Here is a 41,466-nt window from a genome sequence, read left to right on the forward strand (position 1 = left end):
AATAAATGAATCGCTTCTTTAAGAAGTTCAGTGTTTGATAAATGAACTTTTACTCCGTTAGGGTATTCAACTGTTATTTTTTGCTCAACAGGGTTAGTTGGAGAGATAGGAATAAATTGAGCAGGTGAGTCAACGTTTTTTTTACCACAAGTCTTGGTTACCCAATAACTGAAAGTAGGTGCTTTTATTGAATGAAGTGCGCAATAACCTTTTTGAGTTAATCCACTTTCTTTCCATGCTTCTAGATGAGCGTACATTTCTTCTTTTCTTGACATAATTGTTGTGTTTGATTATGTCGTAAAATTAATGCGTGGGATTATAGGATGATAGATGGAGTTGCCCGACTGCTTACTTTGAATTTTACAGTTGTTAGTAATTAGATATTGTAAAGTGTTAATATTGAAGGGTTTAATAATTTTTTATTTTGTGGGAAAAGGAAAATTTATTTAATCTTCAATTCAGATTTAAAAACTCATCTGAATTATTTGTCTAAATTGTACTTAGAATAGCTTCATCAACACTCTAAACGTTTACTATTACTCATGAAAAAGCTTCTCGGAATTATCTTAGGTTCATTTACTATTGGGGCCATTTATTTGTCTTACAATTATATCACTTTTGATTCCAAGCAATTAGATTTTAGAAAAATTGAGAATAATTCATCTTACGATGAAGCAGTTGTTCATCTATCAGAAGCAATTCAAATACAAACTATTTCATATGATGACCATATAGATACCACCGAGTTTTATAAGTTTATTGATTTTGTCAAAGATGTTTACCCTCATACTTTTCAAAAAACAAGTCATCAACTTCTAGGTGGATTAAGTATGTTATTTACTTGGCAAGGGAGCGATCCTTCATTAAAACCGATCATCTTAATGTCGCATTATGATGTTGTACCTGTTCCTGAAGGAAATCTCCCAAAATGGAAACAACCACCTTTTGAAGGAAAAATTGTAGACGGTTTTATTTGGGGTAGAGGAGCAATTGATGATAAAGTAGGAGTTATTGGTATTCTAGAAGCTATAGAAGGAATGATAAAAAATGGCTATCAACCTAAAAGAACGATCTATTTATCTTTCGGGCATGATGAAGAAGTGATGGGGAATAATGGCGCTAAACAGATAGCTCATTTTCTAAAACAAAAAGGAGTAAAAGCAGAATTTGTTTTGGATGAAGGAGGATATTTAACAGATGGTTTAGTACCCGGAATGGAAAAGCAAGTTGCTTTAATCGGTACCACCGAGAAAGGTTTTGTTACTTTAGAACTATCTACAGAAATAGAAGGAGGACATGCTTCTATGCCAAAGAAAGAAACAGCAGTAGATGTGATTGCAAAAGCTTTAGTAGCAGTACATGATAACCCATTTCCATCACACATATCTAAACCTCTAAATGATTTTATAGAACATGTAGGGCCTGAAATGCCTTTTGCCTTAAAGACGGTTTTTGCAAATTCAAATTTGTTAGAGCCAGTTTTGATGGCAGTATATGAAAAAGGACCTTCATCAAACGCTTTAGTAAGAACCACTGTAGCTCCTACAATTGTGGAGGCGGGTGTAAAAAATAATGTTTTACCTACACAGGCTAGAGCTGTTTTAAATATTAGAATTCTTCCGGGAGAAACAGTAGAATCTGTAACAAGTGCCATCAAAAATACATTAAACGATGATCGTATCAAGATTCAGATCTTAGAAAGATCTAACCCTCCGGCAGTATCAAATCCCAAACACCCTGCCTATAAGATGTTAGATCAATCTATAAGAGAAGTTTTTGGAGAAGTTGTCGTATCGCCTTATATCATGATAGCAGCATCAGATTCTAGATATTTTACAGGTATTTCAGAGAATGTCTTGAGGTTTTGTCCGTTTACTTTAAACAAGGAAAACATCAAATCATTTCATGGTATCAATGAGAAAATTGGAGTAGAAGAGTTTAAGAACAGTATTCAATTTTATGAAAGGGTGATTAAGAATGCAGAGGAGCTATAATACATAAAATATTATGTATAAAAAACGGTTGATGAAAATATCCATCAACCGTTTTTTTTGTATGTGAAAAACTAAAATTATTCAGCTTTTTTGAATACGTAGTGAGATGTACCTGTACCGTAAGTATTATCAGTAGTTTCTACTACTAATTGACCTTCTTCGTTAAAGAATATTCTATCGTTGTTGTCTGTAATTACTTTTGTGTAGTTTAACAACATATTCTCATAAGATAAATCAGTAACATCATTTTGTTCTACAGTGATATTAATATCACCTGATTCAGAATCTTGGATATCATCAGCTGTTAAATTATCAGCACCGAATGGACCACCAACTATAGATCTGATTTCAGCCATATAAAACTCAGCTGATGGAATTAACCCCCAATCACCAGGCATACCTGTTGTAGCTTCTTGGTAATCACCTAATTTTTTGATTAATTCATCACCTTCTGGAGTAAATTGAACACCGATGTCATACGAATCTCCTTCTTTAGCGAAAGAAAGTGTCATGTCAAAATTAAGTGCTTGCTCCCCTTTTGTGATGGTAGTAACAGCATATAAATCTTGAGCCTCTGCAGCCTTCTTCATGTCTTCAGATGGAACAAACTCCACCAATTTCCAATCACCTTCAACAACTGCCTGGAAGATAGAATCAGATGTAGTTGCCAATTCTTGTCTTGTTAGTTCTTGTTGTTCTTCTTCTGATAGTGAAGGAGTTACATCATCAGAATCACTTGAACAAGAGAATACTGTTACTGCTAAAAAAGTGGCAGCAATTAGGGATAATAAATTTAAGTTTTTCATTTGTTTGATGAATTTAGATTGTTATTAATATTTGAATAGATATGTTTTAAGACGGGGACGTCTGTCTTCATTGTTCTTCTTTATGCCCATCATTCCAGGGATAACATTAGGTTGGTCACAACTTTCGATATGAATCACTAATTGAGTTCTTGAAACAAGGTCTGGATCGATGGCTTTGGCTACTATTTTATAATAACCGTAACTCGCACCAGCAGCTATTTTTACATCAGTTTGTATTGTATAGTCTGTGCCTAAATTTCCAAAACTTGTAGAGTCAACTTTTAATTGTACCGTTAATGGTTTGTCTATTGGAGTACTGATTGATATACTGTCTGTTAATTCCAATCGAATTTCTTGATCCGGTTCTGATGATAAAGTCAACATTTGTTGATCTCCGCTCAAGCTTACCAAGGGATCTCCAGTATAAAATTTATCTTTTGATACCATATCATTACAAGAATAGAAGAACATGGTCATCAGGGCGATTACTATATATTTGATCTTATTCATTGATGTATGGATTTGAATTGGTTTCGTCAATAGGAATATCAAAAGTGTATTTAGCATCTCCAGGAACTAGTTGAGTACCATTAGGTCTTGAGACAACAATACCTAGTTCTTTGGCAATCCTTTTTAAGTCATAAAAACGAAGACCTTCTTGGAACAACTCTTTTCGTCTCTCTGCAACAACATCGCTTAGTTGTAAAGACGTTAAAGCAGAAGCACCTCTTGCTTCACGAAGTTTATTCACCACGTCTTTAGCTTTTTCAGGATTACTTTTTAATGAAGCCTCGGCATAAATTAAATATTGTTCAGCAGTTCTGAAATACTTATAATTCAACATTCTGGTATCATTAGGATTATTATCATCTGCTAAATACAAGTACTTTTGAGGTCTTCTTGATGTAGGATCTATATATTGATTTTTTTTACGAACATCAGAGCTTTCAAAAGCATTATAAAAACTTCTATCTAATGACACATTGTTGGTTTCATATTGGTTGTGATAATCCAATAAAGCCCCTTGATCCGTATCCGATAGATTATGAGTCATAAAGATCACTTCTTGGTTTTTTGTACCATATTGATCACCCCAAAGCATCCAATAATCGGCAGAATCTAATAAGTCTGTATTGATAAAGTAACTAGAATAATCTCTAGCCTGATCGTAATCTCCTTTGTATAAAGCGATTCTTGCTTTCAATGCACGAACAGCATCTAAACCAAAGATATAAGGAGCATCAACAGACGACGAAGAGAAGTTTTTTAACTTCGTTTCGGCATCTGTAAGGTCATTGTCAATCTGATCAAAAACTTCTTTTAAAGTAGACTGAGGTAAATACTCTCTATCTAATTTAAGTTTTAAAGGAATGGCTAACTCACTACCGTTTGTTCCATCATAATGTGGAGCATAAATCTCAGTTAGATTAAAGAAGAACCAAGCTCTTAATGCTTCAGCTTGAGCGTAAATCTCATTCTTTTGTTGAAGTTCTTTATCATTATTGGCAGGGACAACATCGTAATTATCAATAATTACATTGGTGGCTGCAATCAATGTATATTGCTGATTCCATAAAGTAGGCTGAGGTCTTGCTTGGTAATCCCATAAATAAATGAAGTAATTCATTTGAGCGTAACCTTCAATGACATTAGAGAAATCATCTGTGGCATAATCTGTAGCCGATATATTATTGGTCGGTACAGTAAGATCATAATACACTTTGTTCAAAGCTTGTTGATAATAGATGACATCATCAAATGCTTTATCTGAAGAAACAACATTATCAGGATCGATATCAATTAATGAACAAGCCGACAATGTGAGTGTGAAGAAGATGAATAAAATTAAATTTTTCATAAGGTTAGTTGGCTTAGAAAGTGACATCAACACCTAAAGTATAAGACTGTAATAATGGTTGACCGATACCTGTTACTTCCGGATCAATACCCTGATACTTTGTAAAGGTGTACAAGTTGTTGGCTTGTGCCGTTATCATAAAGTTTTCTACATGCTTAAGGTGTAGATATTGTTGTAAGTTATATCGTACAGTAACGTTCTTGATTCTAACATAACTAGCATCTTCTAAGAATAGAGAGTTGGCAGTATTGTCAGAGAAGAATTTAGGATAAGGATAAGGTTTTACATCCCCAGGTTTTAACCAAATTTCTTCATAGAATCCTTCGAAAGGAACTTCACCATTTTTTACATTCTGAACCATGGTGCCTTTTAAGTTATTGTAGTTAACTCCACCAAAGGCGAAGGTAAATAACATCGATACCTCTAAGTTTTTATAATTAAAGATATTGGTTAAACCACCAGTATATGGGTGGTCATAAGTACCAAAACCAATCATTTGAGGAGCATTACCTCCTTGTACTATTTCTCCAGATGGAGTGTAATAAATTGGTTGTCCGTTGACAGGATTTACTCCAGCCCAATGTTTCACAAAGGCAGAATTGATAGGTTCGCCTACTTTAAAATATCCTTCAGAACCAACTCTAATTTCATCTTGACCATACAAATCAGTAATCTCATTAATGTTGTAGGCTAGGTTTAATCTAGAAGTCCAACGGAAGTGGTCTGTTCTAATAGGTACACCACTTAAAGTAAGTTCGATACCTTTGTTTTGTAAGGAACCAATATTCTGAAGTAAACTTGTATAACCATTACTTGCTGGAATACTGATATTAGACAATAGATCGTCTGTATTTTTTATGTAAGCCTCTACTGTACCGTATAATCTATGATCTAATACACCAAAATCGACAGCAGCGGACCATTGTTTAGTTTTCTCAAATTTCAGATCTGGATTATAGAATTCAACAAGGTTGATGATTCTTTCTCCTCTATAAGTATTACTGTTGGTGAAATCATAGAAAGGCATACCTAAAGTCTGACGGATACCACCTGAGTTGTAGTTCAAACCATAAGAAACTCTCCATTTTAACTGATCAAATGTAGTATTTGAAGCCATGAAATCTTCTGCTTTCATGTCCCATGCCACACCAGCACCATAAGCACCTACAAATTGTTTTCCTTTAGGAAGGATAGAAGATCCATCGTATCTAACCGATCCTGTAAAGTCATATTTTGATTTATAGCTGTAAGAGAAACGACCATAGAAACCTAACAAGGCATCGTTGTATTTCGAATTATTGATGGTGGCTTGTGGATTAGCACCAATCGTAGGATCAACTTTAGGTGATATTCCCACACTGTTGTAACCAAAGCCCCAGTTTTTGTTATTGATATACTCCATACCAGCAGCAACAGTGATAAAATGATCACCGAATGCTTTCATGTAGTCAGAGCTTAAATTCACTCTATTGGTCAATGTTTTCGATTCACCTTTAGAGATGGTACCTTTTATTTGTCTTTCTGTAACACCATTTGGATTTGCTAAAACTACCGAAGTATTTTCTCCCTCAGCGTACGCAATACCATACTCGGCTCTCACTTTAATATCGTCAGTTACTTTATAAGTTACTTTAGGATTGATATTCAATCTCCAAGTCGTGTTTTCGTTATTATTGTTATAAAGTTCATCAAAAGGATTTTCGAAGTTTACACCACCAACATTCGTTTTTCTAGATACATAGGCAGTATCGTTTAGAGTTTCATATGGCTGTAATGTATAAATCAAACGGGCAGGGCTAGTACCTGATCTTGAACGCTGACTACGTGCAATAGAAGCATCAAATCCAACAGACAAACGATTATTGATATTGTGATCTAAACTAAAACGAGTAGCGAAACGCTTCGCCCATGAGTTTTTATAACTACCATCTTCGTCGTAATAATTGGCAGAAATAAAATACCTCGTGTCATCTACACCACCTGAAATACTCATTTGTAAATCTTTTACCTGTCCAACTTGAGAAAGTTCTTTGTACCAATTAGTATCAATACCTTCTAACTCGGCATATTTTTGAGCTTTATAATCAAGCACTGGCTTTAAATCACCTGGTCTTGGCGAATAGATATATCCTGCTCCATTGGTAATTCCCAACTCTCTTTCTAAAGCTAATTTTTCTGGAGATTTCATTAAAGAAATACCACCTAAACCACCAATAGGGCGGACGGTGTGTTGATAACGTACATTGTAAGTGGTTTTACCTACTATACCTCTTTTTGTTTTGATTTCGATCACACCATTGGCACCACGAGTACCATATTCTACTGTAGATAAACCATCTTTTAAAACTTTGATTTCTACAATATCATCGGGGTTAATCGTTGCAAAAACAGAAGATGTAATTGGTATACCATTTAAGATATACAATGGCTCGTTGGCAGTGTTGAAAGTGGATAATTCTTCATCTTTAGAACGAATACCTAAAGAGTTGTTACCACGTATTCTAATTTGAGAAGCTTCTCCCGGCTCACCTGTAGCCTGAACCGCTAAACCTGCCACCTGACCTTGTAATAATTGATCAAATGAACCAGCTGGCGTACCTGTAGTAAATACTTTAGTATCTACCTTACTTACCGATCCTGTAATAGATCTTGCATCTTTTTGACTTTCTCCAAATACCGTTACTGTTTCTAGATTTTCTACCGCTGGAGTTAATTGAATATCAATTAATGATCTATCACCAACTGTAGCTACTTGTTCTTCATATCCAATGTAATGGAAGACTAAAGTAGTATTCTTAGTAAGACCACCTAATTTATATTGTCCGTTGTAATCGGTAACTACACCAGAAGTTGTTCCTTCTATAATTACATTCACACCAATAAGGGGTTCTCCAGATTCGGCGTCTGTAATCATACCTTTTACCTCTACTTGTTCCTGTGCGAACAATTGAGAGCTAAACAGAAATAGGCAGCTGATTAATAGTGAAGTAAGTATTTTTTTGTTTGTAAACATAGCGAAGTTTATTTCTTCTCTTCAGGGCTTAGAGTGAAGATGAATACTTTTTTGTTGTTTAGATATTTAGTAGCAACTTTCTGAAGTTCTTTTTGAGAAATTTCAGTAATGTTTTTAACATATTTTGCATATTCCGAAGCGTCTTCGTTGCGTTCGTTTGCATTTTGTAACAAAGCCACCCAGTAATTATTTCTCTCCAAAGCTTTTTCACGATGATTTACAGCTGTCTTTTTCACTTTTTCCAAGTCTTCTAACTTCACCTCTTTCTTTAGATCGTTGACAATCTGTAAGGCTACTTGTTGTAAAGTATCAGCTTGTTCTGGAGCACAAGTAAACATCACATTAAATTGGAATTGGTTAAATGGCTTTTCAATCACTCTACCGTAAGCAAAAGGAGAGTAAGTACCACCCATTTCTTCTCTTAATTTTTTTGTTAAGCGAATGGTCGTAACGTCACCTAGAAGTTCTAATTTGATTCTGTTTTCTTGTCCTTTAGGATACTTCCCTTGGAAACGAAGAATGACTTTAGTTTTTTCTGATTTGCTTTTGGCAACATCAATGACTGTTTTAGTTTTAGGAACTCTAAGACCGTTATCGCGGTAGTTATGAACCAATTCGCCTCCAGGTAAACCACCAATGTATTTGTCTAATAATGGTTGTACTGTAGTAAGATCAATATTACCGACAAAAACAAAGTGCATACCTCTTACAGAATTAAATCTAGAAGTGTAAAAGTCAAATGCATCATCCAAATTTAAAGCACCTATTTGTTCCTGTGTTAACAACGTAGCTACTCTAGGGTGATTATTGTACATAGTTTTGTTGACCACATCAGCAAAGTAAGAATCCGGATCATTCAAACGGTTCTTGTTATATTCTTTTTTGTTTGAAATGTATAAATCAAACTGTTCTTTATCTTTTCTAGGAGCAGTAAATTTGAGGTAAGTCAACTGCATCATTGTTTCAAAATCCTCTACAGTAGATTTCCCTCCAACAGTTTCATTATAGCGTCCTATGTTTACACTTACAGAAGCTTGTTTATCACCTACAAGTTTCTCAAGTTGCTGTTTGTTGTACTGACCTAGACCACCAAGTTGTACTAAAGATGCTGCTAATGATGCATTATTAAATTGCTCATCTGATGCCAAAGAATAACCACCATGTCGTTGACCACTAAATTGAATCTCATCGTTTTTAAACGTTGTGGATTTAATAACTACAACTGCACCATTTTCATAGGTAAGGGTAGTAGTTCCAAGCACGTCATCTTTTTCAGTAGAAATCACTTTACCTGCAATAGGTTCTTTTTCTATCAGAGGTCCTTCAACTTCTTCTGTTTGATAAGGAGTTAGAGAAGCATAATCAATACTATTAATAGCGTCAAGTAAAGCTTCATCAGAAGGCAATTCTTCACCTTTTGGAGCATTGATAAACACCAATCTATTGGCAGGGTTATTCTGAATGTATTTCTTTGCTAAGGCTTCAATATCTTCTTTTGTAATTTCTTGAATGACCTTTTCTAAATAATCATTTTTAAATTCAGCAGAAGTGTATTCAGAGCCGTAAAGTACATGTCCCATTAAATTATCGATGTATTGACCAGATTTAAGTGAACTCTGTTCCATCGCCTCCGTTTTAAGATCTTTGGCTAGAATACTTCTTTTTCTTTCAAATTCAGCTTGAGTAAAACCAAACTTTTTAGCACGATACAATTCGTTGAGAACACCTTTTAAACCTTCAATCACTTTTCCTGATTTAACAGAAACGTTCGACATATATCTATCTTTATCACCAGAACCTCCAGCCTTATAAGATGAAGCAAACATAAAAGGAGCATCTTTCGTTTTAGCTACTTCTTGTAGTCTTTGATTAATGATGTAGGTATATAAAATGTTAGCAACACTTACTTTTAAGTCTTCTAAAGTCTCTTCTTTATGTTTTGGTATTTTGTTAATGATCATCGCAGAAGTAGAAGTAATTTCTTCATCTACCATTTTACCAATCAAAGTATTCGGGTGGTCTACTACAGAATAGTACACTCTTTCTTTTTCATTTACTGGATTCGTTTTTTGACCAAATGTATCTTTAATTCTTTGCTCAATCTCAGCTTCATCTACATCACCTACTACCAATAATGTAGCTAAATTGGGACGATACCAATCTTTATAAAATCTTCTTAATGCATCCTCATTCCCAACATTAAGAACCACTTCATCCATCAAACCAATGGGTAAACGATCTTTATATCTAGATTCATGATATAAAAGAGGGTACATTTTATCACGAGTACGATCGCCTAACCCTGTTGTAGTTCTCCATTCTTCATGAATAATACCTCTTTCTTCATCTATATCTTTTTTATCTAGCGTTAAACCGCCAAGGATATCACCAAAGAAGTAAAAAGCTTTATCTAAAGTTTCTTTTTCAGAATTAGGAACAGGAAGCATATAGACTGTTTCATCATAGCCAGTATATGCATTAATATCACCTCCAAATTGAACACCAATAGATTGGAAATAATCAATTAAACTATTACCAGGAAAATGTTCAGAACCGTTAAAGGCCATATGTTCCAAGAAGTGTGCAAAACCTCTTTGGTCTTCGTCTTCTAAAATAGATCCGGCTTTAATGATTAATCTAAATTGAACTTCATTAGTTGGCTTATCATTTTTTTGAATATAGTAAGTCATACCATTAGATAATGTCCCTTTTTTAACATCAGGATTTAAAGGTATTTTTTGACTAAACGTTGAAGTACTGAGCAGCAATAACGCGATGAAAATGAGGTTTAATTTTTTCATGAGTTTGATTGATAGTGAATTTCATTTATGTTAGAAGTAGTACCATTAAAGTATGTAACTGGTTTTCTATTACGCAATTTTGTTAAAAATTGACACAAAGCCGATTGGGTAATATTTTCAAACTTGTGCCATTAAGTTTTAACGGAGTGCGTAGTGTTATGAGATATACTTTGATTCTGTACTCTTAAAGCAATATTTTTTGATTAGTGTATTTATTACATTAAAAATAATTGAATGTCAATGAATGCTCATCGAATGTTAAGACTTAACTATTGATAACAAAATATTCTTAAGAACCTTTAAAATTAGGTAGTTTTATAAATTGTATATCAAGTTGTTTATCATGGAAAAATAATTTGTATTATCTTATCTTTATTATTCACTTTATAAAAAAGTACTTTTTGAGGTATTCAATATTTATATTATTTCTATTGATTGTTTCGTCTGTTGTAGGACAAAATAGGAGATCCTTTTTTGGGAAGGTTATTGATGAGAAATCGTTAAGACCTGTTGAATTTGCTCACTTAAAATTGATTGGTAAAGAAGAGGGAACAACCACAAATAATCAAGGAGAATTTGATTTGGAACTTAAGGTAAATCAAATGATAGAAATAGGGTGTTTGGGGTATACTTCACAACTGATAAATACAGATACATTAGACCTGAATAAAGAACACCTAATCATACTCACAAAATCTATAAAAGAACTTCAAGAAGTAGTGGTGGGAAGAAGAGGGTATGAAAACCCTGCTTGGGAGATTATTAGATTGGCAATGAAAAATGCCGACACTCATAATTTAAAAAAGACCAAAGACTATCAATATCAATCTAATATTTTTACACATGTGTATATTGCCGATCTTGATTCTGCTTTTTTACAGAAGAAACTAGTAACTAAAGCGGTATCAAAAATGCAGGCTGTCGGAGAATTAGAAAAAGATACCAAAGGTATACCTATCGTACCAGTTTATGCTTCTCATTCATCTTCTGATGTTATATATAATGGTATTTCAGAAGATAGAGAAATCAAAAGTTATAAAGAATCATTTTTAGGTCCCGAGTTTCAAAATCAATTTAAAGAAGGGTTAGACCCTGAAAAGACCACTATAAATTTTTATCAACATTGGCTTAGATTTCTAGGCTATGATTTTGTGTCGCCTTTAAACCCTACTTTTAAAAATTATTTTGATTTTGAACTTCAAACTTTCGAAAAAATAGATCAAGATTGGTGTTACCGTATCTCTTACACACCTAAGAGAGAAAATGACATGACTTTCGGTGGCACAATATGGATTACTGATGATGAAAATAACTTTGCTATAAAGAAAATAACCGCAGATATTAATCGTTCATCTCCTATTAATTTTATTGATAGTATTCACGTAGAACAAAAGCTTTCTCCTCTAGATTCTTCCGAAATTTGGCTGCCCTCAGAACAATTAATTAGAATGTATGTTGGTGGTAAATTGAATAAAAAGTGGAGTAAATTTCAGGTAGATATAAATACAGAAAACTCTTTTACGTCTGATCTTCCTTTAGTGCACAGTTCCCGTCCTGACAGTAGCATTTTTACAATGATTGATACTGTAAAAACAATGGGAGAAGTAAAAACTACGTCCAAACTAATCGATATGGCAGTGACTGGTTATTATCGAATGGGAGGATTCGATTTTGGTTCTTTATTAGCCATTTATGCACAGAATGATGTGGAAGGACACCATTTTCAAGCAGGTGGAATAACCAATACACAATGGAATGAGAATTTTGTGGTCGGAGGACATTTAGCGTATGGTACAAAGGATGATCAATGGAAGTGGGGTGTGATGGGGAAATATGTGTTAGACGAAAAAAACTGGACCTTTATTTATGCTAGAGCACAACATTCATTACAAAGATTAGGAGCAGGAATTACGTATCCTGGCCAAGAACCTTACTTATGGTTTCAGCAATTATGGGGTACTTTTAATTATCCGTATATGCTTGATGAATATAAACTTTCATTGGGTAGTTATATTGCAGAAGGTATTCAGTTAAGAGGATCTTTTACCTATAAAGATGAAAATTATTTTACTACGCCAACCACAGATTCCCTCATTTTTAATCAGATAACCACATCGGAGATAGGAGGATCTATCATCTTCGATTTTGGAAAAAAATATGTAAAAAGTAGGCATTTAAATAGATATATTGTTGCCAATGGCAAGTTGCCTTACATCTCAATCAATTATAGTAGAGGTTTACCTAACGTTTTCAATGCAACAGATAGTTATCATAAATTAAGTATGAGTGTTAGCCATCGGTTTAAAATGGGTGCTATTGGTCGATTGGATTATGTCGCTTCGGCAGGGTGGACACCTTCTACTGTTCCTTTCCCTTTACTTTTTGTACATAGAGGTAATAATCTAAAATATATTTATGATGGGTCTAGTTATAATTTGATGGGTTTTGGTGAGTTTATGTCAGATACTTATGGAAGTATCCGAATGTTTCATCATTTTGAAGGCCTGTTTATGAATCGTATACCTTTGGTGAAAAAATGGAATGTAAAAACATTCGGTATTGCTAATTTATTATGGGGAGGTGTTTCTCAAGCAAATTTAGATGCAAATATAAATCCGTGGGACAAAGACAATCCAACCTTTGGTAGTTTAGATCCAACTGTACCTTATGTAGAAGTTGGAGGAGGAATAGAAAATATTTTTAGAATGGTAAAAGTGATATTTCTTTATAGAGCAACTTACCAAGAAAATGCAAGTAGGAAATACGGGGTGATGTTTGCGATAGCACCTCAGTTTTAATACTTTCAAAAAACAATGATGGAATAGGTTAGTTATATTTCATTATATTGAAATATAATTTTTACTTGAGACAATAAATTATGGAGTTGAATATAACATCCATTTGTACAAGGAAATAATTAAAAATACAGGCTTTCTCTTATATGATTAACTTACAACGGCTCAATATGGATAACTCTTGGTTCTTAGAGTTAGACGGATTGAAACTTCTCATTGACCCTTGGCTAGAAGGAGTAGAGGTCGATTTTTTTTCATGGTTCAATACACAATGGCATAGAACTTCACCATTACCATATGATCAATTACCGGATTACAATGCAGTTTTGATCACGCAAAAATATCCAGATCACTTTCATAAAGTCACACTTAAAAAGCTTCAACCTAAATTAGTGATAGGTCCGTCTTCTATTAAAAAAGAGATAAAGAAGGTGTTGCCTGAAACTGAATTTATTGGCATGGATAAAAAGAATTCAATTGTATCTGTTTTAGATATAGACTTTCATTTTTTGCCTACAAGAAGACTAATTGATCCCATTTATGATGGATTTGTGCTGTCTTCAAAAAATGAAAGCATTTATCTTTTAACACATGGTTTCGAATTAGATCAAGAACATTCTACTGCCTTAAAAATAGTACCAGAATGTACATTACTTTTTACTCCATTCAACTTATATAAATTACCTTTCTTTTTAGGGGGTGTGGTATCTCCTGGAATAAAAAGCGTAGAAAACTTATGTCAGAAACTCTCTCCAAAAGTAGTTGTTCCCACGCATGATGAAGATAAATATGCCAAAGGAATTGTAAGTAAGTTTGCAAAAATTGAGTGGTCAGCTAAAAAAGAAGATTTAATAAAGTACCCTTGGTTAGAAAATAGGTATCAAGCATTTCCAGATTATAAATTGAAGAAAATATCATGACAGATAAACAAAAAGCAATACTCGAAATCACAATAATTTATATAATCATTGGTGTATCAGGAATATTGAGTTATCAATATATAGACGTTGGAAATAAGATTTGGAATATGTTTGTAGCAGATGTTGTTATGACGGTAGTCTGTTATATTTTTTCAGTGATCAAAAAGAATACAAGTACTTATGATGCTTATTGGTCTGTGATTCCTTTCTACTTATTAGCAGGTTGTTATTTTTTCCTTCATGGAGACAAATGGGGAACTCCTCAATGGGTAGCAGCATTTGTAATAAGTTTTTGGTCTTGGAGGTTAACACTTAGTTGGGCCAGAGGTTGGCCAGGATGGCATCATGAAGATTTTAGATATGTCAATTTTAGAAATAAATTTGGTAAGGTGTTCGAGCCTATCAATTTCTTAGCGTTACATTTTTATCCTACTGTAATTGTATTCTTATCTTTTTGGGGGATGATTTATGTTTTTGATCTTAAGAATAGTCTTTTTGGTTTAAAAGAAGTACCCCTTTATTTTTATCTAGGTGCTTTAATAGCCTTTTTAGGAGGTGTGTTCGAGTTGTTAGCAGATAATGAATTAGATAAATTTAGAAAGCGACCGAACCCTCAAAAATCAGATATTCTTAAGACAGGAATTTGGGGGAGATCGAGAAACCCTAATTATTTAGGTGAGATGATGTTTTGGTTTGGTTTAGCTATTATGGCTTATGCTTTTAATGCACCATGGTATGCAGCACTAGGTTCTGTTGGAATGTGGGCCATGTTTATGTTTGCATCCATACCGTTAAAAGATGCTCAGATGATGAAGAATCGTCCCGAAGCATTTAAAAAATATAAAGAAGAAGTATCTAGAGTTTTACCTTTTTAGATAGCTTAAAAAAGCTGTTCCAATGGTAGGAACAGCTTTTTTATTATCTGATAAGTTCTCTATTGGGCTTTTTAATAAATAAGCCAAAGAGTATTTCAAGGGCTCCGAGTATTGTCTTTTTGCGGTCAGCAATAAAGAAGTGATAACCTTTTTTATCATCAACCCTGCTACTCATATAACGTTTTACAGACATTGGAAAGTTAAGAACTTTAGCAAGTTTCTTAGATTTTGTGCCAAATAAATAAAATTCAGCATTCCCAAAATAACCCTTGTAGCCGATCGAGGCCCAAAGAAATTTACTTAATAATGATTTTTTGAATTCATCCTTTATCCACATGCAAGATATTTCTGTAACATTATTGTATGCGGTAAAGTGAAGCATCTTCTGCTTATCAATTTGATCTGTAATGTGTTCTGTATATCTATAAGGGTAAGTGTTTCCAAATACATATCCACCACAGATTTCACCTTTGTAAATTAACACATAAGTTACATTCCTTTTTAAATAATCCTTGCTAATCGATTGATGTGGAGATTGGTTTAAAAATTCATGATAGTGTTGTTCTTTTGTCGCTTTGATAATTTTCATAATAAAAACTTAGATAGTAATAAATTAATTGATGTAATTATTCTCTTTTAATAAAAAGGAATAATGAAGTGTTTGAAGAGTAATAGCTTTACTAACAGATAGTTAATTGAATAATTATTTACAGTAAAAATACAAATAAGGAATTATACTTTTAAAATGTCAATATTACACTTAGTGAATCTTTGAATAACAATAAACTAACTTCAAATAGTTAATTTCCATATTGATATTTACACTATTGGTTATCAATAGTTTAGACAAAGTGAAAATTGTTTACTCAAGTAAGTGTTAAAGGTTTTTCTCACAATTTTATAAGCCCGAAAATGATGTTTAGTGAATTTTTAACAATTCATCTATAATTTTATTAACTTAGATATAACATACATCACCTAAGTATCCTTTAAAAATCTATCATTGAAATCAAGAATTAACTATTCCGGTCTTTTTAATATTATTCAAATATTTTTTTATTTGATGATCTCCTTTGAATCAGAAGGCCAAGAGAAAAAAGAAAAGAAGGATAAAACTCCTTTTTTTTTCAAATTAACTATTGATGAAGATCTTTTTTTATTAAAGAGTACAGATCAGTTTTATAGTTTTGGTACAGCTATTACAGCAGGTTGGAAGGGCTTAGATAATAAATTGACAAAAGCACTGACAATAGGAGCAAAAGATAGTCATGATCTCTACACATTAGGTTTTGGTCATAGAATGTATACACCCAAAAATGTTAATCAAACACAAGTAGATTCTACAGACATCCCCTTTTGTGGTCAGACGTATTTTAGGTTAAGTAGAGAATCCTATTCTCCTTCACATGGATATGTTATTGAAACTCATTTAGATGTTGGTGTTGTTGGTGAAATAGCAGGAGCAGAATTTTTTCAAAATCAATTTCATTCGGCCATAGGAAATAACGAAATCCAAGGATGGGAAAATCAAATAGGAAATGGTTTATTGCTTAATTATACTGTCATTTATAAACAAGACTTTGTTTCGGTCTTGCCTTTTGTTGAAAACTTTTTGGTTTTAAGAGGAACGGTAGGAACTATGGATATATCTGCAGAAGGGAGTATTCAATTAAGAATTGGTTTGTTTAATAATTATTTTGTGAATGGAGAAAGGCCCTGGAGTAAAAAGGAGAAAGCCAAAGGATTTCATAATATCAAAGAGAGTAAATATTCTAAACTTAAATACAATTCAGGGATGTGGTCAGAAGATGAAACAGTCAGAGATCAAGCTGTAGAGAGTTGGTTAGCTAGAAATTTTAAGATCAATCAAATTTATATCAAATTTGTTTCAGGAGGTATGCTAAATATGTATTCAGGAGAAATGCAAGGTAGTTTAATCTCTTTTGAAAAATCACCTTATGTAATTGAGTATCATCAAATACCTAAATTAATCCACACCTTATCAATTGGTGTTGTTTTATCTCATAAAAGTGGATCTTTTGAATACCTTTGGGATAGACATAATTATCAGCCAGAAAATACTTTTCCTCCTTACTATCCAAAATGGGGTAGATTCAATATGAAATTTAATTTTTAATAATCACATTAGGTAAATTAACCCAACTGCCTTTTTGATTTTCAATTTCAGCATTGATAAAATAGGTTCCTTTAGAGAAATTATCGTATTCTACTTTTATAGAAGCTGAAGGTGGGTAAATAAAACGCTTTACAGTCTTACCTTTTTCATTGACTACTGATACTAAACATCTTTTATAAGACATATCATTCATTTCCATCCAAACTATATTTTTATTAGGCTCGGGAAGATATTTGATGGTTTTGATCCAATGTGAGGATAGGTCAGAGTCTGTTGGTAAAATCACTTGTTTCTTGGCAGATCGACTTCGCTCATCAATAAACGCTTTTAATCCATGATCAATATGTTTTTGATGATGATGTTCAAATGATTGGATAAAATCATTGGCTGTCCAACCATATTCCATTGTATAGAGGTAATCGTTTTCAACAAAAGGAAGTAACATTTCTCTTTGCTGATTTAAATAAGGGGATAATACTTTTGTATTAAAAGTATTTTTGATGTATTGATGAATAAATACATTATATAGGTTTCTATACTCTGGATCTTCTAAAATTTTACTCACTAGAATTCTAGCTTCAAAAGGATCAAGCCAGTGGTTAATATCTCGATTAGCCCAATCAATAGCACTTGAAACATAATTAATTCCAAAAGTATTATTGTAGCCTGTAGGTATGTATGTCCATTTATTGGTTGATTCATTAAAGTAAAGACTATAATTATCTTTGTTGTATGAATAATTATCCCAATGTCCACACAGCACTTCAATAGCTAATGTTTTGATAAACATTTCTATCTCAAAATGTTTTTGAATATAATTTCTAAAACTCGTATGATGTAAAGTATTGATACTATCTAAAAAAGATTGAAGTGAAGCTTTATAAATATCTTTCCCAGAATTTAAAGTGTATATATCGTTGTCAAGATAAGTATTTGGGTCATTTATTAGGTCAGCTCCATACTTACAATCATATAAAAGCCCTTTTTGATTATTGAAATGATGTTGTAGAAAATTATCATTTATTTTCTCATTTATCAGATATAGACCTATAAATTCATTATTGATATAAAAAGTAGCATGAGCTGTTCTTGGTGTTGGTATACCCTCATCTAAAAGTAGTTTATTGGTAAGCTTTTTTCTTGATAAGGTAGGATCATTATTGATAGCCTCCAGATATATTCCTTCAACATTACATTGATGTGGCTGACCAAAATTTAAGAAAATAGATTTTTTATAATTACTATTTCCCTCTTTCTGTTCAATACTTAAACTTACAGTTGAAATACTATCTTTTTGATGTTGACTCTTCACCTTCAGTTGACCGTATATAAGCTGCTTACTACTCGTTGATTTATTTTTGAAGGTTTCAAAATCTAAAGAATCGATTTGAAGATGTATAGTTGTAATAGCTTCTTGTTGAAAGAAGATACAATAGTTATTTGTTTTACATTGTGCAAAACAATTTAAGTAACAAATAGTAAGCAGTATAGTTAGTAGACTTGTTTTCATCAGTGGGGTAATTGTTCAATCATTCCATTTGGTGCAAAGCGTTTCTTACACTCTTGAAATTGTACTTTATTTAAAAATTGATATAATTAATTGATTATCAAATTGATTTAGATACAAAATAATACATATTGTTTATATTATTAGGTAAAAGTTTCGACAGATGTAAGAATTTTACTCATTTAAGACAAAAAGGTCTCTTAATTTAAATTGTATAGTACTTAAAAACAGAATTTTGATAGTAATGTTATTTTTTATGAAATAAATGAATACTATTAAAATTTCTTCATACAATTATTTAGTAAGGTTCATTTAATAAACAAAGTTAATTATATTTGCGCAGCATTTGACAGGGAGGATGCGGGAAAAATTTACCACATCTTCATTAACCTTCCTATGCTCGTCTTTTATTACCACAACACAACCATAGTCGATGAAAATTGATTTAAACAATTTCGAAAGATTTGAGGCAAGGCACAATGCGCCCAACCATACTCAAATCGAAGAGATGCTAGCCGCTTTAGGAGTATCTGACATTGATGAATTAATCGCTCAAACGGTTCCTGAGAAAATTCGTCTTGAGAAACCTTTAGAACTTCCTCAACCATTAACCGAATACCAATTCTTACGTCAATTTAAAACTATTGCCGAAAAGAATAAGATCTATCGTTCTTACATTGGTATGGGATATTACAACACTATTACACCTCCTGTAATTTTACGTAATATCATGGAAAACCCAGGATGGTACACTGCTTATACTCCTTATCAAGCTGAAATCGCTCAAGGTAGATTGGAAATGTTATTGAACTTCCAAACTATGGTGACTGATTTAACAGGTATGGAATTAGCTAACGCTTCTCTTCTAGATGAAGCTACTGCTGCAGGTGAAGTGGTGCATATGTTCCATGGTGCTAGAAAAGGAGCTAAGAAAAAGCAAGCAAATAAGTTTTTTGCAGCTAATTCTTGTCATCCTCAAACATTAGATTTAATAAAAACTCGTTGTACTCCAATTGGTGTAGAACTTGTGATTGGTGATGTAGCTGAACTTGATATTACTGATCCTACTTTATTTGGTGTTCTTGTTCAATATCCAGATACTAATGGAGCAATATCAGATTATACTGATTTTATAGCTGCTGCTCATGATAATGGAGTTTTAGTAGCTATGGCTTCTGATCTATTGGCACTAACTCTTCTTAAAGAGCCAGGTAAAATGGATGCAGATGCAGTTGTAGGTTCTGCACAACGTTTTGGTGTTCCTATGGGATATGGTGGTCCTCATGCTGGATTTTTAGCCACAAGAGATGCTTACAAACGTCAAATTCCAGGTCGTATTATCGGTATATCTAAAGATAAAGACGGTAATGAGGCGTACAGAATGGCGTTACAAACACGTGAGCAACATATCAAACGTGAGAGAGCCACATCTAATATTTGTACAGCTCAAGTATTATTAGGAGTGATGGCTTCTGCATATGCTGTCTATCACGGACCAGAAGGATTGAAAACAATTGCTTACCGTACTCATGGTATGGCCAACCTTTTGGTAAATTCAATTGAAAAAATCGGTTTAGAAATCGTCAACAAAGATTATTTCGAAACTGTAAGAATTAATACAACTCCTCTTCAAGCTAAAGCGATTAAAATTTTAGCAGAAGAGCGTATGACAAACTTCCGTTATTTTGAAAATGGTAACATTGGCCTTTCAATGAACCAACAAACAGACGTTTCTCACGTAGTTGATATTGTCAATATTTTCCAAGATGCTCTTGGTTTAAACGAAGCAGTTGATGTAGAAGCATTAGCCAATGAGGTGAGTGTGTCTATTCCTTCTGATTTACAACGTACATCTGATTTCTTGACTCATCCAGTATTTAATCAATACCACGCTGAGCACGAAATGTTACGTTACTTAAAACGTCTTGAAAATAAAGATCTTTCTTTAGTACATTCAATGATTTCTCTAGGGTCGTGTACCATGAAATTGAATGCAACTGCAGAAATGATTCCTGTAACTTGGCCTGAATTTGGTTCAATCCACCCGTTTGCGCCAAAAGAACAAGCACAAGGATATCAAGAAATCTTTAAAAACTTAGAAGCATGGTTATGTGAAATCACAGGTTTCGATGCCATGTCTTTACAGCCTAACTCTGGAGCAAATGGTGAATATGCAGGTCTATTAACAATCCGTGCTTACCACGAAGCGAACGGAGATAGTCACAGAAATATTGCTATTATTCCTTCATCTGCTCACGGTACCAACCCTGCATCAGCTGTAATGGCAGGGATGAAAGTGGTGATTGTAAAATGTGATGAAGCGGGTAATATTGATCTTAATGATTTAAAGGATAAAGTAGCTCAACACTCTGAAAACCTTTCTTCATTAATGATTACTTATCCATCTACACACGGTGTATTTGAAGAGTCTGTTATAGAGATTTGTCAAATCATTCACGATAACGGTGGACGTGTTTATATGGATGGAGCAAATATGAACGCTCAAGTTGGTTTAACTTCTCCTGCCACAATTGGAGCAGATGTTTGCCACTTGAACTTACATAAAACATTCTGTATTCCTCACGGTGGTGGTGGTCCTGGTGTTGGTCCAATTGGTGTAGTAGCCGATTTAGCTCCATATTTACCAGGTCATGCTGTAATTGATAATAATGTAGGAGAAAAAGCTTCTTCTGCTGTTTCAGCTGCTCCTTGGGGATCAGCAAGTATTCTTCCAATCTCTTATGCTTACATTGCAATGATGGGTGCAGAAGGTTTAACGAATGCAACTAAAACAGCCATCTTAAATGCGAATTACATGCAAATAAGATTGAAAGAGCATTACCCTGTATTATATGTAGGTGCAAATGGTAGAAACGCTCATGAGATGATCGTTGATTGTCGTCAGTTCAAACCTGCAGGTATCGAAGTAGAAGATATCGCAAAACGTTTGATGGATTATGGTTACCATGCTCCAACAGTATCATTCCCAGTACCTGGTACATTGATGATCGAACCAACGGAATCTGAAAGTAAAGCAGAATTAGATCAATTCTGTGATGCTATGATTGAGATCCGTAAAGAGATTCAAGAAGTGATTGATGGGCAAGCAGATGCTGTAGAAAATGTTCTAAAGAATGCACCTCATACACAAGAAATGACTATAACAGGAGAGTGGACATTGCCTTACTCAAGAGAGAAAGCGGTTTATCCTCTTCCTTATGTTCAAGCTAATAAGTTCTGGCCAACTGTTCGTCGTATTGACAGTGCTTTTGGCGATAGAAACTTAATATGTTCTTGTATACCAGTAAGTGATTATGAAGAAGCAGAAGCTTAGTCTTCCTTGTTTGTAAATATCTGATTTAATTTACATCAGATTAAAGCTTATCAACATAAAAAGGCTCATAAATGGAGAATTCCGTTTATGAGCCTTAACTATGTATGAGCCCCCGTATCTTATTCACAAATCTTTGTTAAACCAACGATTCACAAAACATAATTGTGAATAACTTTTTTATTTTACTGATCTAAATTCAAAAACTTATCAACATTTTGAGAAGGGGAATCAGATTAAAGTACTTTGTATAAAGTTTATTACTTAAGATTGTAGTACTTATAATGAATATTCTCTCTCCACTAAGGCAATTCTCGTTGTATACTGTTCATACCATTTATCCTTTCCCATCTTTTGAGCAGTTAAGTGTGCACTATTCTCTTTCCATTTTTTGATAGATGCTAAATCTGTCCAATAAGAGATTGTAATTCCTAAACCATCTCTAGCACTTTCAATACCTAAAAAGCCTTCTTGTTTTTTTGCCATTTCCACCATATGGTCTGCGGTAATACCATAGCCATCATCAATATTGGTTCTGATGTTAGTGAAAATAACAGCGTAATAGGGTGGGGTTGGAGTTTTAGCAATCATAATTAGAGTTTGAAATAGATTAGTGAAGTAACAAAAAAGCCTATCACTAGGATAGGCTTGTATAAATTAAATCTTATTTTTCTTTTCCTAAATTGGGATTATTTTTTGGAAAAGGAGGAGGAGCTGCAGCAGGAGTTGTTGATCTCCATATAAAATATAAACCTCCTAAAACTGCAGGGATACTTAATAATTGTCCCATGTTAAATTCCATTCCTTGTTCGAAACCTACTTGATTTTCTTTAAAGAATTCCCATACGAAGCGCATTCCAAAAACCAGAACCAAGAACAAACCGAATAATCTTCCTTGAGGAAGTTTTGGTCCTTCTTTTTTATAAATTCCTGCAAGTACAAAGAAAATACCTAAGTAGGTAATTGATTCATATAGCTGAGCTGGGTGTCTTGGTGTTTCAGGATCCGAAACATGAGCATGGATAAATTTAAATGCCCAAGGTAGATCTGAAGCAACACCAATAATTTCAGAGTTCATTAAGTTACCAAAACGAATAAAACATCCAGCTAAGGCAACAGGTATAACAACTCTATCTAAAATCCATAACCAAGGTTGGTCTGGACGATTTTTACTATAATAAAAAAGAGCGATAATGATACCGATTGCTCCACCATGACTGGCTAAACCACCTTTCCAAATTTCAAAAATTTCGATGAAGTGTGATGGAGTAAAGTAATATTCTGGTTGATAAAAAATGACGTGACCTAACCTTGCACCAACAATAGTTGCCACAACCATATACATTAGGATAGCGTCAGCATCAGATTCAGGTCTGTTTTCACGAACAAAAATTTTAGCTATAATATATGTTCCGATAAAGAATCCTAAAGAGAATAATAAACCGTACCATCTCACCGGTAACCAAGATATACTTGGGAAAATTTCAGGATTTACATCCCAAGTTATGAATGCTAGTATTGTTTCCATGATACAAATATGGTAAAGCATTTGATAGAAAAAAAGCCTTTTGAAAAAGATTCAAAAGGCTATATATTTTCATTTTCTTTACTGAACTAAAGATGTTTTTAGCGTACGTTAGTATTAATAAATATAGATGAATAATTATTCAACATAGTAGGGAATATGTGAATAAATATTAATCAAGTAGAGAAGTATCACTTATTTTAAATTTTTCGTTGCCTTCGTCGTCAACATTTAAATAAAGTATACCTTCTTTTCTAAGTTCCTCAAGCTTTTGCCTTGCTTCTTTAGCACTTACTTTTGTAGCTAAGCATAATGCAGCTACACTAATACCATGAATATGTTTTCTTGCCATAGCAATCACATCGGCATCAGTTAATGTATTTGATGCAGGAATTATTGGTTTTGATTTTTTAGAGTTGATATTCAAAAATATACCTAAACCAATGGCCGCTGCAAAGGCAAAAATCACAATAAATACACCCATATTTAAGCGTTATTCGTTAGTTCCTTTAAATTTCATTCTAGGATTTGGAGATGTGTTCAATGCTTCAAAATCTTTTCCTTCATATTGATAGTGTGCTGCCATTGCGATCATTGCTGCATTATCAGTACAGTGTTCAAAATCTGGTACATAAACATTCCAGCCTTTTTTCTTTCCTTCTTCTAATATAGTATTTCTTAGTGATGAATTTGCAGAAACACCACCAGCAATACCTATTTCTTTAATATTTAATTCTTTGGCTGCTTTAATCAACTTTTTCATTAATATTTTGATTAATGTATGTTGAATACTTGCACAAAGATCAGCTTTATTCTCTTCGATAAAGTTTTCGTTTTTCTGATTTTCTTTCCTTAAGAAATTTAAAAATGCAGTTTTAATACCTGAAAATGAGAAATTATAATCAGGAATATTGACATTAGGAAAAGGATATTTTAATGGATCTCCTCCTTGAGCAAACTTATCTATTAGTGGCCCACCTGGGTAATCTAATCCCATTATTTTAGCGGTTTTATCAAATGCTTCTCCTACTGCATCATCAATTGTTTCTCCCACTACTTCCATTTCTAAAGGAGACTTCACAACAACTAATTGTGTATGACCTCCACTTACTGTTAGACATAGAAATGGAAATTGGGGTTTCGGATCATCAATAAAATGAGCCAAAATATGAGCTTGCATATGATTTACACCAATTAATGGAATGTCTAAAGACATCGCCATCCCTTTGGCAAATGATGCTCCAACCAATAATGCACCTAAAAGCCCAGGACCTTTTGTAAAGGCTACTGCATTTAAATCTGTTTTTTTTATATTTGCATCTTTTAATGCTTCACTTACCACAGGCAAAATATTCTTTTGATGTGCTCTAGAAGCAAGTTCTGGAACTACACCTCCATATTTTTGGTGTACTTCTTGCGTGGATACAATGTTGCTAAGCACTTTACCGTTGCTTACAACAGAGGCAGAAGTTTCGTCGCAAGACGACTCTATGGCTAAAATAATACCGCTCATTGTATAATTATTTGTCTTTAATAAGCTAAATTACTACACGAAGAGCGAATGCCGAAATTTTTGGTAACATCATTAACTGACATTGAAACTATTTTTATAGCATGAGTGCGAAAACGACTATAAATCAGCTATACAAGGAATATACAGCATCTAATAATATAGAGATTACAGAAGACAATTTTAATATTCTTCTTATGTACTTTCCATGTTTATTAATCGTAGCATCAGATGGCGTTGTAGACGAAGAAGAGTGGGTATTTGTAAAGTACCTATCGAAATTTATGTCTGATGCTTACAAGCATAAATTAACTAGAAGTGAATTAGAAGATTTACAGAAGCTGTATTTTCAAGAATTGGAATACCTGGTAAATACCTTGGATAAGTGGAAGGATAAATTCTTAGACACTTTGGCGATTTATTTAAATGAACACGATGAAGAAAAAGAAGATATTCTAGATATACTTCAATTGTTTGCAGAAGCATCTGAAGGTGTTTGTGAAGATGAAGAAGAAGCTATTGAAGAAATTTCTGATCGATTAGGCTTAGAAGAATAAAATATATTCTTCTCATACATTATTTAATAGATAGTTATTTTGACGAAGGGGTAATTTCATCACTGAATGGGATAAACTTTTTAGTTCAAATTCTTTTCTAAAGTAAAAGGCCACCTCAAATTAAATTGAGGTGGCCTTTTACCATTAGAAAAAAGACAACTTAGTTTTTCACTAAATTCATTTCTTCAATTAAACGAGGACATTCACCGTATTTATCTACAATAAATAATACATAGCGGATATCAACGATAATATTTCTACATTTTACAGGATCAAACATTACATCAGACATAGTTGATTCCCATGTTCTATCAAAGTTGATACCTATTAATTGACCTTCTGCATTAATTACAGGAGAACCAGAGTTACCGCCAGTGGTGTGGTTAGATCCTGTAATACAAACAATCATTTGTCCATCTTCGCCATACTGACCGTAATCCTTCTTATTGTAAAGATCGATAAGTTTTTCGTGTACATAGAACTCATGTGTTTTAGGCACATCGGTTAATCTTTTTTCCATCACTCCTTCTAGAGTAGTGTAATATTTAAATTCTACACCATCTCTTGGTTCAGATCCTTCAATTTTACCATATGTTACACGTAACGTTGAATTGGCATCTGACCAATATTGTTTACTTGCTCCTTTATTATTAGCTACATATTCTCTATTAGGAAATACCTCTCTTAATGCTTTTACATAAGTTCTCATCGAAAGGTTGATCTCTTCAGTAAGTGATCTATATTCAAATACTACTTTATTAGAGTAGATTTCATAAATATCGTTAGCTAAAATATAAGCAGGGTCTTTTTTGATCTTACCCATTATAGCACTTTCACTCCCTTCTAATAAAGCCGTTAGTTTTTCTTCATTACAGAAAAGACTTTTCTTATAAATACTAGAAGCTAATTTATTGAAATTACCTTTGTCCTTTGCATTTTTAAATGCTTCAGGCAAGAAAGAAGGATCAATAGCATCTGAGTACAGAGTAGATGCAGAAACAAAAATTTCTTTGTCTGTACCTTTATCATAGTTCTTAAAGAACCCTTTAGCATTCCCTTTTAGTTTCGCAACAGTAGCTATGAAATCAGGAGTGCCTGCTTCATACTTTTTCAGTTCTTTAAATCCTAGAGCAAACCTTAAGACTTCAGGTCCATAGTATAACTCTTCAATATAAAGATCTCTAGCAAGCTGATATTTTTCTACTGAAGCAAATTGCTCTTCAAACTTCTTAAGAAGATCTGTATACTCAGGTTTATTTTTTACTGCATCAGCAAACATCTTTTCTTGTTCTTCCTTCTTGTTGATGGCATCAAGACGTTCTAAACCTTTACTTTCTCCAATCCATTTTTTATATGCATTCGCTACTCTCGCTTTCTTAGCAGAATATTTGATTCTTACGGCATCATCTGCTTTCATATTCTTATCAAGAATAGCAATGGTTTTTTCTCTCATTGCTATTTTGATAGGGTTTGATTTGTTGACAGTATAATCAACTCCTTCAGAAGGTAAATATTGTTGTGTTCTTCCTGGGAAGCCATAAACCATTGTAAAATCATCTGCTTTTACACCGTTTAAAGAAATTGGGAAGTGGTATCTTGGAGTATAAGGAACATTGTCTTCTGAATATTCAGCAGGTTTACCATCTTTTCCAGCGTAGATACGGAAAATAGAGAAATCACCAGTATGACGTGGCCAAACCCAGTTATCAGTATCTCCGCCAAATTTACCAACAGAAGAAGGAGGGGCAAATACTAAACGGATATCTGAGAATGTTTCCATCGTAAACATATAGTATTCGTTACCATAGAAGAAAGGCTTGATTTGATAATCATAATGAGTACCTTTTACGGCTGTATCTCCAACTTTTTTGATGTTTTCTGCAATCAACTTTTGTCGATCTTCTTCTTTCATATTGTCTTTTACTCCATTCAATACTTTAGAAGTAACATCATCAATACGAACAACAAAAGAAACAGTTAAACCAGGGTTTGCAAGTTCTTCACCGAACGACTGAGCTGCAAAACCTTCAGTTAATAAATCTTTTTCTACAGATGAATGAGATTGAATTTGACCATATCCACAGTGGTGGTTGGTAAGAATAAGGCCTTTATCTGAAACAACTTCACCTGTACATCCTCTGCCAAACCAAACCACAGCATCTTTCATACTTGATTTGTTTACAGAGTAAATATCTTCAGCAGTCAATTTAAAACCATTGGCTTGCATGTCTTCTTCATTTAGTTGTTGAAGAAGTGAGGGAAGCCACATTCCTTCATGTGCCCACAAAGATAAGGGCAACAATAGAAAGGAAAATATTGTTCCTAGTAAGTATTTTTTCATTTCTGACTGATCGTTTATATATGTTATATGATAGTGTGCTTAAAAGCCGAAGGATGTGGTCTTCGGCTCTTAGCATAATTAATTTACAAAAGTTTTTTTACTTTTTTTTCTTCTTTTTGTCGTTGTTAGAGAAGAAAAAGACAGTTCCGAAGAATAATGCAAGAATAATGACTTTAACAGCAGTTGGAAGTTGGAAATCACTATCAATAATATGAAGGATTCTATCCCATCTTACTGCACCTGTCTGAGGATTTGCATCTCTAGAGAACCAAGTCATTACTGCTTTACCAATGATGTGATCAGAAGGAACAAAACCCCAATATCTTGAGTCAAGGGAATTGTGTCTGTTATCACCCATCATAAAGTAATAATCTTGTTGTATCGTATAAGAATCAGTTGCTTGTCCTCCTATTAATAATTGACCATTTTTAAATTGAGGGTTATCGTTCTCCTCATATTTTTGAATGATATCTTTATAATATGGCCAATTATCCGCAGTGATTTTTACCACTTCACCTTCTTTTGGAATATGTAATGGACCGAAATTATCAGCAGACCAATTGTTTACAGCTCCACCAAAGATTCTATGGTCACTATTCTCAATAATAGGTTTTATGGAAACGACAAGAGGATTATTTTTTAAGGTAGCAACTTGCTTATTTGTTAAGTTGACATTCTTATAAATAAAAGTATTCGTTTCTGATGATTTTGAAATTAGCGGGTACATTCCCGGATAATTTCTATAGTAATCATTTAAATTAGCAGCAGCTTGTTCTGATGGGAAGATGGCAATATTATCTACATTGTAATAGATATTATTTTCTGCCAAAACATCAAGAGAAAGCAATTGTTTAGTTTCTAAAGTATAATCGGTTTGTAATTCTACATACTCACCATATGCAACTTTTTGATCATTGATATAAACCTCTTGATTTTTGATTTGAATATCATCTCCTGCAATACCAATACATCTTTTAATATAGTTGGTCTTTAAATCAACAGGATAATCATTGTGCTCGGCAGGATAGTTGAAAACAACAATGTCATTATTGTTTACATCACTAAACCCTGGCAAACGAAATTGAGGTAATTGAATGGCATCAGAAAAAGAGTTGATATCAGTTCCCCAGATTTTTTGATGCGTAAGAGGTACTTGTAATGGAGTTTTTGGAGTACGAGGTCCATAATGTAATTTACTTACAAAAAGGAAATCTCCAATATATAAAGACTTCTCCATTGAAGAAGTAGGAATTGTAAACGCTTCAAAAGCTATCCATCGAATAAAAGTGGCAGCAACTACGGCAAATAATAGTGCATCACCCCATTCTCTTAATACGCCTTTTTTCTTTTTGTTACTCATAATTTTATAAAGCTAACATATCATTCATACCAAAGATACCTTCTTTTTTATGAAGCCATTCTCCAGCTAATACGGCACCTAATGCAAACCCTTTTCTAGAATGAGCAGTATGTTTAATATCAATTCTATCAATTTCAGATTCGTAAGTTACTTCATGAGTACCAGGTACATTTGGTTCTCTAACGGCAACTATTTCTATACCATTGTCTTTTGGTTCATCTTCACCTTGTAGAGTCCAAGAGTCAACACCATCAAATTTTTCAATCACACCTTCTGCTAAAGTAATAGCCGTTCCACTAGGTGCATCTAATTTTTGAGTATGATGAATTTCTTCCATAGCCACTTTGTACTCTGCTTTAAATGCAGACATCATTTCAGCTAATTTTTTATTTAAAGCAAAAAAGATATTTACCCCTAAGCTGTAATTTGATGCATAAAAGAATGCAGTGTTTTGAGACTTAGTTGCTTTTTCTATTTCATCTTTTTTATCCAACCAACCTGTTGTACCAGAAACTACTCTAATTCCTTTATCAAGACAAATTTTGATATTGTCATAAGCAGAACTAGGTTGAGTAAATTCAATAGCTACATCTACAGTAGAAGGATCAATATTAATAAAATCTTCTCTATTGTTTAAGTCAATGATATTGACGATGTTATGTCCACGTTCTTTTAAAATACCTTCAATGGTTTTACCCATTTTTCCGTATCCTATTAATAGAAAATTCATTTGTTATTTTTATTTTGAATTTATATTTAAAGTTAAAGTTGCTCCCAATGCAGGTAAGCCGGTTAAGGGATCGGGAATAGCTGCAGGCTTAAATTGTAAGGATAAATCATCACTTACATCATAATACTTAAGATGTTGATCTACTGCAGCGTCCAAAGCACCTAATAGATACCAACCACATGACACGATAATCATAAAATCTCGATCTCTTCTGAAACGATCTCTTCTAGAGACCAAGTTGTCCACCGATAAATCACGATATATTTCAGGAATAAGATGATCGTTAGTAGGATCAGCATCTGCTTTATAGGCAAGCCAATGACTACTCTCGATATAGTTGGTATGATTAAATTTTATAAAGTACCCAAACACAGCATATCCACCATACAAAATAGGTATTTTCCATACTTTGTTATTATAGATTTGCCCAAGACCTGGGATAACTATAGTGTAAAATGAAGCTTGAGTGGGTTCGGTTAAATTTTTATACTGTATACGTTTTTTTCTTTTTCTTTCTTTTTGATCAATATGATTCGGCATCTCCTTTAAAGAAGATAAAGAGTCTATTTTTCTATCATTATAGGCTTTTTTCTCCTCTTCAGACATTTTTATGTATGCAGAATCTGTTTCTACTTGTGCTTTAGCAGAAGTAGAAAAGAATAATAAGCCAATAGTGAATAAAAAGAAAGATAAAATTTTAAGAAAATTAGGCATCAGTGTGTTTTAAGAATGTCCAGTATTCTATTAAGGTCTTCTACAGATTGATAAGGAATTTTGATTTCTCCTTTTCCATCTGTTGCATTATTAATTTTAATCTGAGTCCCAAAGTGAGTTGATAAATCTCTTTGTAAGCGACTGAACTCAAAATCAAGAGGTTGATTTTTTGTTTTAACATCACCCTTTTTAAGATCTTTTCCTTGAATGACATCTCTAACAAGGTTTTCAGTTTTTCTTACTGAAAGCTCATTTTTGACAATCATATCGAAAATCATTAACTGTACTTCGATACTATTTACATTAACTAAAGCTCTTGCATGTCCCATAGAGATCATGTTGTTTCTTAATCCTGTTTGGATTTCAGGAGGAAGCTTTAATAAACGTAGGTAATTGGCTACTGTAGATCTTTTCTTACCCACTCTATCACCAAGTTCCTCTTGTTTTAGATCACATTCAGCGATTAAACGTTGGTATGAGATAGAAATTTCTATTGGATTTAGATCTGCTCTTTGAATATTTTCAATCAAAGCCATTTCTAGCATTTGCGTATCATTGGCACCTCTAATATATGCAGGGATTTTTTCTAATCCTGCCATTTGAGACGCTCTCCATCTACGTTCACCAGAAATAATTTGATACTGTTTTTCTGTTAGTTTTCTTACGGTAATAGGCTGAATAATACCTTGAACCCTGATAGAATCAGCTAATTCCTTTAATGCCTCATCAGAAAATTCTAAACGAGGTTGATAAGGGTTTCTTTCAATTTCAGAAATAGCAATTTCATCAAGTTTTTCTACTACTTGTTGTTGTACTTCAGGAGTTACATTTTCTGTAACCTCAGGAGTAGGGGTTTCAGATTTATTTTCACCAAGTAAAGCACCAAGTCCTTTACCCAATGTATTTCTCCTTTTTAATGTTTTCTTTTCTTGTTTCTCTGGCATAACTATAATCAGCCTAACATATTATTTAAATCAAGGTTATTATCGGTATAGAGATGAAAGTATTAAGCTTTCACTTCTATCTTATTTTTTTTGAGAATCTCTTGTGCTAAGTTCAGGTAACTTACCGCCCCTTTACTTACCGCATCATGTTCTATAACCGGAACACCAAAACTAGGTGCCTCACTTATTTTAATATTTCTTGGAATGATTACCTTGAACACTAAATCACCAAGATTCTTTCTAACATCTTCTACTACAAGGTTGGATAATCTAAGACGAGTATCGTACATCGTCATTAAAATACCTTCAATTAATAAATTAGGATTTAAACGTGATTGGATTAAATCGATGGTTTTTAAAAGTTTATCCAATCCCTCCAATGCATAATATTCACATTGTACAGGAATTACTACAGAATCTGCAGCAGTAAGTGCATTTACTGTAATTAAATTTAATGAAGGAGAACAATCAATGATAATAAAATCATATTTGTCTTTCACTTGTTCAAGTGCTTTCAACATTCTTGTTTCTCTATCTTCTATATCAATCATCTCAATTTCGGCCCCTACAAGGTCGATGTGAGAAGGAATAATGTCTAAATTATCAAAATCAGAAGCAACAATAATATCTTCTGCATTGATATCTTCCACCATGCAATTGTAGATACTTTTTCTTTCCTCTTTAGGGTCTAGGTTTAAACCAGACGTTGAGTTCGCTTGTGGATCTGCATCAACTAAAAGTGTGTTATATTCCAAAACAGCAAAACTTGCAGCTAAATTAACCGAAGTTGTTGTTTTACCTACGCCACCTTTTTGATTAGCAATAGCTATGATCTTGCCCATTTTTTTTAAACGCTTTTGTTCTTTGTAAATACAAATATAGTTTTTTTCAGCATCTACTTTTAAAAATTATATTTTCTTTAATTAAAGTGAGGCAAAAACATAACCTTTTTTAGAAAAATACTCTAAAAATCGAGGGAGAACGTACTTCAAATTCTTTTCAGCTTTAATACTATCATGAAAAACAACTATAGATCCATCTTCTGTTAGTTTAATAGCAGTGGATAAACACTTCTCTTTTTTAAAGTTCTTATTATAATCTCGAGTTAAAACATGCCACATGATAATTTCATACTCCTTATTAAGAGTTTGAATCATTTGTTTTCCAACCTGTCCATGTGGAGGACGAAACAAGGGCTTGCTAGAAGTTATTTGAAAGAGTGTATTTGAAGCTAGCCATTCATCACATTTTTTGACATTTTCTAAATAATGTGAATAGGAGTTTTTCCAATATTGTAAATGATTCTGAGTGTGGTTTCCTACTCGGTGACCATTTTTTAAAACCTGATGGTATACATCTGGATGTTTATTGATATTATCCCCGACACAAAAGAAAGTAGCTTTAGCGTCGTATTGGTTTAATTGATCTAAAACCCAAGGAGTAATCTCAGGAATGGGTCCATCATCAAAAGTGAGATAAATAGTGGGTTTATGTGTAACTTCTTTTTTCCATGTTAATGATGGAAAGATTTTATCTCTTACAATACTGCCTACTCTTTGTATCATCGCCTAAAAAAATTATTTGCTACAAATATACATGGTTTATAATTAAAGTTAGAAATGATAAATATTATTAGCTTAATTAAGTGCTATTGTGTTGTTTGATGTATTAAAGTTGTGGTGTATACTGTTAGCTATCGTAATTATTTTTAAAAAGAAGTGAAACGTTTCTTTTATTATTTGCAAAAGAAAAAAATAGATAATTATATTTGAGCTAAACAATGATTAAAAATGTTGAAAAAAACGCAAAATATCGTCCTTAATATTATCATTATTGCGATTGTCGTCCTGCTAAAGGAAAGATAATGGTCACTACGTATATTTTGTTTAAAAAATAAAACTTGGCCATTGTCAGAAAATTTACACTTGACAGTGGTTTTTTTTTACAACATTAATAAATCCGATTTATCACCCTTAAATACTTTTCATTTATGGTGAAGTATTATGATCAAGACACAGTAATTTTCCATAACGGAGAATTTGTAAAGGCAGCAGAGTCGAAAGCAGATTTGTTTTCACAGTCTTTACACTACGGAAATGGCGTCTTTGACGCGATGAGAGCATATGGTACGGCATTAGGTCCGAACATTTTTAAAGCTAGAGATCACTTTTCACGTTTTCTCGATGCTGCAAATACTATGCACCTCGGTCTAGATTACAGTGTAGATGAATTGGTAGGTGTTTCTTATCAATTGTTGGAGGAAAACGGTTTTTCTGATGCATATATAAGACCTTTGGTTTATGCAGAAGCAAACATGGATCTAACACCAACAAAGAAGCACAACATTTTTATTGCGGCTTGGAGATGGGATAAATTCTTAGGTAAAGACCTTTTGGATATTACTATCTCTACTTATACAAGACCAAGTCCGCACTCTTTTAATGTAGAAGCTAAGATTTCTGGTCACTACATTAACTCAATTGTTTCTATAGCAGAAGCAAAGGAAAGAGGTTTTGATGATGCTTTGTTATTGGATGTAGATGGTTTCATCGCTGAAGGAACAGGGGCAAACTTCTTTTTTGAGAAAGAAGGTAAACTGTATACCTCTCAAAAAGGACATATCTATCCAGGTATCACAAGAAATGTGGTGTTTGATATAGCAAAGTCTTTAGGAGTGGAAGTAGTTGAAGGTCAATATAAGCCAGAAGATCTTAAGGATATTGATGGTGCTTTCTTTACTGGTACTGCAGCACAAATTACTGGTATCAATTCTATTGATAGACATTTAGTGCTTAAAGATTGGGAAGATACTATTGGCTTTGAAGTATTTGAAAAATACAGACAATACGTGACACAATCGGAATACGATAACTATTCCATTATATAACAACAAACTGATTTTTTAATCAACAACAAACAGAGGAAATATTATGGCAGAGGTGTTAAACAAACATAGCCGAACTATAACACAAGACGATACACAACCAGCTGCTCAAGCAATGCTTTATGGTATTGGTTTGACAGATGAGGATATGGAAAAGCCTCAGATTGGTATCGCTAGTACAGGTTATGAAGGAAATACTTGTAATATGCACTTAAATGGATTAGCAGCTAAAGTAAAAGTTGGTGTCCAAAAAGAAGGCATGGTGGGTCTGGTATTTAATACTATTGGAGTAAGTGATGGTATCACAAACGGTACTATTGGTATGCGTTACTCTTTGCCATCAAGAGATATTATTGCTGACTCTGTTGAAACTGTAGTAAACGGACAGTTCTACGATGGTTTAATTACTGTTGTAGGTTGTGATAAAAATATGCCTGGTGCCATGATGGCAATGTGTAGAATCGATCGTCCAACTATTATGTTGTATGGTGGTACTATCGCTTCAGGATGTTGGAAAAAACAAAAATTGAATATTGTATCTGCCTTTGAGGCATTAGGTGAGAAAATTGCCGGTACAATTTCAGATGAAGATTATAAAGGTGTGATTAAAAATGCTATCCCAGGCGCAGGTGCTTGTGGTGGTATGTATACAGCAAATACTATGGCTTCAGCAATTGAAGCAATGGGTATGAGCTTACCTTATTCTTCTTCAAACCCTGCAGTTTCTGATGATAAAAAGAATGAATGTCAAAATTTAGGTCCAGCAATTCATAATTTATTGAAATTGGACTTGAAGCCTTCTGATATTCTTACTAAAGCATCTTTCGAAAATGCCTTGACTGTAATTATGGCATTGGGTGGTTCAACAAATGCAACTCTGCATATGTTAGCTATCGCAAAAGCGGCAGACATCGAATTAACTTTAGAGGATATTCAAAGAGTATCTGATAGAGTACCATTCTTTGCAGATTTGAAACCTTCAGGTAAATATTTAATGGAAGATGTTTTTGCAGTAGGAGGTATTCCTGCAGTAATGAAAACACTTCTAAATTGGGGATTATTAGACGGTTCTTGTCTAACAGTAACTGGTAAAACAATTGCTGAAAACTTAGCGGATGTTGCTCCACTAGGTTCTGATCAAGATTTAATGCGTCCACAAGATCAACCAATTAAAGCTACTGGTCATCTTCAGATACTTTACGGGAACTTAGCTACAGAAGGTTCTGTTGCTAAAATAACAGGTAAAGAAGGTGAGAAGTTTGTTGGTCCTGCGAAAGTATTTAATAATGAATTTGCAGTGATTGATGGTATCTCTAACGGAGAAGTATCGAAAGGTGATGTAGTTGTTATCCGTTACGAAGGTCCAAAAGGTGGCCCGGGTATGCCAGAGATGTTAAAGCCAACATCAGCAATTATGGGTGCAGGTCTTGGTAAAGACGTAGCACTAATTACTGATGGTAGATTCTCAGGAGGTACTCACGGTTTTGTGGTAGGACATATTACTCCAGAAGCTGCAGTAGGTGGTAATATCGCTTTAGTAAATGATGGTGATATTATTACAATTGATGCGGTTACCAATAAAATCGAAGTAGCTGTTTCTGATGAAGAATTAGCAGAAAGAAGAGCGAAATGGGTAGCACCAGAACCTAAGTTTAAGAAAGGTATACTTTATAAATATATCAAAACTGTTTCTTCAGCATCCGAAGGGTGTGTAACAGATGAATTTTAATCTGTAATTAAGAACAAGTAGTACGAAAAATCATTTCAGTAATGAGTACAGCAGCCAAAGAGTTCACAAAAGAACAAGAAGCCAAAGAAACAACCAAAAAAGTATCAGGAGCAGAAGCCTTATTAATGGCTTTGGTAGAAGAGGGTGTAGATACAATGTTTGGTTACCCAGGTGGAGCAATCATGCCTGTGTATGATAAGCTTTATCACTATGATGACAAGTTGAAGCACATTCTCGTGCGTCATGAGCAAGGTGCTACGCATGCAGCACAAGGTTATGCTCGAGTCAATCATAGAGTGGGCGTTTGTCTGGCAACTTCTGGGCCTGGAGCAACTAACTTAATTACAGGTCTTGCAGATGCAATGATCGATTCAACACCGATGGTTGCAATCACTGGCCAAGTAGCATCTCACTTATTAGGTACTGATGCCTTTCAAGAAACAGATGTTGTTGGTATCTCTACTCCGGTAACAAAATGGAATTACCAAGTAACAAAAGCTTCTGAAATTCCAGAGGCAATTGCTAAGGCATTCTATATTGCAAAGAGCGGAAGACCAGGTCCTGTATTAATTGATATTACTAAAGATGCACAGTTTGAAGAATTTGATTTTTCTTACAAACCATGCACAAAAATAAGAAGTTATAAGCCAGTAACTATCGCTGAGGAATCAGCTTTAGATGCAGCTGCAGAATTAATTAATGCCGCTAAAAAGCCATACATTTTGGTTGGACACGGTGTCATGATTTCTAAAGCAGAAAAAGAATTACTTGCATTTGCTGAAAAGGCAGGTATTCCAATGGCTTCTACTTTACTAGGTTTATCTTCTGTTCCTGTAGATCATCCACTTTATGTAGGATACTTAGGAATGCACGGTAACTATGGTGCTAACATAAAAACGAATGAATGTGATCTTTTGATTGCTATCGGTATGCGTTTTGATGACCGAGTTACAGGTGATTTAAGTAGATATGCCACTCAAGCAAAAGTAATTCACGTAGAAATTGATCCTTCAGAGATTGATAAAAACGTAAAAGCTGATGTGCCAATTATTGCAGATGCTAAAGAAGCTTTGGGAAGATTAATTCCTAAAGTGAAAGATGCAAAGCACGATGATTGGTTAGCTGAATTCCACGCTTGTGATGAAATCGAAAAGAAAGAAGTATTAGAATACACATTAGGCGATTCTACTGAAAAAGTGAAAATGTCTGAAGTAATCAAAATGCTTTCTGATAAAACAAAAGGTGAAGCTATCATTGTTACAGATGTAGGGCAACACCAAATGGAAGCTTGTCGATACTACGATTTTAAAATCACAGATAGTATTGTTAGTTCTGGAGGTCTAGGAACAATGGGCTTTGCTTTACCTGCAGCAATGGGTGCAGCAGTTGGAGCACCTGATCGTTTGGTGGTATCTATCTCAGGTGATGGAGGATATCAAATGACTGTTCAAGAATTAGGGACAATTTTCCAATACAAAATTCCAGTAAAGATTCTAGTATTGAATAATAGTTTCTTAGGAATGGTAAGACAATGGCAAGAGTTATTCTTTGATAGAAGATACTCATTTACAGAGATGGTGAATCCTGATTTTGTAAAAATGGCAGAGTCATATTATATCAAGGCAGATAAATCAGAGTCTAGAGAAGACCTAAGTGCAAAAATGGATCAGTGGTTATCTACTGAAGGTCCTTGTTTCTTAGAAGTAGTGGTAGAAAAGGAGTCTAATGTATTCCCAATGATCCCTACTGGAGAATCTGTATCAAATGTACGTTTAAAGTAAAATCATCGATATCATGAAAGAAAAACAAAGATTTACTTTATCAATATTTACAGAAAACGTAGTTGGTTTAACTAACAGAATTTCAATCATCTTCACTAGAAGAAAGTTGAATATTGAAAGCTTAACTACATCAGCGTCGGAGATTGAACATGTTCACCGTTTTACGATTGTGTTCTATACAACTCCTGAACAAGCTGAAAAAGTAGCCAAGCAAATAGAAAAACAAATAGATGTTGTTCGTTGCTATGTTTATGAAGATAGCGAAATCATCTATCAAGAGATAGCCTTATATAAGGTTGCTGTTGATAACCTTACAGATTCAGATGCTGTTGAAGAAATAGTAAGAAAGAATCATGCAAGGATTTTAGCAGCAAAAGCTGACTTTATAGTGATCGAAAAAACTGGTCACAAAGAAGACACCCATGCTTTGTATGAAGCTTTAAAACCTTTTGGGTTAATGCAATTTGGTCGTTCAGGCAGGATTGCATTGTCAAAGGAGCGTCAGGAGATTAGTTCTCTATTGGCAGAATTTGATCAAGAGGATGCGATTGTTTAGAACAATGATCAAAAATTAACTTTCAAACGAAAAAGAAGAATCACAACTTTTAATTATTATGGCAGAAATTAATTTCGGAGGAGTAGTAGAAAACGTAGTAATGCGTGAAGAGTTTCCATTAGAGAAAGCTCAAGATGTTCTTAAAAACGAAACTATTGCAGTTATCGGTTATGGTGTTCAAGGTCCAAGTCAAGCACAAAACATGCGTGACAATGGTTTGAACGTAATTGTAGGTCAACGTAAAGGTGGTGCATCATGGGACAAAGCTGTTGCTGACGGTTGGGTACCAGGTGAGACGCTTTTCGAAATTGGTGAAGCAGCAGAAAAAGGTTCAATTATTTGTTACCTTCTTTCAGATGCAGCTCAAATTTCTGTATGGCCTCAATTGAAAGAGAAATTAACTCCTGGTAAAGCACTTTACTTCTCTCACGGTTTTGGTGTTACTTACCATGAGCGTACTGGTATCGTTCCTCCAAAAGATATTGATGTAATCTTGGTTGCTCCAAAAGGTTCAGGTACTTCATTAAGAACAATGTTCTTAGAAGGACGTGGTTTGAACTCTTCATATGCAATCTACCAAGATGCTTCAGGTAACGCTTTCAACAGAACAATTGCCTTAGGTATTGGTGTTGGAGCTGGTTACTTATTCCCAACTGACTTCAAAAAAGAGGTATTCTCTGATTTGACTGGTGAGCGTGGTTCTTTAATGGGTGCTATCCAAGGTCTTTTCGAAGCACAATATGATGTACTTCGTGAAAACGGTCACTCTCCATCAGAAGCGTTTAACGAAACTGTTGAAGAATTGACTCAATCGTTAATGCCACTAGTGGCTAAGAACGGTATGGACTGGATGTATGCTAACTGTTCAACTACTGCACAAAGAGGTGCATTAGATTGGAAAGACAAATTCCGCGATGCAGTTCGTCCAGTAGTAGAAGATCTTTACAGATCAGTAGCTACAGGTGAAGAAGCTCAACGTTCTATCGATACTAACTCTCAACCTGATTACAGAGTGAAGTTAGAAGCAGAATTGAAAGAACTTCGTGAGTCTGAAATGTGGAGAGCTGGTGAAGCAGTAAGAGCTTTACGTCCAGAAAACCAAAAAGTAGAACAAGAAGCGTAAGCTTTTTATCATATCAACAACTAGGGGAGAGCTTTTCGCTTTCCCCTTTTTGGTAGTTAAAATAAAGGTTGAAATTTGAGTGCCCTTTATATTAATCAATTTCTTATTAATAGTACTCAGGTATTAACCTTTGAAACTATCAAACTTTCATCATCTTATGGAAACAAAAGTAGCAGTGGATTTACCAAGTGTAGAATCAATAGTCAGAGCACATCGAAAGTTAAAAGACGTTGTGACTCGTACTCCTTTAATGCGTAACTTGAATTTATCAGAAAAATATGAAGCTGATATTTGGTTAAAGCGTGAGGATTTACAGATTGTTCGATCTTACAAATTACGTGGAGCCTTTAATAAAATTTCTTCATTAAATAAAGAAGAGAAAAGTAGAGGTATTGTTTGTGCTAGTGCAGGAAATCATGCACAAGGTGTAGCGTATTCATGTAAACAGTTAGGTATTCATGGCGTGATTTACATGCCTGCTCCAACACCAAATCAAAAGGTGAGTCAAGTAAGAATGTGGGGGAAAGATATGGTCGAAGTAGTTCTCGTTGGAGATTCTTTTGACGATGCTTATGCTGCTGCAATGGAACGTTGTGATCAAGAAGGTAGGGTATTTATACACCCGTTTGACGACCCTAAAGTAATTGAGGGACAGGGAACAGTTGGTCTTGAGATCTTAGAAGATACAAGAGATGAAATTGATTACCTGGTAATGCCAATTGGTGGTGGTGGTCTTTCTTCTGGTGTGGGTAGTTATTTCTCTCAAATAAGTCCAAATACTAGAATCATTGGAGTAGAACCTGAAGGAGCTCCTGCAATGAAAGTAGCATTGGACAAAGATGAGGTGGTTACCTTAGATAAAATTGAAAAGTTTGTAGACGGAGCAGCCGTACAAAGGGTAGGTGAAAATACTTTCCAAATAGCAAAACAGTTTTTAGAAGAAGTGGTACTTGTACCTGAGGGTAAAGTATGTTCCACTATTTTAAAATTATACAACGAAGATGCTATTGTAGTTGAGCCTGCAGGTGCTTTATCTATTTCTGCATTAGATGCTATAAAAGATAAGATCAAGGGCAAGAAGGTGGTTTGTGTCGTGTCTGGATCAAATAATGATATAGGCCGTATGGAAGAGATCAAAGAACGTTCTCTTTTGTATGAAGGATACAAACATTACTTTATGGTTCGCTTTCCTCAAAGAGCTGGTGCATTAAGAGAATTTCTTACAGAAATTTTAGGACCAAAAGATGATGTTGTACATTTTGAGTATACAAAAAAGGTCAATAGAGAGAAGGCTCCAGCGATTGTTGGGATTGAAGTAAATGATCCAAACGATTTTGATGAGCTCATGGAAAGAATGAGAACAACGGGCTATAAATTTGAATTATTGAATGAAAATCAAGATATGTTTAATTTTTTGATTTGATCCACTTTCAGTTTTAGCTTGTAAATCAATCTTTTACAATTTCATTAAGATTAGATTACATTTTTAATGCATATAATTCTTGTTTTATAGCAAACAAGGGTGCATATTTGCATCGCTTTTAGGGAAACGACTTCCGAAAAAGCGCACTGGAGCAGTAGTTCAGTTGGTTAGAATACCTGCCTGTCACGCAGGGGGTCGCGGGTTCGAGTCCCGTCTGTTCCGCCAACAAGTCTTCATCAAGACTTTCAAAAA

Annotated in this window: 32 protein-coding genes and 1 tRNA gene; 14 read left to right on the plus strand and 19 right to left on the minus strand. The window is 34.0% G+C overall.

What is annotated here, in order from left to right:
* Window positions 1–275, minus strand: a 275-nt coding sequence (tnpA, locus tag NH26_RS17940; RefSeq protein WP_199880248.1) for an IS66 family insertion sequence element accessory protein TnpA, incomplete at its 3' end; no start/stop codon positions are given.
* 267 nt (window positions 276–542) lie between these two features.
* Between tnpA and NH26_RS17945 the strand changes: the two genes are divergently transcribed.
* Window positions 543–1,994 carry a M20 family peptidase gene (locus NH26_RS17945; protein WP_044223229.1) on the plus strand — a complete coding sequence of 484 codons (1,452 nt, stop codon included), beginning with the start codon at window positions 543–545 and terminating at the stop codon, window positions 1,992–1,994.
* A gap of 77 nt (window positions 1,995–2,071) precedes the next feature.
* Here the strand turns inward: NH26_RS17945 and NH26_RS17950 are convergent, their stop codons facing one another.
* The 5 genes from NH26_RS17950 to NH26_RS17970 are packed head-to-tail and all read right to left on the minus strand — an operon-like array spanning window position 2,072 to window position 10,472.
* Window positions 2,072–2,800 (minus strand): hypothetical protein, encoded by a 729-nt coding sequence (locus tag NH26_RS17950; protein ID WP_044223233.1) that lies wholly within the window; start codon window positions 2,798–2,800, stop codon window positions 2,072–2,074.
* A 24-nt stretch (window positions 2,801–2,824) separates the two neighbouring features.
* The gene (locus NH26_RS17955; RefSeq protein ID WP_044223236.1) at window positions 2,825–3,310 is read right to left on the minus strand and encodes a hypothetical protein; all 486 of its coding nucleotides are present in this window, start codon (window positions 3,308–3,310) and stop codon (window positions 2,825–2,827) included.
* A complete protein-coding gene (locus NH26_RS17960) occupies window positions 3,303–4,658 on the minus strand; it encodes a RagB/SusD family nutrient uptake outer membrane protein (RefSeq protein ID WP_158021960.1) in 1,356 nt (451 codons plus the stop codon). Before NH26_RS17960 ends, NH26_RS17955 begins: the two co-directional genes overlap by 8 nt.
* A gap of 13 nt (window positions 4,659–4,671) precedes the next feature.
* Window positions 4,672–7,671, minus strand: coding sequence for a SusC/RagA family TonB-linked outer membrane protein (locus tag NH26_RS17965; RefSeq protein ID WP_084812228.1), 3,000 nt, complete (start codon window positions 7,669–7,671; stop codon window positions 4,672–4,674).
* 8 nt (window positions 7,672–7,679) lie between these two features.
* Complete coding sequence (locus tag NH26_RS17970; protein ID WP_044223245.1) at window positions 7,680–10,472, minus strand: M16 family metallopeptidase; 2,793 nt, start codon at window positions 10,470–10,472, stop codon at window positions 7,680–7,682.
* A gap of 401 nt (window positions 10,473–10,873) precedes the next feature.
* Here NH26_RS17970 and NH26_RS17975 point away from each other — a divergent pair, with 401 nt between their 5' ends.
* From NH26_RS17975 to NH26_RS17985, 3 genes are all read left to right on the plus strand, one after another.
* Complete coding sequence (locus tag NH26_RS17975) at window positions 10,874–13,270, plus strand: DUF5686 family protein (protein ID WP_158021961.1); 2,397 nt, start codon at window positions 10,874–10,876, stop codon at window positions 13,268–13,270.
* Window positions 13,271–13,437: 167 nt separating this feature from the next.
* The gene (locus NH26_RS17980) at window positions 13,438–14,187 is read left to right on the plus strand and encodes an MBL fold metallo-hydrolase (protein ID WP_044223251.1); all 750 of its coding nucleotides are present in this window, start codon (window positions 13,438–13,440) and stop codon (window positions 14,185–14,187) included.
* Window positions 14,184–15,062 carry a DUF1295 domain-containing protein gene (locus NH26_RS17985; protein ID WP_044223253.1) on the plus strand — a complete coding sequence of 293 codons (879 nt, stop codon included), beginning with the start codon at window positions 14,184–14,186 and terminating at the stop codon, window positions 15,060–15,062. The genes NH26_RS17980 and NH26_RS17985 overlap by 4 nt, the downstream gene beginning before the upstream one ends.
* A gap of 43 nt (window positions 15,063–15,105) precedes the next feature.
* On the opposite strand, the gene NH26_RS17990 is transcribed toward NH26_RS17985, so the two are convergent.
* Complete coding sequence (locus tag NH26_RS17990) at window positions 15,106–15,651, minus strand: hypothetical protein (RefSeq protein ID WP_044223254.1); 546 nt, start codon at window positions 15,649–15,651, stop codon at window positions 15,106–15,108.
* 474 nt (window positions 15,652–16,125) lie between these two features.
* Here NH26_RS17990 and NH26_RS17995 point away from each other — a divergent pair, with 474 nt between their 5' ends.
* A complete protein-coding gene (locus NH26_RS17995) occupies window positions 16,126–17,199 on the plus strand; it encodes a lipid A-modifier LpxR family protein (protein ID WP_044223256.1) in 1,074 nt (357 codons plus the stop codon).
* Here the strand turns inward: NH26_RS17995 and NH26_RS18000 are convergent.
* Entirely contained in the window at window positions 17,189–18,709 is a 1,521-nt protein-coding gene (locus NH26_RS18000) for a CotH kinase family protein (RefSeq protein WP_044223258.1), read from the minus strand. The two genes, NH26_RS17995 and NH26_RS18000, sit on opposite strands and share 11 nt — an antisense overlap.
* 430 nt (window positions 18,710–19,139) lie before the next feature.
* Here NH26_RS18000 and gcvP point away from each other — a divergent pair, with 430 nt between their 5' ends.
* On the plus strand, window positions 19,140–22,040 hold the full coding sequence (gcvP, locus tag NH26_RS18005; protein ID WP_044223259.1) for an aminomethyl-transferring glycine dehydrogenase: 2,901 nt from the start codon (window positions 19,140–19,142) through the stop codon (window positions 22,038–22,040).
* A 276-nt stretch (window positions 22,041–22,316) separates the two neighbouring features.
* On the opposite strand, the gene NH26_RS18010 is transcribed toward gcvP, so the two are convergent.
* From NH26_RS18010 to tsaD, 4 genes are all read right to left on the minus strand, one after another.
* Window positions 22,317–22,628 (minus strand): antibiotic biosynthesis monooxygenase family protein, encoded by a 312-nt coding sequence (locus NH26_RS18010; protein ID WP_044223261.1) that lies wholly within the window; start codon window positions 22,626–22,628, stop codon window positions 22,317–22,319.
* Between the two features lie 73 nt (window positions 22,629–22,701).
* Complete coding sequence (gene lgt, locus NH26_RS18015) at window positions 22,702–23,565, minus strand: prolipoprotein diacylglyceryl transferase (RefSeq protein ID WP_044223263.1); 864 nt, start codon at window positions 23,563–23,565, stop codon at window positions 22,702–22,704.
* A gap of 169 nt (window positions 23,566–23,734) precedes the next feature.
* A complete protein-coding gene (locus NH26_RS18020) occupies window positions 23,735–24,046 on the minus strand; it encodes a hypothetical protein (RefSeq protein ID WP_044223264.1) in 312 nt (103 codons plus the stop codon).
* A 9-nt stretch (window positions 24,047–24,055) separates the two neighbouring features.
* Window positions 24,056–25,075, minus strand: a complete 1,020-nt coding sequence (gene tsaD, locus NH26_RS18025; protein ID WP_044223265.1) for a tRNA (adenosine(37)-N6)-threonylcarbamoyltransferase complex transferase subunit TsaD — start codon at window positions 25,073–25,075, stop codon at window positions 24,056–24,058.
* 101 nt (window positions 25,076–25,176) lie between these two features.
* Between tsaD and NH26_RS18030 the strand changes: the two genes are divergently transcribed.
* The gene (locus tag NH26_RS18030; RefSeq protein ID WP_044223266.1) at window positions 25,177–25,629 is read left to right on the plus strand and encodes a hypothetical protein; all 453 of its coding nucleotides are present in this window, start codon (window positions 25,177–25,179) and stop codon (window positions 25,627–25,629) included.
* Between the two features lie 160 nt (window positions 25,630–25,789).
* On the opposite strand, the gene NH26_RS18035 is transcribed toward NH26_RS18030, so the two are convergent.
* From NH26_RS18035 to NH26_RS18065, 7 genes are all read right to left on the minus strand, one after another.
* Complete coding sequence (locus NH26_RS18035) at window positions 25,790–27,970, minus strand: S46 family peptidase (RefSeq protein WP_044223267.1); 2,181 nt, start codon at window positions 27,968–27,970, stop codon at window positions 25,790–25,792.
* 97 nt (window positions 27,971–28,067) lie between these two features.
* Window positions 28,068–29,330 carry a signal peptidase I gene (lepB, locus tag NH26_RS18040; protein ID WP_052431992.1) on the minus strand — a complete coding sequence of 421 codons (1,263 nt, stop codon included), beginning with the start codon at window positions 29,328–29,330 and terminating at the stop codon, window positions 28,068–28,070.
* A 4-nt stretch (window positions 29,331–29,334) separates the two neighbouring features.
* On the minus strand, window positions 29,335–30,060 hold the full coding sequence (gene dapB / locus NH26_RS18045; RefSeq protein ID WP_044223268.1) for a 4-hydroxy-tetrahydrodipicolinate reductase: 726 nt from the start codon (window positions 30,058–30,060) through the stop codon (window positions 29,335–29,337).
* A 9-nt stretch (window positions 30,061–30,069) separates the two neighbouring features.
* Complete coding sequence (locus NH26_RS18050) at window positions 30,070–30,774, minus strand: DUF5683 domain-containing protein (RefSeq protein ID WP_044223270.1); 705 nt, start codon at window positions 30,772–30,774, stop codon at window positions 30,070–30,072.
* Window positions 30,774–31,718 carry a ParB/RepB/Spo0J family partition protein gene (locus tag NH26_RS18055; protein ID WP_044223272.1) on the minus strand — a complete coding sequence of 315 codons (945 nt, stop codon included), beginning with the start codon at window positions 31,716–31,718 and terminating at the stop codon, window positions 30,774–30,776. Before NH26_RS18055 ends, NH26_RS18050 begins: the two co-directional genes overlap by 1 nt.
* A gap of 62 nt (window positions 31,719–31,780) precedes the next feature.
* Window positions 31,781–32,560 (minus strand): ParA family protein, encoded by a 780-nt coding sequence (locus tag NH26_RS18060; protein WP_044223274.1) that lies wholly within the window; start codon window positions 32,558–32,560, stop codon window positions 31,781–31,783.
* An 81-nt stretch (window positions 32,561–32,641) separates the two neighbouring features.
* Entirely contained in the window at window positions 32,642–33,283 is a 642-nt protein-coding gene (locus NH26_RS18065; RefSeq protein ID WP_044223275.1) for a polysaccharide deacetylase family protein, read from the minus strand.
* A 425-nt stretch (window positions 33,284–33,708) separates the two neighbouring features.
* Here NH26_RS18065 and ilvE point away from each other — a divergent pair, with 425 nt between their 5' ends.
* From ilvE to NH26_RS18100, 7 genes are all read left to right on the plus strand, one after another.
* On the plus strand, window positions 33,709–34,605 hold the full coding sequence (gene ilvE / locus NH26_RS18070; protein ID WP_044223277.1) for a branched-chain-amino-acid transaminase: 897 nt from the start codon (window positions 33,709–33,711) through the stop codon (window positions 34,603–34,605).
* Window positions 34,606–34,648: 43 nt separating this feature from the next.
* A complete protein-coding gene (gene ilvD / locus NH26_RS18075; RefSeq protein WP_044223279.1) occupies window positions 34,649–36,331 on the plus strand; it encodes a dihydroxy-acid dehydratase in 1,683 nt (560 codons plus the stop codon).
* A 41-nt stretch (window positions 36,332–36,372) separates the two neighbouring features.
* Window positions 36,373–38,112 (plus strand): biosynthetic-type acetolactate synthase large subunit, encoded by a 1,740-nt coding sequence (gene ilvB / locus NH26_RS18080; RefSeq protein ID WP_044223281.1) that lies wholly within the window; start codon window positions 36,373–36,375, stop codon window positions 38,110–38,112.
* A 13-nt stretch (window positions 38,113–38,125) separates the two neighbouring features.
* Window positions 38,126–38,668, plus strand: a complete 543-nt coding sequence (gene ilvN, locus NH26_RS18085) for an acetolactate synthase small subunit (RefSeq protein ID WP_044223282.1) — start codon at window positions 38,126–38,128, stop codon at window positions 38,666–38,668.
* A gap of 58 nt (window positions 38,669–38,726) precedes the next feature.
* A complete protein-coding gene (ilvC, locus tag NH26_RS18090) occupies window positions 38,727–39,791 on the plus strand; it encodes a ketol-acid reductoisomerase (RefSeq protein WP_044223284.1) in 1,065 nt (354 codons plus the stop codon).
* A 157-nt stretch (window positions 39,792–39,948) separates the two neighbouring features.
* Window positions 39,949–41,214: a threonine ammonia-lyase gene (ilvA, locus tag NH26_RS18095; RefSeq protein ID WP_044223286.1), complete on the plus strand. Its 1,266-nt coding sequence runs from the start codon at window positions 39,949–39,951 to the stop codon at window positions 41,212–41,214.
* Between the two features lie 148 nt (window positions 41,215–41,362).
* Window positions 41,363–41,439: transfer RNA gene (locus NH26_RS18100), tRNA-Asp, on the plus strand.
* The last annotated feature ends 27 nt before the right edge of the window (window positions 41,440–41,466 follow it).

Origin of the sequence: Flammeovirga pacifica (assembly GCF_000807855.2) — a bacterium.
Lineage (GTDB): Bacteria > Bacteroidota > Bacteroidia > Cytophagales > Flammeovirgaceae > Flammeovirga > Flammeovirga pacifica.

What these genes read in the sequence shown, in the direction of transcription:
- ilvN (WP_044223282.1), top strand. Translation starts at nt 38,126, where the DNA reads ATGAAAGAAAAACAAAGATTTACTTTATCAATATTTACAGAAAACGTA.
- NH26_RS17965 (WP_084812228.1), bottom strand. Translation starts at nt 7,671, where the DNA reads ATGTTTACAAACAAAAAAATACTTACTTCACTATTAATCAGCTGCCTA.
- gcvP (WP_044223259.1), top strand. Translation starts at nt 19,140, where the DNA reads ATGAAAATTGATTTAAACAATTTCGAAAGATTTGAGGCAAGGCACAAT.
- NH26_RS17970 (WP_044223245.1), bottom strand. Translation starts at nt 10,472, where the DNA reads ATGAAAAAATTAAACCTCATTTTCATCGCGTTATTGCTGCTCAGTACT.
- NH26_RS18030 (WP_044223266.1), top strand. Translation starts at nt 25,177, where the DNA reads ATGAGTGCGAAAACGACTATAAATCAGCTATACAAGGAATATACAGCA.
- NH26_RS18000 (WP_044223258.1), bottom strand. Translation starts at nt 18,709, where the DNA reads ATGAAAACAAGTCTACTAACTATACTGCTTACTATTTGTTACTTAAAT.
- tsaD (WP_044223265.1), bottom strand. Translation starts at nt 25,075, where the DNA reads ATGAGCGGTATTATTTTAGCCATAGAGTCGTCTTGCGACGAAACTTCT.
- NH26_RS17955 (WP_044223236.1), bottom strand. Translation starts at nt 3,310, where the DNA reads ATGAATAAGATCAAATATATAGTAATCGCCCTGATGACCATGTTCTTC.
- ilvE (WP_044223277.1), top strand. Translation starts at nt 33,709, where the DNA reads ATGGTGAAGTATTATGATCAAGACACAGTAATTTTCCATAACGGAGAA.
- ilvC (WP_044223284.1), top strand. Translation starts at nt 38,727, where the DNA reads ATGGCAGAAATTAATTTCGGAGGAGTAGTAGAAAACGTAGTAATGCGT.
- NH26_RS17995 (WP_044223256.1), top strand. Translation starts at nt 16,126, where the DNA reads ATGATCTCCTTTGAATCAGAAGGCCAAGAGAAAAAAGAAAAGAAGGAT.
- NH26_RS17980 (WP_044223251.1), top strand. Translation starts at nt 13,438, where the DNA reads ATGGATAACTCTTGGTTCTTAGAGTTAGACGGATTGAAACTTCTCATT.
- ilvD (WP_044223279.1), top strand. Translation starts at nt 34,649, where the DNA reads ATGGCAGAGGTGTTAAACAAACATAGCCGAACTATAACACAAGACGAT.
- NH26_RS18010 (WP_044223261.1), bottom strand. Translation starts at nt 22,628, where the DNA reads ATGATTGCTAAAACTCCAACCCCACCCTATTACGCTGTTATTTTCACT.
- NH26_RS17985 (WP_044223253.1), top strand. Translation starts at nt 14,184, where the DNA reads ATGACAGATAAACAAAAAGCAATACTCGAAATCACAATAATTTATATA.
- NH26_RS17945 (WP_044223229.1), top strand. Translation starts at nt 543, where the DNA reads ATGAAAAAGCTTCTCGGAATTATCTTAGGTTCATTTACTATTGGGGCC.
- NH26_RS18050 (WP_044223270.1), bottom strand. Translation starts at nt 30,774, where the DNA reads ATGCCTAATTTTCTTAAAATTTTATCTTTCTTTTTATTCACTATTGGC.
- ilvA (WP_044223286.1), top strand. Translation starts at nt 39,949, where the DNA reads ATGGAAACAAAAGTAGCAGTGGATTTACCAAGTGTAGAATCAATAGTC.
- NH26_RS18055 (WP_044223272.1), bottom strand. Translation starts at nt 31,718, where the DNA reads ATGCCAGAGAAACAAGAAAAGAAAACATTAAAAAGGAGAAATACATTG.
- NH26_RS18020 (WP_044223264.1), bottom strand. Translation starts at nt 24,046, where the DNA reads ATGGGTGTATTTATTGTGATTTTTGCCTTTGCAGCGGCCATTGGTTTA.
- lgt (WP_044223263.1), bottom strand. Translation starts at nt 23,565, where the DNA reads ATGGAAACAATACTAGCATTCATAACTTGGGATGTAAATCCTGAAATT.
- NH26_RS17950 (WP_044223233.1), bottom strand. Translation starts at nt 2,800, where the DNA reads ATGAAAAACTTAAATTTATTATCCCTAATTGCTGCCACTTTTTTAGCA.
- ilvB (WP_044223281.1), top strand. Translation starts at nt 36,373, where the DNA reads ATGAGTACAGCAGCCAAAGAGTTCACAAAAGAACAAGAAGCCAAAGAA.
- NH26_RS17960 (WP_158021960.1), bottom strand. Translation starts at nt 4,658, where the DNA reads ATGAAAAATTTAATTTTATTCATCTTCTTCACACTCACATTGTCGGCT.
- NH26_RS18035 (WP_044223267.1), bottom strand. Translation starts at nt 27,970, where the DNA reads ATGAAAAAATACTTACTAGGAACAATATTTTCCTTTCTATTGTTGCCC.
- NH26_RS17990 (WP_044223254.1), bottom strand. Translation starts at nt 15,651, where the DNA reads ATGAAAATTATCAAAGCGACAAAAGAACAACACTATCATGAATTTTTA.
- dapB (WP_044223268.1), bottom strand. Translation starts at nt 30,060, where the DNA reads ATGAATTTTCTATTAATAGGATACGGAAAAATGGGTAAAACCATTGAA.
- NH26_RS18065 (WP_044223275.1), bottom strand. Translation starts at nt 33,283, where the DNA reads ATGATACAAAGAGTAGGCAGTATTGTAAGAGATAAAATCTTTCCATCA.
- lepB (WP_052431992.1), bottom strand. Translation starts at nt 29,330, where the DNA reads ATGAGTAACAAAAAGAAAAAAGGCGTATTAAGAGAATGGGGTGATGCA.
- NH26_RS18060 (WP_044223274.1), bottom strand. Translation starts at nt 32,560, where the DNA reads ATGGGCAAGATCATAGCTATTGCTAATCAAAAAGGTGGCGTAGGTAAA.